Below are 57671 nucleotides of genomic sequence, written 5' to 3' on the forward strand. Positions count from 1 at the left end.
ACGCGCGTCAACATTTCCTCTATACCGCGAGCTGGAAGCTCGCATTTGAATCAAAATGTTGAGTATTCCCATCACCCGCTCCATACATAAAACATAACGCCGAAAGGCGTTTTTTTATTTGAGCGGTAGACCGTCCCATCACCCGCTTCACAGATAAACAGAAACCCCTGAGCGCTTCTAAGGAGCTCTCAGGGGTTTCTTTCGCATATGCTAACCCTAAAAGTCGCCTACGTAGGATATACGGTAGGCGGCTTTTTCTATCAACAATTTTTACGAACTGCTTTTGCTTTACTAACCATTTTGCAGATAACTGATATACAATCACATCGTAAAAGCCAGTATGCCGGACCTTTCTTGGAGAAATCTGTATTGGTATAATCCCATAGGCCCAATTGAAATCAAATAAATAATATGCCATCTATAAAGATATCAAAATTGCGATACTCAGGTAAAGATTTGAATATTGACTTATTTGCCCTAAAAGGTCAACATCAGAATAAAAGAAATCATTTCCTGGGAGGTTACGATGAAGAACAAAATCAGAGTTGGCATGATTGGTCTGGGCGCACGCGGAATGGGACTGTTAAAGGGCATTATTTTGCATATGGAAGATGTGGAGGTAGCTGCTGTATGCGACTTGTATCAGGATCGCTGCGATCAGGCGGCTGACAGTGTTGCAGAAACCGGCATATCCCGTCCTTTGGTGACTCAGGATTACCGGGAAGTCATGGCCATGGGGAATATTGATGCCGTCGTCATCAGTGCCTCCTGGGCAGACCATACGGAGATAGCCATTGCTGCGATGGAAGCAGGTATATATGCCGCCTCCGAGGTGGGTGGGGCCTACTCAATCCAAGAGTGCTGGAAGCTTGTAGAGGCCTACGAACGTACCCGTGTACCGTGTATGATTATGGAGAACTGCTGTTACGGACGCGATGAAATGATGGTACTGAACATGGTGAAGCAGGGTGCGCTTGGAGAGATAGTGCATTGTGCGGGCGGCTATCAGCATGATTTGAGAGACGAGATTGCTTTTGGAAAAGAAAACAGGCACTACCGCTTGAACAATTACATTCACCGGAACTGCGAAAACTATCCAACGCATGAGATTGGCCCGATTGCACGCATTCTGGATATTAATCATGGCAACCGTATGGTGTCATTGGTATCGATGGCTTCCAAGGCGAAGGGCATGCAAGCCTATATCCGCAAGGAAAAAGGGGAAGATACCGAACTGGCGCAAACCGAATTTATGCAGGGCGATATTGTCACAACCATTATCAAATGCGCTCACGGAGAGACGATCACGATCACACTGGATACCACGCTGCCGCGTTATTATTCCCGGGGATTCACCGTTCACGGTACCAAGGGGATGTATATGGAGGACAACCATTCTATCTATCTGGAAGGTACACATGATGATTTTCATATGAGCTGGAAAGAGCAATGGGGCAATGTAGAGCAGTTCAGAGAGCAGTATGATCATCCATTATGGAAAAAATATATCGAGGAAGGTGTCAAAGGCGGCCATGACGGGATGGACTGGCTTGTATTCTCTGACTTTTTTGAAAGTGTGAAACAAGGGACCCAGACCCCGCTTGATGTATACGACATGGCTGCCTGGATGTGTATCTCTGCATTATCAGAAGAATCGATTGCCCTGGGAGGACATCCGGTCGCAATTCCCGATTTCACGAATGGCAAGTGGATGACACGTTAATCATTGAAAATACACCATAAGGTTATGAAGAGGCTGGCAAGCTATTCACTTGTGCAGCCTTTTTAATTTAATCAATAATACTTCCGTAAATGGCAGCATGGTATAGTTCAGCTGTTGACAACAAGAAAACAGAGTGATATCATTATCTCGTGTTAGAGATATTCTATTTAAAGATTAATATTTTTTTGGGTAGATACCTTTAAATCGAAATATATAATGTTAAGAAATAATATGCAACAAGAGTATGTAGAGTATTCTGGTTGTTCCATATTGTTAACAAAGTATATTTCAAGGGTAAGCATGGCAAAATAGGATAAACTCATGTTCAACATAAACTCAATTGGTAAAGGGGAAATTCAAGATGTCTAACGTAAAAACAGCAGTTATCTACTATAGCTCCGGCGGTACAAACTATCAGCTTGCGCAATGGGCGGCAGAGGGTGCTAAACAAGCTGGCTCTGAAGTGAAGGTTCTGAAAGTGGCTGAAACGGCTCCACAGGCTGCGATTGATTCCAACCCGGCTTGGAAAGCCAACCATGAAGCAACCAAAGACGTTCCGGAAGCTACACTTGCTGATTTGGAATGGGCAGATGCAATTATTTTCAGTATTCCTACCCGTTTCGGCAACATGCCGGTTCAAATGAAACAGTTCCTCGATCTTACCGGCGGACTTTGGTTCCAAGGGAAATTGGCGAACAAGGTTGTCAGCGCTATGTCCTCTGCGCAGAATCCTCATGGCGGTCAGGAAGCTACCATTCTCTCTCTGTACACAACCATGTACCACTGGGGAGCCATCGTAGCAACACCAGGCTTCACAGACCCATCCATCTTTGCAGCAGGCGGCAACCCTTACGGCACTTCCGTGACCGTTGGTCAGGACGGCAAAATGGTTGAGGATGTGCAGGCGGCAGTTGTTCATCAGGCGAAACGCACAGTAACCGTAGCAGATTGGGTGAAAAAAGGACTTAACGGAAACAACTAAAAGTAGAGTGTGCTAACCACAAAAAGGCTGGCCCGAAGCATCGATGATGACTTCAGGCTCAGCCTTTTTTGTGTATTCCAGTTCATTCAGAAAATTACTGCACTTTAATCACGATTGCATTACTGATTTTGCGTCCCGGGGTTGTTAAGTATTTGCCGTTAAAATATAATCCGCTCGATGCTCCCCCGTCCAGATTCATTGCCTGATAGGCTCCAGCCTGGCGCATGATCTCTGCCATCTGCGGAATGGTCGCGCCGCCTGTGGTCAATAGGATCAGCTTATGGTCCTTGGTAATGCCAAGGGCGCTGCGTGCACCGCCGCCTGTCAGAATCTTCGGGTCTTTAAATCCTTCCTGTTTCACATTCAGCGATACTTTACCATCGACCAATAGCCGCGGTCCCGCCTGCAGTCCGCCTTCAATGAGTCCTTGGCCGAATTTGTCCTTGAAATCAGAGCCTGCGATCAGGCTGACAAGCTGGTTCTCATCATAGGTGAATATGGCCCGCTGATCGCCAGGGCTCGACATTTTGATGTCACCCTTGCTCAAGATATACCCGTATGGAGCCTTGTAGCTGCCTGATGTATAAGCATTAAAAAAGGTGCCGTTAATAGCTACGGTTGCTCCGCTTCGTTTGGCGATGCTGCTCAGGTCTTCGACATTTCCGGGCGTATTTCCGGCAAGCACCACGTCCATTTGAACCTGGGGATGCATGAGTGATACAGTCACCATCTGCACGCTAAACGATCTGCCGCTCGCTTTAATGGTCTTTTTTTCACTGACAACCGGCTTGGAAAGCGATTGGCCAGCGGTACGCGTTACAACAGGGAGCATGGAAGAGGAGCTGCCTGAAGAAATTTTGACGGCATTGCTCTCTTTAAGCCACTCCAGCTGGTAGCCAAGCTCCTTGCTTATGATTTGAAGAGGCACATAAACAGACCCATTGTCCTTGAAGGGTGCATCCTGAAGGGAGATGGAGCGATCGTTGACGCTCGCTGTCTTTTGCCCGAGGGTCATGGTGATATGTACATTGCCGTGCGTTATTTGAATTTGTTTGGATGCTTCATCCCATTGTACTTGATTGGCATCGAAACCGTTTAAAAAGCGAACGGGTGCAAAGGAGTGATTGCTTTTGGCATCCATAATGACCATGTTTTTGGCAGGCGCGGCCGCAAACGTTGATGGAATAAGACAGATAAATGCAAGCAGTACAAGAGCAATTGATTTTTTGAACATGTTTGACTGTGAGTCCCCTTTTTGTGTGATTTATTCCTGCTATTGTAATATCGGAAAAATCATCCTTAAGTTGAAGGGGAAATGGGACTTTATTCTCTTGTAGTGACAAGGGGGAACTATTCAGCTACGCGTACATAAAAGCGATCCCCATGCCGGTCCACGTCTACAGACGCTTCAAAAAATCCGCTCAGGTTCTCTGCCGTCAGAATATCCTCGGTTTTACCGCTATCTACGGCCTCACCATTTCTCATCAGCAGCACATGGCTGAATACAGGCAAAATTTCCTCCGTATGATGGGTCACATAAATCAGGGTCGGTGCGTCCGGCTTGCGTACCAGCTCCGCAATACTCTCCAGCAGACGCTCTCTCGAAAAAATATCGAGTCCATTACAGGGCTCATCCAATATCAGAATGCGGGGATTGGCCATCAAGGCGCGTGCGATGAGAAGCTTCTGCTTTTCCCCTTGCGAGCAGGTCCGGTATTCACGATCCCACAAGTGATCACAACTGAGCGTGGTCATCAGCTCACGGGCGAGTTCATAATCTTCGTCGCTGGTCTTATCGTAGAGGCCAATGGTGGCATGCTTGCCGCTGATCACGATATGCTGCGTGCGGTCCGAGGCATACAGGCGTTCCTGGAACGAATTGCTTACCCAGCCGATCGATTTACGCAGTTCACGCAGATCCACTTCGCCAAACAAATGGCCAAGGACCTTGACGGAGCCTTCCGAGGGCCAGATATAGCCGTTGACGATGTTCAACAGCGTCGTTTTTCCGGAACCGTTCAGGCCGAGCAAGGCCCAGTGTTCCCCTTGCTGTACCTGCCAGCTGACGTCCTTCATGAGGGTGTGCTGCCCGCTTTTCCATGTAATATGTTCCACATCAATGATCATGCGTTATTCCTCTTTTCCTGCCGGTTACGGTATCGAAACCTTTTTTAATGGTATAACACAACAGACATATAGGCTTCAAGCATAGTTTTACAAGGAAGAACATGTAATATTGCAGATTAAATTCTAAAATACGCAGGGTTTCGGGATTGAGCGATTTCCCATAATAGAAGTATCAGTCACACATGAGAGGGGGCGGTTCCCGCATTTTTATCGTCTCCGGCAGCCTAAAATATGGTATTGTATACCTAATTCATGTATTCATTTCATCGATTGTCAGGAGGTATGGGATTCTTAGCCATAAATTCAGCAAAAGCAAAATTACATAGCAATTTTAAACGATTATAGCAAAAGGAGCTAAACAACGTTGCAATGTCCAAAATGTAAATCCACCGTGGCTGACCATGTGAAATTCTGTGGAGTGTGTGGTACAGCGATGACCAAGGCTTTTGAAAAACCGGCGCCATCCAAGAAAAGGGGGGTGTGGATCGGCATCGGCATTGGTGCCGGCTCCTGCGTCATACTAGGTATGGCCATCATCATTGTTTTTCTGTTAATGAACGACAAGCAAGAACCAGTAAAAGACCCGTTGGCCGCGGCACAGCCTGCTGCGACGCCGGAAGGCGCAGCCGCAGTGACAGCGACAAACGTGGCTGATACCGGAACAGAGCAGGAGACGGTACCTGCGGTTCCGGCTCAAAAAGTGCAGCTTCGGATCAATCAGGTGGACACATCCCGTTATCCGCTCTTGGATCTTTATCTTTCTGCGACAGATGAAAAAGGCAGCAAGATCACGAAGCTGGAGAACAAAGGCTTAACTATAACGGATAACGGCAAGCCGGTATCGCTGCAGAATAGCTCGCTTCGTTATATGAGCGGCGGCAGCGAGCCCTTCTCCATGAATCTGCTGATTGATGTCAGCGGCAGTATGGAAGGTGAGAACATTGAGCGTACGCAAGAGGCGGCAACCGACTTTTTGGATCATATTCCGGTCAATGAGCGGAGCCGGGTAGGACTCATCTCTTTTGATACGAATATTTTTGTGGATCAGGATTTTACCAGCGACAAGCAGCTGCTGAAAAATGCCATACGTGGGCTTCAGGTGGATAACCAGACGGCTATTTATGATGCGCTCAGCACGGCTCTGATCCGCACCAGCAAGCAGGAAGGCGCCAAAATGATCATTGCTTTCACGGACGGCATGGATAACAGCAGTTATACCTCACCGGAGGAAATTACGGAATTATCGAAAAAGCTGGGTATTCCTATTTATATCGTGGCCCTGGGCAATGAAGTGGACTTGAATCCATTGATCCGTATTTGTGAGGATACAAGAGGCAAATTCATACGCATTGACAGTATAAGCGAGCTCTTCAAAGCCTATCAGTCTATCTATACGCAGCAGGAAGAACAGTTCAAGCTGTCTGTGCGCATGAGCGATCCGGCAACAGACCAAAGCTTTCATGATCTCAAGCTGAGCATTCATGATGAACAGTATATGGGAGAAGGCATGGTCTCTTATCTTCCGGATTATGCGATTGATTATAGTATGTACCGGGATTATTCATACGCTGGTGATGATAGCTTCCTTTTCGCGGACAGTGCAAGCCGTTATTTGACCGACGAGGATCTTCGGAATTTGTCGCTGGGCGAGCTGGCGATTGCCAGAAACGAGATTTTCGCCAGACATGGATATTCGTTTAAGAGAAAGCAGTTTGCCCAGTATTTCGAGAGCAAGAGCTGGTATACGGCCAATCCGGGCTATGATGGCAGCGACAGCGTGCTGAATGACGTGGAAATTTCCAATTATCGTCTGATCAAAGCATGGGAAGCAAAAAAGAAACCGGCTAATACTTAAGGCGTGCGTACATCGGCCTTGGGTAGGTTCATTCAGAATAAAAGGATGATGAGAAAAATGAAAAAATGGTTGGCATACCTGCTTATGACGGTGCTCATGGTAACTTCGGTTCCTATGGCTGCGAGCGCGGCTTCCACGGATAAGCCTGCTTTGAAAGGGAAGGTGGTTGTCATTGATCCGGGTCATTCTGAGAAAGGCAACAAAGGTAAGGAGAGTGTATCTCCTGGCAGCAAGACGATGAAAATCAAGGATCCGGGCGGTGCTGTGGGTGTCCGCAGCAAAACCCCGGAATATAAGATTAATATGGCGATTGCATTGAAACTAAAGAAAAGGCTGGAGAGCCAAGGAATCACTGTCGTGATGACGAAAACCAAAGATTCCGAGAATCCCGGCAACCAGGAGCGGGCGGAAATCGGCAACAGTCACCATGCGGATCTGGTCATCCGTATTCATGCGGACTCGGCAACGAACCAGGAGGTTCATGGATCAACGATGCTGGTACCGGCGTCTGTCGGGTATGCCAAGCCGATCGCCGCAACCAGCAGGAAATATGGTGAGAGCATTCAGAAGACACTGGTGGGCACAGCGGGAATGAAAAACCGCGGGATTGTCGAACGCAAGGACCTGACCGGATTTAATTGGTCCAAGGTTCCGGTGGTGCTGGCGGAGGTGGGCTTTTTGTCCAACCCACAGGAGGATTTGAAGCTGAACCAGCCAAGCTATCAGGAGAAAATTGCCGAAGGTCTTGAGAAAGGCATCGTTCAGATTTTACAATAAGAAGAGTAATAAACAATCAAGGCAGCATTGAGTACATTTTTCTCGAGAGGGGAAGCAGACATGCGCAAGGAAAGCTTCATTCAGCCGAACCCTGAAAGCTGGTTGAAAAAGTTCCATTTTTCCATTCCGATCAAAGTGCGTTATTGTGAGACGGATATGCTGGGACATGTGAATAATGTGAGCTATTTTATGTATTTTGAGCAGGGACGCATCGAATATTTTGAAAATCTGGGTTTGTTCGATTCGATGTTTGGCAGTGAAAAGGTAGCCGTGGTCGCGGATTTGGAATGCCAGTACCTGGCGCAAATGTATCGTAGTGACAAGGTGAACCTTCATGTACGGGTGGCATCGATCGGAAGATCGTCCCTGGATGTGGAATATGCCGTAGTGGTGGAAGATACGCTAAAGGCAGCAGGACGAGGAGCCATCGTACTGATCGATACGGCAAGCGGAAAAAGCACTCCGATTCCGGAGGAGGTCCGCGAAGTCATTGCTGCTTTTGAGAAAGAAGGTATGGGCGGAGCCTGAGAGATTGGAAAATGGTTTTTGGCAAAAGCACCTGTTTGCGGCAGGTGTTTTTTTGTGAGAAGATACTAAGGGCGAAATGATCCATTCATTCTTGCAAAAAGATTATCAGCATATTTTCACTTAAGGAGTTCTACATATGGCTAAATCCAAATTTTACGTGGTATGGGAAGGGAAGAAGCCGGGAATCTACACAACGTGGGCGGAATGCCAAGCACAGGTGAACGGCTATACGGATGCAAAATATAAATCCTATGAATCCCGCGCAGAAGCCGAGGCGGCCTTTAAAGGCGGCTGGAAAGGGAACTGGGGCCAGGGCAGCAAATCCTCCTCATCATCGAAAGGAAAGGCCAACAGCGGCAAATCTGCCGGCAGCCGGTCGTCTGCCGCGGATCAGGAAGAGATCATTTATGACAGCATCTCCGTAGATGTCGGTACCCGCGGCAATCCCGGACCTGTGGAGTACAAAGGCGTGGATACGCAAACGGGAGAGATTCTGTTTTATGTGGGGCCGGTAGAGAACGGCACGAACAATCTCGGAGAATTCATTGCGATTGTACATGGCTTGGCATATTTGAAACAGCAGGGCAGCACGAAGACGATCTATACGGATTCGAGAACCGCTCTCGCCTGGATCAGAAACAAGAAGCCAGCAACGACGCTCGCGAGAAACGAGTCCACACGCAAGATTTGGGAGCTTACCGACCGTGCGGTGCAGTGGCTGCAGGACAATAAATACGAGAACAAAATCCTCAAATGGAATACCGAAAAATGGGGAGAAATCAAGGCCGATTTCGGGCGGAAATAAAACGCGTTGACGAAGGCGCAGGAATATGAAAGCAAAAACAGCCGCCGGCTCTTTGGAGCCAGGCGGCTGTTTCCCATGGACCTGACTCTGCTTCAGAATATAGCCCGGAAGACATGGTGTAATTTGTCGATATTTGGCAGGACCATTCCGAACAAAGCACTAAGCGAATGGACCGACAGGGCTATTTTTATCCAATATATTGTAAAATCATATTATATATATTAAATATAGATTATATATATTAGGTGTAGAGGAGATCTTCGATCCATTCGGCGTTCAGCATGCGGGAGATTTCGGATTCGGGCCGGGAGGAAAGGTGTTTCTTTTATCTGCCAACCAAATCATCGTAAAGTTGAGGTGTATTGTTTATGCTTCGTAAGTTTACCACGGTTTGTCTCACTGCGGTCTGCGCGCTTTCCATCTCCATGGGCGCATCCGCCGAGCCGGCGCCAAGTTCCTCATCCTCACCCGGCAGCATCAGCGGCATCAAGTGGCCGGAATCGCAAGCGCTCCCAACCTTTGCGAAGGTGAAGCGTCTGAACGTAGCGGACGTTTATGACGCCCCCGGCGACGTTAAGATTATGCTTGCAACCCTGCAAGGCATTGTCAACAGGAAACAGCCCCGAGTTTATCTGCTTGAAAACCAGGAAGAAGGCAAGATGACCTGGCTGAATGATCTCAGGGTACCTTATACGGTGCATAACGATCCTTGGGAACTGGTGGACGAATTCAAGAAGGAAGTTAAGGGAATCATTGTCTACGACCCGAAGGTTCCGGACAGCATCAACGTGGCGACAACCCTAGCCGGACTCAAGGATGCGGTGGTAGCCAGCCCGGAGCTCAGCGCCAGGCTGACGTCGGCTCCTTACAACCTGAAAGTACTCGATGATTTGCAGGGCAAGTTTAAGGATAAGATGGATGCCTACACCTGGCAGTACGAGAATTTGTGGAAGCAAACAACGCACCGGATGCTGATCGGGCTCAGCCCGGATACGTCGGTGAAGCTGCCTCCGGGACTTCCGCAGTCGTTCAAGGTGGTAGCCGAGGAGAAGACGCAGGAGAGGGATGCGAAGAACCGCCAGACCTACGACATGGATCTGACGTCTTTCCTAGGTACGAATGCGGTATACCTCCGCTTTGAGGATGCGTTCCAGCAGGATGGATGGGGCGCGGCCGTTCATGAAGTGACCGTGAAGGCGGATGGCCAGACGATTGCCCGGTTCGTTCCCGGAACCGACGACGAGAAGCCTTTCCTCTACGACGCCCAAGAATCGCAGCTCTCCAGCGGCAGCGGAGGACACCGGTTCGCGGATAACGGGCGGTACTTCGTATACGGGTTTACAGTACCTGCAGGCACGAAGTCGTTGACCGCTTCGGTCGACATGTGGAACCAATTTAAGGTGTACGCGGGCAACGAAGCTCCGCCTTCTTCGGAACAGAAAGAGCCGTACGGCTACCTCCGCGACTATGCGGTCGCCAACAAAGCAATGGTGTTCTGGCTGGGCTCCAATACGCCTGAGCAAAAGGCATTGTTTGATAAGATCCTGTCCGATGTTCCTGCAGGCACGCCATATCTCGGCTGGTTCAGCAACGATACCGAAGGCGAATTCAACGGGGTTGAGCTTTTATCGAACCACAGCGTCTACGTACTTGCTGCTGACTGGTTCAGCAATCTGACGGTATTTTCAGGTACGGATAACCAAGGGCAGGGGCCGCTGCCGTCGGATAAGATCAAGACGCCGAAGCTCGAGAACAAAATTTATGTGACGTACACCTTCAGCGAGGGCGACAACTTCCAGTACAACCAGCATTGGCTGCGCAATTTGTGGGATGACCCGAACCGCGGCAAAGTGCCGATCAACTGGACGTCCAGTCCGCTGCTGTACGACGGGGCACCGGCGATGCTGAACTATTACAGAAGCACGGCAACCGCGAATGACCAGCTGATCGCCGGACCTTCCGGCGGCGGATACTTCTACCCGAACGCCTGGCCGGAGAAGACGCTGCCTGCGTTTTTGAAGAAGACTTCCTCGTACCTGAAAAAGACCGGCATGACCGTACCTTACGTGCTGAACCGCATCGCGAACCAAAACGTCCCGTTCAGCGATTCGGTCATCAAAGCGTACGAGGACAACTACCGTCCAAACGGGCTGTTCCTGAGCTGGGAAGATCATTTTGGCGTGGATATCCTGAAAGGGAACCTGCCGGTTTCGACAATTCAGGGCATTAGTACCGTAAAGGATGGACAAAAGATTCTGACGGACGCCAAAGCAAAGTGGGACGGCAATTCCCCTCTGTTCGTATCCCTCGGGCTGCTCGCCTGGAACATGACGCCGACCGATGTGGTGAAGCTGACGGATTCGCTCGGACCGGAATACCAGCCGGTGCTTGCTGACCAATATTTCTCCCTCATACGGGAAGCGAACCATTTGCCAACGAAGCCTTAAAATCAAGAAAAGTTAACAAAAAGCGGTCAATGCCAGAAGGCGTTGGCCGCTTTTTGCGTTTCGTAAACGAAAAAAAATGTAAATTACCCGTTGACAACGGATCCGAGATTCCATTATCTTTATAATAATTAATGAGTGAGTAACTCACTCATTATAAAAACGGAAACGGGGAATTGAAATGAACAATGCTTTAGTTCAGATCGTAATGCGTAAAAGAAACCAACGTAAGAACGCGCAGCTGCTTCGCTTAACAACATCCGAAGGCATCGCCGAATCCGGCTTTGTGCGTATTGGCGGGATCGAACAATGGGTGACCATTCGGGGAGAAAACCGGCGCAATCCGGTGCTGCTGTTCATTCATGGAGGACCGGGATCGGTATATTCCATCTTCAGTCCGCTGCTGCGTTCTTGGGAGAAGGAATTTACGATCGTGCAGTGGGACCAGCGGGGAGCGGGAAAGACCTTTCGGCGCAACGGCAAACAAGAAAGCGGATTGTTGACCTTCGATCGGTTGGTGAAGGACGGGATCGAGTTATCCGAGTATCTCTGCAGCAGGCTCCAGCAGAAGAAGCTTATTCTGGTGGGCAGCTCGGTGGGCAGTCTTACCGGCATCTTGATGGCCAAGAGGCGCCCGGATTTATACCATGCTTATGTAGGGACGGATCAGAACGCTCCAGATCCCGATCATGTTGGCCATCAACTTCTGCTGGAAGCTTTTCGAACGACTGGCAACAAGGAGGGGGCAGCGCTGCTTCAGCGAATGGGGACCGATCCATTCGCCTGGAACAGCAAGGATGTGGATAGACGTAATCGTCTTATGGTGAAGGCGATCCGCGGTGTTCCCAACATGATCACGGATTTGATCATGCCTTCGATGCTGTCATCGCCGGAACATACGCTGAGAGATATGACGGATCTGTTTAAAGGGATGAAATTTTCCGCCGAAGGGCTTCATGAAGAAATGGTTCATTTTGATTTTGACAAGATCGGATACCGCTTCGAGCTGCCTGTGTTCATTCTTCAAGGGGATTCGGATTTTATTACGCCAACGGCAACGGCCCAAAAGTACCTCGACCGCATGGATGCCCCTCATAAAGAGTTCGTGCTCATCCATCAGGCAGGCCATTTGGCGTGCTTTGCCCGGCCGGAACAGTTTCTCGGTGTACTGCAGAAACAAGTCCTCCCCCTGGCTATGGATGCTGAGGCGAAGCAAGTACGGTGAACCCAGCCGGAACATCATGGTACAATAAGGATAAGTAATTTTTCGAGAGATGGGAGTCCGGAAACTAATGTCGCCATTAAATAAGGAACAGCTTGCCCAAATCCGGGATGAGAGGAAAAGTCAGATCCAGCAGGCCGCGTTGAAGCTTTTTGCCCGCAGCGGCTTTACAGGAACGAAGACCAGTATGATCGCGGCGGAAGCTGGTGTGAGCGAGGGACTGATATACCGATATTTTACGTCCAAGGATGAGCTGTTTACCAGCATCGTCCGGGAACTGATGGAGGAAGGGCAGAGAGAGACGGGGAATGTGCCGAGTCTGCCGGGTACGCCTTATGAGCAGATTAAGGCGCTGACGGAGAATATGCTCAGCGAGAACAAACTTGCTTTTATGCTCGTTCTCCGTGCCGTCCGCAGCCTTGATGCCATTCCAAAGGACGCCGCGGATATTTTGAAGGAGCATTCGGCGGACGCCATGATCGCGCCGCTGATTCCTTTGTTTAAGCAAGGACAGGAAGCGGGGGAGCTAGCCGAAGGCGACCCTCAAGAGCTGCTTCATTGGTATTTCTGCATCGTGAACGCCTTGATCATCGAGGAAGCGGATGAGAATCCGTACGGAATGCCTTCATCCGATCTGCTGATGAAGATGTTGAAAAGGTAAGGCGGCCGTAGAGGTTGTCTCTCCCATGCACGAAGCAAAGAAGAAAGCCAGCTATACCAAGGTTAAGCCGTATTATGCCGAGCTGCCCGCATCTGCAAGGTGTAGCGATGGTTGAAGACGCAAAAAAAGGCAGGCCCGAAGGTGGGGCCTGCCTTTTTTGGATTTCGTCGCTATAAAAGCGTATTGCGATGCTGTTTATGCACTTTTTTCCACTAGGCCAGCTTTACGATTCCTCCTCATACGCCAGCACGACCATCTGATGGCATTCTAGCTCAGGTATGGTGTACATCACCCGATCCCCTTTTTGCGTGAAATCCAGCGGCGTCATCTGCGGAGCCAGATAAACCTGCTGTACTTTTTCCGGAATCCTCAGATCCATGGCAATGTTGTACACAGGCAAAATATCTTCGATGATTTCAATGCCGTCTCCTCTTTTTACCGGTGATGCGTACAAGGTATGCTGCACATAGCGGGATTTGTCCGTTTGCTTCTGCAGTGTTGCCGAGCCTTGGGCTTGCAGGGCAGTGCGCATGGAAGGCTGCGGCAGGAGGCGGCTCAGCGCGAATAATACGGTTTCTTTCAGCGCCAGGCTCCCTTTGGTTGCGTAATCTTCAAATACATTCCAGGCGATGTATATGCCATTGGCGCTTTCTACCATTCCCGGTCCCCCATAATCCCCGCTGTCGGGCGTATGCTGATGGGAACAGAAGGTAAGGGCATCCCGGTTAAAATAAGGGTTTTCTCTTTTGCCGAGCTCGGTCCCGCTTTCGGTCAGTTCTACCTTTTGACCTGTTGAATAGAAAATAAAAGCAGCCTCCCCCAGATGATCAAGGGGCTGCAGAGGACGGTAGTAGTCGGGCTGGTATGGATTGATCCCGATATGCTTTACCCCAAGATCGAGAGCAAAAGTATCGCCCTCCGCCTGCAAACCGGATTCCCCTGTCACGAGCAGCCGCCCACCCTGATCGAGAAAGCTATGAAGTTTGGATTGAAGCGGCTCATTGATCCGCACATAGTCGGGCAGAATGATCACCTGGTACGAATCGAAATCACTTTCGAGATCGATGACATCAAACAGGATATTTCCTTCGACGAGCATCCGTACAGCGCCAGCATCGGATTGGCCGGTAAAGCTGTCATGGCCTCCATCAGCGGTATGGGAGCCGGCAGCCTCAACAGAAAGAAGGGCAACATCAGCTACATGAACCACATTCTTGCACCATTCTTCCTTCGCCTCCACTTCCGCATAGGCTCTACCAATCAGACGGTATGTCGCTTCATCCATCTGTCCGAGCGGATGCAGCTGGTCACCGATGGAACAAGCTGCGCCATGCGCAAGGCTGAGGGCTGTTTCATAGCGGAGGGCATTCGGATGCTTGTAGCCGCCGAACTCCCCCCAGGTGGTATGGAATTTTCCGGTCATTCCTAGAAAAGGCATGCCGAGCGGCTGTGCATACCTTGCCGATAGCGGGAAGTGGTCGTATCCCCAGCCTCCTGTGGGCAGCGACTCCAGCTCCAGATGGGTGTTCATGCGTGCTAAATCACGGCGTCCGCGCCGGATATGGCCGCCATTATGAAAAATGGGCAGACCGGGCTTAAGGGTATTCACCGTTTCAGAGACTTGATTGGTATAGTTGGCGTAGGTTTCCTCCCACAATGGACGCATGGCGTGAATGTCCCGCGGGTCTATTCCTTTTGCCCGGGCAGAAGCTATACAGCTTGCGCAGTAGCATTCCCTCACACCTACGATATCGAGAAAAATACCATCCGCGTCATAGTTTTGTACAACCTCAGCTATTTGGGACAGCAGTATACCGAGATAAGGCGTGTTCATGCACAGCTGGTGATATCCGGGTCTGAACAGATCCCCGCCATCCGCGTAACGCGGACGGATGCACCATTCGGGATGACGGACCGCCAGCTGCTCATCTAACCCTGCAGACAAATACACGGGAGTTTTAACCCCTATTTCATGGGCGGCTTCGATCATGGCACCAAGAAGATCGAAGGAAAGTCCCGGATGCATCAGGTTAGCCTTGGACGGATGATAGGCCCAGCCATGATGGCATTTGGAAAAAATGGTGATGGAGTCCACATGTCCTAGCTTCAGCATCCGTTGAAATTGATCTTTTTCAAAGCGGCTGCCGATATGGTCAATGGCCTCCGAGGTGTGAAAGTCGAGATGAACCTGGCGAAAACGCATCGTTTAATACCCTCCCTGGTTTTCGAAGTTGTTACCTCCATAAGGTAACGGAAAAAAAGATGGGGGACTACATGAAATAGCGACTTTAAATAGTACAATATCGACTTTTGATTCATGACCTGTGCCTTGCAGGATGCTAATATATAACTAAAATGGAGTATTCATTAAAACAATATCGATACGAAGAAGGGAGGGGCTGTTCATGAAATGCCTGGAGCTTGCGATTCCGCCGCTGCCGTCACTACTGACCGTGGGTCATGCGGTATGGATGCCGGGAAATTGCCATTTTAGTCGGTCATTTGATGTATATGATGTGATTTTCGTGAAGAAAGGCGCTATGTACATGCAGGAGGATCAAGCAGAGTATACGGTGCAGGCAGGACAATTACTTGTGCTTGAACCCGGTAGAACACATTCCGGCACAGCGCCTTGTACAGAAGAGACGGAGGTGTATTGGGTACATTTCAAGCATCCGGCTGCGCTAAGAACACTGAATACCGAAGGCATCCCATGGTCTGCGGTACTTCCACAGGGCAGAGACAGCGATACCCGGCCATCGGATCAGACGATGTATCTTCCCAAGCACGGGACTGTTCCCTTTAGCCTGCTGCAGCCTGTTTTAGACCGTATGGATCAGCTGCATATGCAGTTGTCGGTGGAGCATTCCCTTCAACTTCAGTCCCTGTTCTGCGAGCTGCTGGAAACACTCCAATCCGAGGCAAAAGCGAGACCGGGATCACGTTCGTCCGCGCTTGCCCGGGAAACGGTAGGTTATCTGCAGAAGCACTGGATGGAAGCCTTTCACTCCCAAAAGATGGAGGAGGCTCTGCATTTTCAATTCGACCATATTACGCGCTGCATGAAAAAATATACGGGGATGACGCCGCTTCAGTATGTGCATCATTTGCGGATCAACCATGCAGTAGTCCTGCTTGAACAAACGACGTTCCCGATCCAGGAAATTGCTGAGCGTGTGGGTATACCCAACGTGAGTTTTTTCGGAAGACTGTTCCGCGAACGCATCGGCATGACGCCTGGACAATATCGGCTGAGAAGGCAATATCAATTGTAGGAGACAGGGCACCAGAACCAAGGAAGGCGGATCCTTATCATGCTAAGGCTGTGGAATCATATCAACTCGAAGCTTTTTTACAAGATGCTCATTATTTACTCGCTTCTGACCGTTATTCCGTTGGCCCTGGTGACAGGGCTGTTTTATTACCGTTCCATGCAAATTATCGAAACAAAAATCCGTGAATCCAGCAAACAAAACATTGTGGAGACATCCGACAAGCTGGACGAAATGCTGAACAGCATCGATCAGAAGGCTAAAAATATATCGATCCAGCGTGAAGTGGAAGCGCTGCTCCGGAACAGCAATGACAGCACACTTTATCCTTTAAGCGAACTGGATCAAAGGGTATACCAATCGGAGGTCAGATCCTTGCTCGACCGGGAAAAGGAGGCGTACGGACTGATCGATTCCATTTATATTTTCAACAATAGCGGTGATATGTACACCAGCACGAATGCATCTGGATTGGAGTCGGACAATGCGCTGGCCGGAATAGCTCATCTAACTCCAGGTCATATGATATGGGCACCTTTTATTGACCATGGACGCATGATATCGGCTATGGAAATATATGATCAACGAAGCGGTATCAAATACGGATTGCTGGCTGTCACATTGAGCACGAAAGGGATGTCTGAGGCACTGGCCTCCTACAAGCAGGGGGCATTTTTTATTACGAACCTGAATGGACTTATCCTGGCTTCTACAGACGAGGCACAGATTAACACCCTCTACAAATCGCTTGGAGCAGGACAAAGCATCATCAACAAGCGTACTTCGATTTACTCTTCATATAACTACATCAGCCACATGCCCAAAAACGCGTTCGGCAAGGAAATCCGAGAGCTCGCATACTACGCCGTATTGATCACTGCGATCACCTGGCTGGGGGTGCTGGTGCTTACCATTGGTATTCTGAGACATATCACGAGTCCCTTGCTGCGGCTGAACCGGCTGATGCGCAAGGCGGAAAGGCAAATTTTCGAGACCATTTCAGGTATCCATACCACCGATGAAATCGCTCAAATATGCCGCAGCTACAACAGTCTCATTACCCAGATCAAGAACCTGATTGAAAAAGTATACAAAGTAGAACTGGTCAAAAAGGAAGCGGAGCTGTCCGCCATCAAAGCTTATATCAATCCCCATTTTCTATACAACACCCTGGAGTCCATCTCCATTATGGCTAAAGAATCAGGTTCCGACTCCGTTCCGAAGACCGTCCGGCTTTTGTCTAAAATTCTGCGTTTTTCGATCACACCGGGTCTGGATTATGTTCCGCTTGAGACAGAGATTACCTTTGCCGTTTACTACCTCCAGCTGCATCAGCAGCGCTACCAGGACAAAATCCAGTGGGAAACTGAAATTGCAGAGGAACTGCTGATGATTCATGTTCCCAAGCTGCTGCTTCAGCCTATTATTGAAAATGCCGTGATTCACGGTATCCAGCAAACGGACCGCCCGGGATGGATTAGCATTCGGGCATACGAATATCAATACGATCTCGTGCTTGAGGTGGAAGATAACGGACCCGGTTACAAAAGTGACGACAGCTACCGCTCCGAAGGTTTGGGTACGGGACTGGCAACGGTCAACCAGCGGATTCAATTACTGTATGGCGAAACGTATGGACTCGCAATCAAAAAAACAGATGCAGGCACGGGGACCATTGTTAGAGTCACCATTCCCATGCAGTTTATGGAGGAGGAGATAGCATGCGAATCATGATTGTAGATGATGAAGCGGTAATCCGGGATAGTCTGGCTCAGCTTCCTGTCTGGAGCGGGATGGGATGTGAGATCGTTGCGGCAGCCTGCAACGGCAGGGAAGCTCTGGAGAGTATTTCGCTCACTAGGCCGGATCTTATCATCACGGATATCCGGATGCCCGTGATGGACGGACTGGAACTTGCCGAAAAGGTACGTATGATGTACCCTTCGATCTTTGTCATTTTCGTCACGGCATTTGGCGATTTCGAGTATGCCCGGCATGCAATTAAGCTGGGCGTGGCCGATTTTATTACGAAGCCCGTGCAAACTGAGGAAGTGATTCTTGCGGTGGACTTGTTAAAGCAGGGGGTTCGGCATTTGAACGAGGACATGAGGTTGCGCCAGGAAAAGTGCCTACAGGCACTTTTTGCAGGTGAACGCCCGGATCCCGCTGATCCTGCTTACGCCGAATTATGCGGGAGAGAGCTGCTCCTAATGTCGGTCGAGGTGGACAATATCGAACTGCTGCATCATACCGGAAAGCCTGTCTCTATGCTGGCCCTTCGGGAAATGGTGTGCTGCATGTTGAAATATCATCCTTTTCCTTACTGGACATACCTTGAGCCCAAAGGGATTGGGGTGCTTCTCATCGCACATGAGATATCCGCAGATGAGTTTAAAAATGCCGGTATCCGGATGGCAAGGGAGATCGTTACTGCAGCTGAGGGGTCATTTGGTCATACGGTTTCCATGGGGATCAGCGACTGCCTCACCTCTCCTATAGAACTAGGGCATGCGAGGGAAGAAATCCGGGAATGCCTGGATTACCGGATGCTGCTCGGCAAAGGCTCCGTTGTATCACGCGATGTGATCACGATTCTGGAGCGGCAGCAGATGGAGGTCGAAGCTGCAAGGATGCGGGAGCTTTCCGTGATCATTCGCCAGAGCGATACCGCGGCCGTTAAGGATTTTCTGCGGTCTATATACAGAGAAATGCTCAGTAAGGGACTGAATAAAGCACAGGTGCAGCGATATGCCACGATGCTCGTGAACGAAGCGAGCAGCATCATGGAAGAGTATATGCCTGCCAAGGGGAAAGAGGGGCTTGGGGATGTCCATAAAAGCCTCTTGTCCTATGACACGCTCAAGGATCTGATGGCCTATCTGGAAAGCCTGCTGACACAAGCCGCGCTGCAATGCCGGACCGGAGAATATCATGCTGCGGCCAGAGTGCTGAAAGGGGTAACCGATTACCTCGAGGACCATTATCAGGGTGAGATTACGCTGACATCGCTTGCGCAGCATTTGCATATGAACCATTCCTATCTCAGCCGCCTCATCAAAAAAGAAACCGGGCGCAACTTCCGTGACCTGCTGTGGGAACACAGAATCGAAGCGTCCAAGGCACTGCTGAAGCAGAGCGGCATGAAAGCCTATGAGGCTGCTTATCAAGTCGGATTCAAGGATCCGGCTCATTACAGCCAACTGTTCAAAAGAATGGTTGGTGTCACACCGACGGAATATCGCGAATCCATGCTGGCGAAGTAAGTATATTGATCTAAAACATAAATAGTCAATTCCAGCCTAGTCAGGTAAAGCACAGATATGTCGTTTCCATGCAGAAGCCCCTATACTTCGGGATAAGAATGATGCAGCTTCATACCAAGAAAGGAGTTCATGCACATGTTCAAACGTAAATATGGCTTTATGATCGCCTTCTTCACATCCATCATCCTGCTGCTGAACGCGTGCTCGGGCGGAGGCGGCGGGCAACAACAAACCGCCGGGGAAAATAAGGGCCAGGAGAAGCCGGCGGAAAAGCAGTGGGTTATTAAAATCGATCCGCAGAACAATCTGCCCAGAAAAGCGACGGCAACCGATCCGCGTGAGATTAAAGCGCTTACGGAGATTGTGGCCGAATATGAAAAGCTGAAGCCCAACGTCAAAATCGAATTCGTCGACGTGGGTAATCAGGACCGCAGTGCCTGGATGCAGGCCCGAATGCTGTCCAAGGATGCACCGGATGTGTTCTGGGATAACTACGATGATACATGGCTCCATTATCAGAAGGGGTGGTTCCTGAAAATGGATGACTGGCTGCAAAAACCGAATCCATATCAGAATAATACGCCTTGGAAGGATATGTTCGTGCCAGGCATTCTGGATTCGGTCAGAGCTCCCGACGGGGCGCTGTATGTTGTTCCGGCAGATGGCGTCGGAGTAGCGATTTACTACAACAAGAAAATATTCAATGATCTCGGACTCGGCATTCCGAAAACCTGGTCTGAGTTTATGGATGCACAAGCCAAAATCAAGGCAGCAGGCATTACACCTTTTGCCGTTGAAGGCAAAGGCGATTGCTGCCATTTACACTGGATTGATTCATTAATGAGCAGCCAGTTTTATATGGGGAAAATTGCAGACATGGACCGCAATAATAATAATAATCTGGAGGTTAACGAGATTGCGCTCGCGGTTCAGGGAGGGAAATATCCCAATCAAGAGCAGCTGTCCCAGCAGTGGGAGCTGGTGAAGGATTGGTCTCAGTACTGGAACAAAGGTTTTACGAGCGCGACGGATTCGCTGCAGATGTTTGCACAGAGCAAGGTGGCCATGATCTTCGGCGGCAGCTGGACGAACGGGCAGCTGAAGCAGGCAAAGGTTCCATTTGAATTCGGGGCTTTTAATTTCCCGGTCATAACACCACAGGATGCGTCACTTGCAACTGGAAAACAGACCAAGATTTATGGCGCATGGGGTGCATTGCAGTGGCTGGTACCAGGGTATCTGGCCAAAGAGGATCCTGAGAAAATTCCGGTTATCATGGATTTCCTGATGTTCCTCAGCAAGCCGGAGAACGTCAGCAAGGTAGATCTCGAGTCCGACGGCGAACCGAATATCGTGGGGGCATCGCCACCGCCAGGTCATGAAGTATTCCACGAGGATATGGATATTGCCAATATGCAGGGCTATAATTCCCGTCTCGACAAATCCTATTCGAATGTATTCCTGGCTTCGCTCCAGACATATTTGACGGGATCGGATTCCCTGGAGAAGTTCACAGGCAGGGTAATCGAGCAATCGAAGAAATCTTCGGAGAACCTGATTAAGCAAAATCCGGATTGGACGAAGTAATGCAATTCATTAAACTGGCGGGAGAGGTCTTCAGCCTCTCCTGCACAAAGGGGTGGCATCCATGAAGACCCGTGGCTTGTATGGCATGAAGCGATGGATTCCCTATCTGTTTCTTGCACCCACGATGATCTCCCTGCTAACGTTCAACTATTATCCGGCGCTGTCCGCACTCTATTATTCCTTTACAGACTGGAACGGCTTTAATGCACCCCATTTTATCGGTTTTGATAATTTTGTGGAAATGGTGAAGTCCCTGGATTTTCAGACCGGTTTTGTCAATATGCTGATCATTACCGTGTTCTCGGTCTTTGTTTCCGTTACGATTCCCGCCATCGCCGCGGAGTTCATATATAAAATCCAAAAAGCCAGGCTCCAGCATTTCTACCGGTTGATGTTTGTGTTCCCGCTTGTGATACCCGGGATGGTGATTTTGCTGCTCTGGCAGTTTCTTTTGAATCCGGAAGTCGGCCTGATCAATTCCGTTTTGTCATCGCTTGGGGTAAGCGAGGAACAGCTGCCGCTTTGGCTGGGCTCGCCCGACACGGCGCTGGCTTCCTTTATGCTCATCGGATTTCCATGGGTGAACGGCGTGGGGGTGCTGATCTATCTTGCAGGATTTCAGAACATTCCGAGATCGGTTATTGAAGCCGCTAAAATGGACGGTGCCACGGGCTGGTCACTGATATGGAGAATCGAAGTACCGCTGATAACTTCTCAGATCAAGCTGATTGCGATTCTGAATATTATTGGAGGCATTCAGGCCTTTCAGAATCAGCTGGTTCTTACAGGTGGGGGACCCGGTTATTCAACGACGGTTCCTGGCTTCATTATGTATCAGTCGGCGATGAGCGCGAGCAGATTTGGCTATGCAAGTGCGATCGGGCTCGTATTGTTTGTTCTTATTTTTATTTTCACTCTGCTCAATAACAAATACATGAAGTCGGATACGGAATACAGTCCGGATTGAGAGGGGGCGGCTCCATTTGAAAGTTGATAAGGGAGTATGGATCCGAAATATCGTGCTGATCATTCTGGGGGTATTAACCTTTATCCCGCTGCTGATGCTCATCAATCTATCCTTCAAGGATGCGAATCAGTTCAATTTGCACCGCTGGACGGTCACCTTTCCGTTCACGCTGGTCAATTACAAGGATGCCTGGTCAGCCATTTCGGATTATATCTGGAACAGCTTCATCATTAGCGGGGTAACGGTGATCGGTGTGCTGGTTTTTTCCTGCCTTGCGGCGTATCCGTTGGCGCGAATGAGCTTTTTTATGAAAGAACAGATCTACTTCCTGATTATTGCGCTGTTGATGATTCCAAGCGTGCTAAGTCTGGTACCTTTGTTCGGGCTGGTGAATAAGTTTCATCTGGTTGACAGCTGGCTTGGGCTTTGGGGCCCGTACATTGCAGGAGGACAAGTCTTTTGCATCTTTGTGCTTCGTTCATTTTTTGCCTCGCTCCCGGAGGAGATGTTTGAAGCTGCACGGCTTGACGGGGCCGGAGAGCTCCGGATTCTGCTGACCATCGTCATGCCGCTGTCCAAGTCGATTATTTCAACGCTTGGCGTTCTCAATATTCTGAATACATGGAATGATTATGTGTGGCCGCTGATGGTCATTAACAGCGCCAAGCTGAAGCCGCTCACACTCGGGCTGGTATCCTTCCAGCAGCAGTTCGTCACCAATTACGGACCGCTGTTCGCAGGCTATGTGATTGCTTCGATTCCGCTGATCATCCTGTTTATCTTTGCAAGCAAGCAGTTTGCCGAAGGATTGGCAGGCAGTGCCATGAAAATGTAGCCGGTGCATATGAAAAGAGTCATGCCCTTAAGATCTGTTTATCAGATGCCAGGCATGACTCTTTTGGCTATTACTAGTCTATTTATTCTATATCTGCAACCACGCGAAAACCGATATTCCCTGTAGAGCTGTCCGGCGTGTTGCTGCTTCGCGCCGCGATGCGGTAGCGGTTGCAGTAAGATTGATGGCAGAGATAAGATCCGCCCTTCATGAGACGCGAGGTTCCTTGCATCGGTCCTTGCGGCTGTTCGGTCGAGCCGCGCTTGTCCGGATTCTGGGTGAACCAGTCGGCACACCATTCCCAGACATTGCCGGACATATTATACAGCCCATAGCCGTTTGGCTTATAGGCATCTACCGGAGCCGTGCCAAGATAACCATCGCTGGCATGGTTTTTCGTCGGAAATACCCCTTGCCAGATATTGCAGCGATGCTCGCCGTCCGGACGCAGCACATCACCCCAAGGATAGCGTTTCCCTTCCAGCCCACCGCGCGCTGCCGATTCCCATTCGATTTCAGTAGGCAGACGGACGCCTGCCCATTCGCAGTAAGCCTGGGCGTCATTCCAGGAGACATGCACGACCGGATGATTCATACGGTCCAGCACATGGCTTCCCGGGCCTTCGGGTTGGCGCCAATAGGTACCTTCAACCCCGTTCCACCACGGTGTCTGCAGCGGTGAACCGACAATGTTGACGCTCTCTGGATCAGAAAGAAGCAGATGAAAAACATAGGACCAGCCAAATCGCTCGGCTTCCGTTATGTAGCCTGTTGCGGCAACAAATTCGGCATAATCTGCATTGGTTACGGTATGAGGCGAGATGCGGAACGACTGTACATGAACCGGCCTTGCGGGTCCTTCGGCATCGGAGGCAAAGCCTTCCCCGTCATCGGTGCCCAGAATATATGTGCCTTCCGGAATGATCGGCCATGAGGAGGTATCAGGTCGTGAAGAAGTGCCTGATAGCGCAGAAGTCCTCGCCCCCGAGGCTGTAATAACGTTAACGTCTGCCGCCGTCTGCTTGTGATCCATATTCATGGAAGGAGTACCACAGCCGGGTGATGTCTCAACGGCCATACGCCTTGCTGCACAGCAGGAAGGGACTTTGACTGTGGATGCTTCGGGCTCCGTTTTGTTTGGCAAATCAGATTTTGACTCCGCTGACATGGCGACAGCTCCTCTCTGAATTGAAAAAAAGTGAATGAATCGAACAGATTATACGGTTAATTGGCTCAGCATCAGTTGGGCTGCTCCGATGGCGATGGCTTCCTCGCCGTAAGTGCCCTTGCTGAAAATAACCTGATATTTCGGATAATGATATGTTTTCCGTATAGCGGTTTGGGTAGCGGTATAAAAGAATAAATTGGAGTCCGTCATCAGCGGGCCGCCCAGAATAACCTTTTCCGGATACAGAATATTCAGTAAATTAGCCAGGCCGATGCCAAAATACGTCGCAGCCTGTGTCACGATTTCTGTAACCATCGGATCCATAAGCTTCAGCGCCTGCATGATATCCGGAAATTTGGCCGGTTCACCAGGTTGAAGCATTTGCCGTAGAGAACTGCTCCGTCCCGTCCGTAATCTGGAGTTCACCTCGCGCTCAATAGCATGCACCGAAGCGTAGGTATCCAGCGCTCCGAAGTTTCCCTGTGCCGTGCGGTAAGGGAGCCCGTCTGCCTGGATGATCATCTGGCCGAAGGAGCCCTCCATATCAGCTGCACCATGAATCAGCTTATTGTCCGTCATCATGCCGAGGCGAAGCCCCGTACCGCCGTGCACATAAAGCATATGCACGAAATCTTTGGTACGGTTCGCCCAGGATTCGGCGATCAGTGCCGTATTGGCCCCGTTATCCAGGATGACGGGGAAACGGAGACGATCTTCAAGTATATGTACTGCAGGCACATGGCTCCAGCCTGGAGCGGCAAACCATTCAGGGTCCTCAATAACGCCTGCTTCCCGATCCAGTGGCCCGACCGCGCCAATCCCCATGCCGATCACCTGCTCATAAGCAATGAGATGCTTGTCCATCCATGCCTTCACCTGAGCCGTGACCTGCTGCATAAGGACCTCGGGCGTTGTCTCTTCAGTCATACGCCATTCCCTGGAATCTATCTTCGTTCCTGCCAGATCGAGCAGTACCAGCCGGGAGCTCACCCGGGAAATATCCAGTCCGAACGCATAACCGTAGTCAGCTTTGACTTGATACAGGATAGGACGGCGTCCTCCGGTAGAGGCACCAAGCCCGCTTTCGGAAATAATCCCGGTGCTGACGAGCTCATCGAGCACCCTTGTTAGAGTGCTTACCGTCAGGCCGCTTGAGGTTAGCAGATCATTTTTGCCAATTTCATGCTTGCGGCGGATGTCGTGAAACAGCTCCTTCGCCTTTGGCGTAGGGATGCGTTTTTCAGCGTCAATTCGTTGTTTCTTCTCATTAAGCATATATTAAAATCCCCACAATTCCTGAAACCAGAATCATCGCCAGCGGATGCACGCGAAAACGGATCATTGCAATCAGTGCAGCAATGAAGATCGCAATGCTGGCAAAGGTGCTTACGGAAAAACCGGTTATGAAACCGGAATGTATGGTCATGGTATAGGCTGCGTAAGCAATCAAAGCGATGACAGCCGGCTTCATGCCGTTCAGCGCAGCCTGTACCCAATGATTATCATACACACGGTAAAAAATCGTGGCAACCAGAAACATAATGATGGCCGAAGGGAAAACGATGCCCAATGAGGCGATCAGGCTGCCGACCCAACCGCTGGCTGTATAACCGACATAAACGGCGCTGTTCATCGCCACCGGCCCTGGAGCCATGCCTGCCAGTGCAATGGCCTCCGTATACTGCTGAGTCGTCATCCAACCTTCCTTCAAAGCAGCGTGTTCAATGACAGGAAGCATAGCATAACCGCCGCCGAAAGACATAAAGCCAATTTTAAAAAAAGTCCAAAACAGCTCGAGCAGCATGGTTCAACCTCTTTTCTGCGAATGGGGATTTGATAGAAATCCTGAGTGGGTGCCGGATGCATCCAATATGCCCGAGGTCACATCGAATGATGTTTGTCTTGCTCATGCTTCTGCTTCATCCGGTTTGAGCTTTTGGAGGCGGAGGAGGCTTCAGCTACCATTCCGATGATAATGCCGATGGCAAGAACAAATAGAGGCTGAATTGGGAAGAAGAGGAGCAAAATCAGACAGGTAGCGGCGACGCCCCAGGTTACCGGATTATAGAGGGCCTGCTTTCTCATCCGAATGGCGGCATATACGATCAGGGCAACTACCGTAGGCTTGATGCCATGGAGAGCCGCCTGCACATAGCGGTTGTCGCTAAAGCCTGTGGCTGCAGCGCAAAGAATCAGCATAATGAGAATGGTTGGCAGGGAAATGCCGGCGACAGCGGAGAGTAAACCTGGAATGCCGGCAATACGGTAGCCTGCGAGAGCGGCCACATTGACTCCGATTCCTCCGGGAGCCGCACCTGACAGTGCTGTAATCTCGCTCATTTCCTTTGAAGAGAGCCATTTGCGGTATTCGGTAACTTCTTTATCAATCACTGGAAGAATGGCGTAGCCGCCTCCAAAAGTGGTAGGTCCTATTTTAAGAAAAGAAACAAAAAGCTTGCCGCTTAACCTGAGTTTACTTTCATCGCGAAGTTCCATGATCTGTATTCCTTCTTTCCGTTCATCCTGCAGTGGTCGAGATCAGTATAACGTACTTTAATTCTTTTTGGAATAAAGAATTGTCTGATTGGGTGATTTGTTAAATAATCATACTTTTATACAGGTAAAAACATCAATATATCCATTTACTTTTTATCATGTTGGAGGTTAAATGGAGTTAATTACAGATGTACAGGTTGATCTACATCCTAAGGGAGGGAAATGCTTGAACCAGACCAAACCGAATTCCAAACCGAATATCCTACTGATTACCGTGGATCAAATGCGCTATGACTGCCTGAGCATTGCCGGGCATCCCGTCGTAGAGACTCCGAATTTGGATGAGCTGGCGCGCACAGGGGTCCGCTTTGACCGTGCTTACTCAGCTACGCCGACATGCGTGCCTGCAAGAGCCGCAATCTTTACGGGCCAATCTCAGGAAAGCCATGGCCGAGTGGGATACCAGGATTGTGTGCCGTGGAATTATGAACATACGATGCCGGGGGAATTTGCGAAAGCGGGATATCACACCCAGTGTGTAGGGAAGATGCATGTCTATCCTGCCAGAAATCTGATGGGCTTTCACAATGTTGTTCTGCATGACGGATATTTGCATCATAACCGCAATAAGTACAGCATTCCGGTCCGTGAGCATTATGACGAGGTGGATGATTACTTGCACTTTCTGCGCCAGCAGGCTCCCGGGGCGGATTTGACCGATCTGGGGCTTGATTGCAATTCCTCTACGGTAGCCCGTCCATGGCATCTGCCGGAGAAGCTGCATCCGACAAACTGGGTGGTCACCGAATCCATTGATTTCCTGCGCCGCCGAGATCCGGACAAGCCCTTCTTCCTGTGGATGTCCTTTGTCCGGCCGCATTCACCGCTGGATCCGCCGCAGGCATACCTGGATCTGTATAAAGATATTGAATTTCCCGAGCCGCCTGTAGGAGACTGGGCTCTGCAATCGGATCCAGGCTTGGAAGGGCTTAGTCCATATACAAGTAAGGGGCTTGTGCCTAAACGTCGTCTGCAAAATGCCATGGCTGCCTATTATGCGCTGATTACCCATATTGACCATCAGATCGGCCGTTTCATGCAGGTGCTGGCAGAATACGGAGAGAAGAACAATACCGTCATTTTGTTCACGTCGGATCATGGCGAACTGATGGGGGATCATCATTTGTTCCGAAAATCGCTGCCGTACGAAGGAAGCGCACGGGTGCCGTTTATCGTCAACGATCCGGGGAACCTTCTGAGCCTTGGCACCGGCAAGGTGGTGCAGGAGGTTGTGGAAATGCGTGATATTATGCCGACACTTCTGGATGCGGCAGGTGTAGCCATACCAGGTTCTGTGGATGGCGGCAGCGTGCTGAAGCTTGCCGCTGCTTCTTCTGAAGAAGGATCAGGCAATGCCGAAGCATGGCGTTCATATCTGCACGGTGAGCATACGCAGGGTATGCAGTCCAACCATTGGCTGACAGATGGCAAAGAAAAGTACATCTGGTTCTCGCAAACGGGCGAAGAGCAGCTCTTCCTGCTTACGGACGATCCGCAGGAACTGCATAATGCTGCGCGTGATCAGGCATATCAAGAGCGGATGGATTATTGGCGCTCCGTTCTTATTCAGGAGCTGAAGGGACGGGAAGAAGGATACTCCGATGGCAAGCAGCTGTTTATCGGCCGCAAACCGGTTACCGTTCTCTCACATGTACGGAACGGATAAGTACCGTTCACCGAAAGACATTGAAGCCTGGTCGCGAGCAAATGTTCCTGCTCAGGCTGATTTTGCAGTTATTGATAGGGGGATTTCCTGCTCATGTCCAGTAAAAAGCATATATGGCTGATCACGACCGACCAAATGAGAGGGGATGCGCTGGGCTATGACAACCCTGCGGTCATCACGCCTAATCTGGACGGCTTGGCCCGCGAAGGAATGGTTTTTAACAGAGCTTATTGTGCAAGTCCGGTCTGCACGCCTTCCCGTGCTTCGATCTTTACCGGACGTTATCCCCATATTCATGGGGCCTGGAATATCGGGGTCTCGTTGAACGAGGATGAACTGACGCTTTGCGATCATTTGAAGGAATCCGGCTACCGCAGGATTGGGGTCGGCAAAATGCATTTCAGGGAGCAGTGTAAAACGGGTTTCACCTATGAAGCAGAGGAGGTGTCCGTCCGTGACCGGGGGAGGGAACGGGATGGTACCTATTATGGTTTTGATGAGCACCATATTTCGGAAGATAATATGATCGGCGAATATCTGGATGAAATTGGTGAACGTGATCCGGATGCGGCAGGTCGTTTGCGGAAGGATCTGTTCCGGTCCGATGATGCTGCAGGTGACGTGTGGGAGAGCGGATTGCCGCCCGAGCTTCACCAGACACGCTGGATTTCTGACAGAAGCATACGCGCAATTGAGGAGCATTCCCCGGACCAACCCTTATTTTTATGGAGCAGCTTCGTGGATCCCCATCATCCCTTTAATCCTCCAGAGGCATACAGCAGGCTGTATGAGCATATAGAAATTCCCAAACCGGCAGGGGATGCTTCAGATGTGAAGGGACGCCCGGAGCATCTGCTTCTTCAAAAAGGCAGTTACTGGCCGGGTGGCGGGGAGCTTCACTCCTGGGATCCGCAGCATATGAAGCGATTGATCCGCAATTACTATGCCATGATTACGTTTATCGACGAAGAAATCGGCAGGATTCTCGGCGCCTGGAAAGAAAAAGGAATGGACGATGAGCTTTTGATCGTCTTTACGAGCGATCATGGTGAGCTCCTCGGAGATCACGGTCTTTTGTATAAGGGGCCATGGTTCTATGAGGGACTCACACGCATCCCGATGATTCTTAAAGGACCTGGCGTGAAAAAGGGGGCCGAGACAGATGCGCTGATGGAGCATGTGGATATCGTACCCACACTGCTGGAACTGATCGGGAGAGCGGAAATGCCGGAAGGGATTCAGGGAATCTCGCAGCGGCCGGTAGCCTCAGGGGAGACTGAGCGGGTACGCGAATCCGCGATGACGGCTTATGATGCCCATGACCGTGGTGTTCACGCCAAATGCTTGCGAACCGACCGATACAAGCTGGCTATTTTTGCGGATGAAGCTTATGGAGAGCTGTTTGATCTGGAGTCTGATCCGGATGAGCGGCATAATCGTTTCTTTGATCCGTCTTATCTGGAAATAAAACATAAGCTGATGGAAATGCTCGTTCACCGAATGATGCGGGATCAGGACCCTTTGCCGGTACGTAAAGCCTTCTGGTAGGAAAGCGTCTTCATATCTTAAAAAAAGATATACAATTTCTAAAAAACAGAGCTTCCCCGCCCCGTTTTCATTTGATAGGATAACGTTAAAGGAGCTGATGACATGCTAGAGTTGGAACGATATTGGGAAAACACGCAAATCCTTGAAGTTAACCGGCAAAAACCGCGGGCATATTACATTCCATATGCGGACGCAGAATCGGCAAAAGCAGGCAAAAGATCGAGATCCCCGTTTTACCGGACGCTGAACGGCGGCTGGAAGTTCAAATATTACAACAGTGTACATAACATTACAGAATCCTTTTACGATAAAGACTTCGATGCTGCGAATTGGGATGATTTATTAGTACCATCCTGTTGGCAAACGGCGGGATACGACCAGCTTCATTATACCAATGTGAATTATCCGATTCCCTGCGATCCCCCGTATGTGCCGGATGAGAACCCGGCTGGCTTGTATGTCCGGGATTTCCGTATTGCAGATTCTTGGAGCGGGAAAGAGACTTATACGGTATTTGAGGGAGTTAATTCCTGCTTCTATGTGTGGGTGAACGGTCAATTTGCCGGCTATAGCCAGGGAAGCCGTATTCCGGCAGAATTTGATATTACCCCGCACATACAACCTGGTATAAACCGCATGGCTGTCATGGTGCTGAAATGGTGTGACGGAACCTATTTGGAGGATCAGGATTTGTGGCGCTTCTCGGGGATATTCCGTGACGTTTATTTGCTGGGACGCGATGGGGCGCATGTTCGCGATGCATTTATTAAACCGGAGCTTTCCAGTGATCTTGCCGAAGGCGTTCTCCGCTGCGAGCTGGATACGACAGGACCGCTTACACTGAAAGCGGAGCTGCGTGACGCGGAGGGAAAAGTGTGCACGGCTGGGCAGGTGCAGGCGGACGGGCAGGCTGAACTTACGCTGAACGTGTCCGACCCTGTTTTGTGGAACGCAGAGTCGCCATATCTGTATGAATTATATCTGAGCGATGGACATGAAATGCTTCATTTCCCTGTCGGTTTCCGGACGATTTCCGTGGAAAACGGCATTTTTACCATAAACGGGCAAGCGGTCAAGCTAAAAGGGGTCAATCGACATGACTCCCATCCGGACCTGGGGCAGACGATACCACTGAACCACATGATTCAGGATCTTATGCTGATGAAACGGCATAACATCAATACGGTGCGTACCTCCCATTATCCAAATGATCCCCGGTTCCTGGAATTATGCGACCGGTACGGCTTTTATGTTGTGGATGAAGCGGACCTGGAATGCCATGGACTCGCGGTATCCGGCGATTTCCATCAGCTGACGCGTGATCCGGCTTGGGAGAAGGCTTTTGTGGACCGTATGGAGCGGATGGTGGAACGGGACAAGAACCATGCCTCCATCATCATGTGGTCCCTTGGCAACGAATCAGGTTATGGCATCAACCATATCGCCATGGCGAAATGGGCACAGAAGCGGGATGATTCACGCCTTGTACATTACGAGGGAGCAGCGAAAAGATACGAAGGCGATACGGATACGGAGGACCTGGATATCGAGAGTGAAATGTATGCCTCTCCCGCATACGTAGGTGAATATGGTGCCGATGAGAGCCGCAGCAAGCCGCTGTTCCTATGCGAATACAGTCATGCAATGGGCAACGGACCAGGGGATCTCAAGGAGTATTGGGATATGTTCTACAAATATCCGAAGCTGATGGGTGGCTGTGTCTGGGAATGGAATGACCATGGTATTCGTGCAAGAACTACGGGGGGTACTGAATACTTCGGATACGGTGGTGATTTTGGAGATCATCCGAATGACGGCAATTTCTGTATAGATGGCCTGGTCTCGCCGGACCGTGTCCCTCATACCGGGTTGCTGGAGCTGAAGCAGATTATCGCACCGGTCCGAATTGAAGCAGAGGATTTGGAAGCCGGGAAAATCCGTGTGACGAACCTGTATGATTTTAACGGTTTAAGCCATCTTTCATTTACCTGGAAGCTTGAATCGGAAGGGATGCTTGTGGAACAGGGAGTGCTGGAAGCGGTTGACGCAGGACCGCATGAATCCGCTGTATTCTCAGTGCCTTTCAAGCAAAGTTTGGCCGAAGGGCGGTATTTCCTTACGATAATGGTGCGTTTGAAAGAAGAAACCGTGTGGGCAGAGGCTGGATACGAGATTACGTTTGCCCAGTTTGAAATCGGAGAGGAACAAGAGTCATCTGGAAAAGCATATGCCTGGCTGGATGCACTGAGACAGCGTCCGGTTGACATCAGGGAGGATGGAGCACTCATCACGGTGGAAGGTAATGATTTCTGCCATGTATTCGATAAGGTAAAAGGGACATGGGTCCGTCTATCGAAGCAGGATGTGAATATGATTCAGTCACCGCTTGGTTTCAGTATTTGGCGGGCTCCGACTGATAATGACCGCAACATCAGGCATAAATGGATGGAAGAGGGCTATCACCGTGCTGGAATGAAGCTGTACGCGTGCTCAGTTCAAAACCAAACGGATCATGAGGTTGAAATCGCGGCCGATTTCTCCTTGGGTGGCTATATGAAGCATCCGGTACTAAAAGGTCAGGCAGTATGGCGGGTAGACGGTTCCGGGGAAGTGTCGCTGGCGGTAAAGGTCAAAGTAAGAGAGGGACTTCCATTCCTGCCGCGATTTGGTCTCCAGATTACGATGCCGCAAGGAACTGAGGAAGTGGAATACTTCGGCTTTGGCCCTCACGAAAGCTATGTCGACAAACGGCATAGCGTACGGATCGGTAAGTACCTGCTCCGTGTGAATGACATGTTCGAGCCTTATGTGATGCCCCAGGAGAATGGATCACGATACGGGACGGAATGGGCTTCCGTTACGAATGAGCTTGGCATGGGACTGCTGTTTACGGGAAATCTTCCTTTCTCGTTCAATGCATCGCATTATTTGCCGGAGGATCTGGACCAGGCGGAACATCTGCATGAGCTGGTGAAGCGGAAAGAGACCATCGTTCATCTTGATTATAAGATGAGCGGTATCGGCTCCAATTCCTGCGGTCCAGAGCTGCTGGAGAAGTACCGGCTTGATGAGAAGGAATTTGAATTTGGGCTGCAGCTGCGTCCTATTTTCAAAGAAGACGAGTAAAGTGCTATAAAGAGCAAAACGGCTCCTCAAACGGGGCCGTTTTTTTTATTTCTATCCATTATACAATTTCTGTTTTTCCCAAAAGTTGCGCTTCATCTTACTTGGGCCAACCGCCCCAAATTCCCAGGAGGTTGCCGCTTGGATCCACCAGTTGGAAGCTATAGCCACCGCCCTGTTTGTAGACCATTTCTCCAACCTCGATCCCTTTTTGCCCCAGCTCCTCACTGAGCTCCTGGATGTTATCCACCTGGAAGGTAAGGACAGGCTTGGTTTCGCCTTTGGAGCTGACAAATTCAAATTTCGGGACTTCAACGGCTTCCACAAGTCCGAGAGCCATACCATTCAGATTGAGCCACGCGGCGTCATCCCCTTCGATAAAAGGGAAGCAGAAGCCAAGTCCGAACACCTCTGTGTACCATTTTGCTGATTTGGCTACGTCCTTGACGGGTAATTCGATAACCTGGATATGAAGTGATTTTGCTGGCATGATATTGTTCCTCCTTAGGATCCATGATTTTTTTCTACTATATTAGACGGATTACCTTTGGCAAAAGAAATGGGAGATACAAAAATTAATGGAATTTTTTAGAGGATACCCGAATCAGATGTCCGTTCGGATCATAAAAGTCGAAATACAACCAATGCCTTCCTATAACCTGTTTTGTTTTCCTAATAATACCATATAATGATTTTCGGGAAACTGGATTTTTGACGTAAAAAAACAGCCGGAATGCTTACCGCAGATGCGGTGCCTCCTGGCTGCCAGTTCCCATAACTCCATATTTGACGAAGCGGATGACCTCTTTCCTGAATTGCTCGGATTTCCCGTCCTCACGTCCGAGCTTCATGCGATCATAATGAAGAATGGACCAAATGCTGGTCGTTGTTCCCAGCTCAAACAGAAAAATATCCATAATCGGGTTCATTGTGCCCTCTTGCATCCGTTTCTGCATCTCCTGTACCTCGGCACTTTTACGGTACACCGACCGGTCGAAGTAATCCGACAGCTCCGGATGATGAAGCGATTCGGTGAACAGAATGTTGAACTGCTCCATATTTTCCTGAATGGTTGTTATAAGCCGGTTAATGTAATATTCGACCAATTGCTCGTTACCGTATTGGCTGAAGTCCGCGCCAGCGGACGACTCAGAGGCGAAGTCAATAACCACACTGGCTTCGAGAAGCTCTTTTTTGCTGCTGAAATACTTATACATGGCGGCTTCTGATATTCCGCAGGCTTTGGCAATCGCACTGGTCTTGGCCGCATCATAACCTGTCTTTGAGAATAAGGCTCGTGCCTGCTCGATAATCCGCTGCTTCGTTATTTCACCTTTGTTCACGGTCCCTGACCCCCTTTATGAATGAAAGAAGACCAGCAGGGGCTGGCCTTCCATTTTTGCAATTATTATAACAGGATTATTTGAAAGAAGCGAAGCCTTGGTCCACCATCACGACACTGCCGTTAATCGCGTCAGCCTCATCTAGAGAGATCAGATACACGGAGTTGGCAATGGATTCAGGCTTGGTCAGCTCGCCGCCCATAACTTTCGCCTTCATGCTGTCGAGCATGCCGGATGCCTTGTAACCTGAAATGATCGGCGTATCCACGGCACCCGGTGCGACGCCGACAACGCGGATTCCGTAAGGGGAAAGCTCGAGTGCTGCGGATTTGGTCATCATGTTCACAGCGCCTTTAGCGGCATGATATGCATACGTGGCAGGAGATGCCAGGATGCCGAAAACAGAAGTTGTATTGATAATGACGCCCTTAATGCCGAGCTCTTTCATTTTGCGTCCCGCATAGATGATGCCGTAAGTGACGCCATGCTGGTTCACATTGATGGTTTTATGGTATTTTTCCAGATCAAGATCCATAACCGGCGTTTGCAGACCGATCCCCGCATTGTTGAACATCACATCGATCCGGCCGAAGGTTTCAACCGCTTTGTTGACGAGTGCCTCCACCTGCTCAGGCTTGGATACATCGGTTTGTACGAAAATAGCTTCGCCGCCGGCGTCTGTAATCATTTGGACGGTTTCCTGACCGCCTGCTTCGTTGAAGTCAGCTACGACAACCTGGTCTCCCTTGGAAGCAAATTTCAGACATGTTTCCCGGCCAATACCGCTGGCGCCGCCTGTGATCACTGCAACTCTTTTTGTGGACATAAAAGATGCCTCCCATAAATGAAATAATAAATAAATTGAAGTGTGCCATAAGATAAAATAGCTCTGATTTATGAATATAAGTTAGTGCTTACTAACCAAAATCGATTATGCTCCTTAATAATCATAATGTCAACTGGAATTCAATGATTTTTATCATATTCAAGTAAAAAGAAAAGAACCTTGTTTTCTGTTGCCAGAAAAGACAAGGTTCTGATGTTTATTTACATATAAGAAAGGATATAGTTTTCTTATTTGGCGCGGATATCAAGCACTTCATACTTGATAACGCCCATCGGTGCTGTTACGCTGACGAAATCGCCTACCGATTTGCCGATCAGCTCTTTGCCGAGCGGGCTTTCGTAAGAAATTTTATTGTTATGGGCATCAGCTTCTGCCGGACTGACAATCCGGTATTCCACGGTTTCCTTAAACTCAATATCATCGAGCTTTACATAGGAGCCCACACTTACGACGGAAGCATCAATGCTTTTTATAACCCGTGCTTTGGTCAGCGTTTTCTCCAGCTGCAGAATTCGTGTCTCCATAAATGCCTGATCGTCCTTGGCGGAATGGTATTCACTGTTCTCCTTCAGATCACCATAGCTGATTGCTACTTTAAGCCGTTCTGCAAGCTCTTTCCGCTTTACAGTTTTCAGATCTTCGAGCTCTGCCTTCAGTTCGGCCAGACCCTCAGGGGTTAAAATTAATTCATCATTAGACATATCTACAACTCCTCTTTCTTAAATTGTACACGATAGAGCGGACTAATGCGAAATAATATTAATTCGTTATAACTATTTTCGCGCTGGAAAACCTTGATTCTCAGCCCGTATACTTTTCAATATAGAAATGGAGGAATGACGTTTGCAATTGATGTTTAAGTACAACTGGGCTGTGCGTGAAGATTGGTTCAAGTGGTGTGAGGGAGTCGGCGAAGCCGATCTTCTGCAAAAGCGCATAGGTGGCGTCGGCGGGATTCTGCACACGCTGTTTCACATTATTGATGTGGAATGGAGCTGGGTTCGGACATTGCAAGGAAAAAGCGACTTTAATGAAAGCTTCGATCAATACCGGAGCATTCAGCAGGTTCGTGATCTGGAAGCTGCATTCCGTCCTGAGGTGGAAACATTCGTCTTGGATTGGAGTGACAGCTTGGAGAACGTAGAGTTTCGCGACATTAGCCCTGATGGCAGGGAAACGCTGGATACATGGGGAGAGGTCTTGCGTCATATGATAGCCCATGAAATCCACCATATCGGGCAGCTGTCCGTATGGTCACGGGAGATCGGAAAGCAGCCTGTCTCTGCCAATTTAATTGGACGGGGTTTGGCTTCTGCAAGCAAGAGCTGATTCGGCGGTCTGACTCCTTTATGTTATACTGGTCCTGATGCATTTTTTGTACAGGATCCTGGCAGCATATGAGGAGGAAGGACAGGGAAAATGGATGCTCCGCTTCATTTGATTGAATATGAAATTGCTTTACTGGTACGTCTTACAACTGCTCATAGTCCAAAGCTCGGAAGCTTGGACCGTTCGGAATATCTTTTGCTAAGTGAGCTGGAAAAATACAGCCCCCTTGCGATTAATGCTCTTGCGGAGCATTTGTTGCTGAATCTCTCGACGGCGAGCCGGCAGGTTGCTGTACTTGAAGGGAAAAATTACATCAGACGTTTTCCGGATACGAATAACGGCAGAATCAGCCTATTAGAGATCACTCCGGAGGGATTGGATATCCTGCATAAGGTCCAACAAGCTCGTTTTGACGTCTACGCCGAGGTGCTCCAGAATTGGTCGCCCGAGGAGCTGGATCAGCTGAAGACCGGTCTTACGCGCCTGAACCGAGATTTTAAAGCATGGCGCAAGTGAATGATAATATATGACGAAGCTGTCCCGGGACGATGAGCCTGCGACGGCTTTTTTGCTATTTGCTAAGATGCAGGTATTTAATCTGGCTGCTTTGCTTCATATTAACAATATCAAAAATGGATGTTGCCACATTTGAAAATTATGTTGTATAATACAACTTGCTGTTTACAATATATTTATTCATTCAGGTCGCAAGTTCGGTATTATTCAGACCATTATAGGAAAGGAGGAGTCTGATGAAAACACAATCTGGCCGTTTAGCTGCCATATCCGAAACGATGAAAATGCCGCTGCCCAAATATCTGATGATATCCATCTTGACGATATTTGCCATTGGCCCGCAGTATTTTATCAACTTATCTTACATTATGAATCAGGTCATTATTCAAAACGGCTTGAACCTCAGCTCGAGCGACTTGCTGCTCCCCTCCACCTTGTCCAATATAGCTTTTTCATTTGGCGTACCGCTCGGTCCGGTGTTATCCCGAAAGCTCGGTGTGAGAAAAACCTATCTCATGTTCGTAACCGTCTTTTTATTGGGGTCAGCTATCAATGTCATATCCGGGGATACGGTCTCTTTAACCTTGGGGAGAATCATTCAGGGATTGAGCTCAGGTTTTCTGTTCCTGACCATTCTGCCTGTCAGCTTAAAGTCATTCCCGAATAAAATCCGTAATTATTTCCTGCTGATGGTGATTACCGGATTATTCGGCGCAAGTGCGGTTGGTGCCATATTTGGCTCCGTATCACTTAGCGCGGATACATGGCGCTGGCTCTTTATATTGAACATCGTGTCGGCGCTGCTATGTCTGATCGTTGGATTTACCGGTTTGCCAAGAGACGAAGAGGAGAATCATGATGCGCAGCCGGTGAATAAGTTTAACGTATTTCTGCTGACTGCACTCATGCTGATGCTGACGGTTCCGCTCTGCAATCTGATGCAAAAGGGCTTTACATCCCTTTACGTATGGCCATTCTTGATTGCTGCACTGGTACTTCTGATACTGTTTATTGTGTTTGATTTGAAGGCGAAGACGCCGGTCGTTCCGTTCCGGACATTAAAGGCGGCCAAGCCGGTGTCAGGAACCGTAATGGCGATCGCCTCGCATATCTGCCTGATCTTCGCCATAGCCGGAATCAACGGATTTCTGCGGAATAACCTGGATCTGCCTTACCGGTATCTCGTGCACTTTTACATCTGGTTTTTTGTTGGGATTCTCGTGACGGCTGTCCTCAAAACATTGCTGTATGACCGTCTGGGTGCCGGTATTCTGGGCTTTATCGGCTCATTGGCCGTCATCTGCGTCAGCTTGCAGTGGAGAACCATGGGACCGGAGGTTTCGCTGAACCTGCTGTATTTCCAAATCGCCCTTCTGGGGGCGGGTGTGAGTATGGTGCTGGTTGGCGGAGCGCTGGGAACCGCCCTTGCGGGGGATATTCACCAGGCCTCGATGAGATCCGTGACGCTGCACTCCATTCGTAATTTTGCGGGCGCCATTATTACGCCTGTGCTTGGCTGGTATCTGACCCGGCTAAATGCGATGAATTATGAGGAGATCCGCGGCCGACTCGGCCAGTTCAGCGGTGAAGCCAAATCAGAGATTACCCAGTTAACCCGAGGACTAATGAGTGAGGGCCTGCCAGCAGCCAAAGCACAAAGCATGGCATCTTATGAATTGATTGTTCATACCAAAAGAGCGGCGATCCTGGGTGCATACCACAATCTGTTTACGATCATGGCCTGTGTGGGTGTTATTATGCTGCTTGCATCAGTCGGAAAAATAGTGACGGGGAAAGGCAGATCGCTGGTCCAAAAAGAGAAGAGATTAATGATGCCGAAATCTGAAAATACAGAGCTGCATCCAAGTATAACCCATTCTACAAAGTGAGGAGAGTTCATTCATATGATAAACCGCAGTCGCTTGATCATTGCCAACATCATAGGGGTGCTGGTGATCTGCTTTTTTATTGCCGCCGGCGCTTACTTTTACTATGAAAATTCTAATTTTATAAAAACAGAGGATGCTGTCGTTCAGGCGGATATGATGCCGCTCGTCTCCCCGGTTCAGGGTGTTTTGACCAGCTGGAATATTCAGGATGGGACCGATGTGAGCGATAAAAATATCGTCGGCGGCGTTTCGGACGGGACCAAGGTTGTTCCCGTGAGTTCCCGCATGAATGGTAAAATCATTAAAAATGATGCCCGCGTGAATCAGCTGGTGCAGGCTGGGCAGGTGCTCGCACAAGAAGCGGATATGGATCATATGTATGTTGTGGCGAACATCAAAGAAACCCAGCTGAAAGACATTAAGGTCGGACAGAGTGTTGATATCTTGGTAGACGGTGATTCCGGAACCAAATTTGAGGGTGTCGTGAAGGAGATCGGATATGCGACCAACTCCGTATTTTCTGTCCTTCCACAGCAGAGTTCTACTGGCAGCTACACCAAAGTGACGCAGAAGATTCCGGTCAAGATTTCGATCAATCAGGTTTCTACCAAAGTGCTGCCGGGCATGAATGCTGAAGTGAAGATATCTCTGTAAAAAGTTGACTTGAGAATAGCATCAAAGGAAGAGCCTTGCGTTTCTGCAGAGAAACGTAGGGTTTCTTTTGTAGATATAGCATATAATAAACCCGTTTTTGGTATATATCAGTGGAAATCATCGAAAGAATCGGGGTATGATAGAGAGAAAGCGATCTCAGAACAGACAAAAGGAAAATAAGGGGTTTACCTATGAAAAATGTGCTGGTGACAGGCTATCGCGCGCATGAGCTGAATATTTTCGGCCAGAAGCATCCGGGGATCGTTTATATCCGAAAGGCCATTACCGCAAAGTTGGTTCAGCTTGCCGAGGAGGGGCTGGAATGGGTGATTTCGCCGGGTCAGTACGGGGTAGACTTATGGGCTTGTGAAGCGGCCATTGCCATGAAAAAACAATATCCTCATCTTAAAATTGCGATTATAACGGCTTTTGAGCATCCTGAAGAAAACTGGAAAGAGGACAAGAAGGAGTACTATAGCCAGATTTTGGAGGGAATTGATTTCTACGAGACGGTCAGCCGTCAGCCTTACGACGGCCCTTGGCAATTCAAGGCCAGAGATGATCTGTTGTTCCGCAAAACGGACGGTATGATTCTCGTTTATGACGAGGAGACAGGCGAAGGCAGCAGTGCGCGCTTTTACAAGGAAAGAGCCTTGAAAAAGCAGCAGGAGGAAGAATACGGCTTTATAAGCATCAGCACCGAGGATATTCAAAACCTGGCGGATGAGGAAGCATCCGGCTGGAGTGACGAGGGAATGGATATCAGCTGATCGTTCATTACATACGAAGAAAGGAATGATGAGATTGATTCGATTCGGAACCATTGGTACCAACTGGATAACGGAACGTTTTCTTCATGCGGCCCAGGAGAATGATGATTTCGTACTGGCAGCAGTTTACTCCAGAACGGAGGAGAAAGGGCTGGAATTTGCGGCACAGTTTGGTGACCCCAAAGTGTTTACAGACCTGGAGGCCATGGCTTCAAGTGATGAGATTGATGCGGTATATATTGCGAGTCCGAACTCATTTCACGCAGAACAAGCGATTCAATGCATGAATCACGGCAAACATGTCCTGTGTGAAAAGCCGCTCGCTTCGAACAGTGACGAGGTACGCAGAATGATCGCTGCAGCAGAGGCGAATCATGTGGTGCTGATGGAAGCGATGAAATCCACCCTGATGCCGAACTTCAGAATCATGAAAGAGAATTTATATAAAATTGGTCAGGTCCGGCGGTACTTCGCAGGCTATTGCCAGTATTCCTCACGCTATGATGCATTTAAGCAGGGAACCGTGCTGAACGCATTTAATCCGGTTTACTCGAACGGCGCATTGATGGATTTGGGCATTTACTGCATTTATCCGATGGTGTCCCTGTTCGGCAAGCCTGAATCGGTGAAGGCTGTCGGCATGATGTTATCTTCGGGCGTGGACGGGGAAGGCAGTCTGGTGATGAGCTATCCGGATATGGATGCCGTCATTATGTATTCGAAGATATCCGATTCCTTCCTTCCTGCCGAAATTCAGGGGGAAAACGGGACCATGGTGATCGACCGGATCAATCAGCCGTATGATGTGAAAATTCAGTACAGAGACGGAACTGTGGAGAACCTGACCCAGCAGCAAATTCATGAGTCCATGTATTACGAGCTGGAGGAGTTTATCCGCATGATCGGGCGCGGTAAGCGCAGCAGCAAAATCAACTCCCATGAAACCTCGCTGGCGGTTGCTGAGGTGATGGAGGATGCCAGAAGACAGATTGGTCTGAAGTATGCCTCAGATACATGGTAATGTTCGATCCGACCATCTTTGATAATCTGAAGGTTGCGTTTGAGAACCAGCTCTATGATCTAGATAATATTGATGGTAGGATTCGCATAACCGGCCGTACGGATCGGATGGAAATGTCCGTCATGTCGCGCGAATTTTCCATTAGATTTGCGTTATGCGAAAATCCGGCGATCTCTGTTGAAATCCGCCTGGAGGCAGGACTTGCCGATTTGGCTGCCGAGATTTTGGAGATGAAGGGAGATCAGCCTGGATGTCTGCTGCGGATACGTTTTGACTTGATGGTGAGTCATGTTGAAGCGGAATGCGGGCTAATCGAACATACATTGAAAGGCATCTGGCCGGAGGTTCCCCTTGTACAGACCCTGAGCCGGGTCTACGGAGAGGATCCGAACAGCTATAAGAATGAAGCGGAGCTACGATTCCGGCGAAAAATCGATGAAGAGCAGATGGAGGATATTCCGGAGCTGATCTCGCATGTGCTGCTGACACTGGATAAGCTGGGCAATCATCTTTCGGCATAATTATGGGGAGAAGCAAACTTCTATTCAGCAGTAAAGTGAATGAAAAGATGCAGGGAAGGGCTACCCCTTCTCTTTTTTTGCCTCATTTTTCGTCCTGCGAAGCTCTATTTTGTCGTAAAATCCCTTTTTACGGAGAAAATGTGGTTCTAGTTTCCGCATACTGTTTAATGAACGTTACAGCCATCTTTGCGTTCATTTTAAAGTTGTCGTATGTTATACATATCAATTTACGCCGTTCTATGAACAATTAATAGACTCGGGCTTATGATCATCATATTTAGCGGACGGAGGCGTGTAATGAGTACCATAAAAGCAGAAGATCTTTCGTTTTTCCAAGAAGTGTACAATACTGCTCCTTTTGGAATCGCATTGATCTCCCTTGACGGATCTTGGATGAAAGTAAATCCAGCCATTTGCCGAATTATAGGGTACCCTGAAAGTGAACTGCTGCAGCAAAGATTTCAGGATCTCATTCACCCTGATGATTTGGAGCATAATCTTACGCTTTACAGAACGATGCTGAAGGACCAGGCAGACGGAATGGCCGAAACGGAAACAAGGTATATCCGGAAAAATGGAGATATCGTTTGGGCATCCGTTTATGGGACCGTTATGCTGGATTCTGCCGGTAATCCGCAGGCCTACATTATACAAATGAATGATATTACCAAAAATAAAATGGCCGAGTCGAAGCTGCAGGAAACCGTGGAGCGGTATACGTCCTTAAAAAGATACAATCATGATGCGGTTATTTCACTCGATTTGGAAGGGAATATCGTCAACGGGAATACAATGGCCGAAAAAATGACCGGCTGCTGTGTGAACGAAATGGCAGGAAAGAAGATTGCCCGTTTCATTGGTGAAGATAACCAACGCAAATTACTAATGGAATCCTTGACAAACCCTTCGATCGAGAAGCATATTGATAAAATTTATCATAAAGACGGCCATTCGGTGGAGGTACTGACATCGATTGCTCCCATTTATGTTAACGGCAAAAATGTGGGCTTTTATATCATTGCGAAGGATGTCACCGAGCAGAAGCAGCTGCTGGTCGCCAAGGAATTCGCTGAGAGCACCAATAAGGCCAAAAGTGAATTTCTAGCCGTGATGAGTCATGAAATCCGAACTCCAATGAACGGAGTTATTGGCATGACGGACCTGCTCGAAACAACGACGGTGCTGGACGATGAGCAGAAGGAATATGTGAAGATTATCCGCCAAAGCGGTGAGACGCTCCTGGGCATTATTAATGACATTTTGGATTTCTCCAAAGTGGAGTCTGGAAAAACTGAGCTGCAGGAGGAGCTTTTCGATGTGAGAAAATGCGTTGAAGAGACCTTTGATGTTTTGTTGGCCAGAGCTCATGAGAAAAAGCTTGAAATGAACTTGGAAATACAGGATGATGTCCCGGTAGTCATGATCGGGGATGCGAAACGGTTAAAGCAGATTCTGATGAATCTTATCGGAAACGCGGTGAAATTTACATTTGCCGGCGGTATTTCTGCCCGAGTAAGAAAGCTCTCTGAGAGAAATCGGACAATCCGGCTCGAATTTACGATTAAGGATACGGGTATCGGCATACCCACGTCCAAGATGGACTATATTTTTGAGCCGTTTTCACAGGTCAATAATTTCATGACCCGAAATCATGAGGGAACCGGTCTTGGACTTGCTATCACCAAAAGGCTGGTTGAGCTAATGGGCGGCCGTATCTGGGTGGAGCAAGATGGGGAGCCCGGAGCGACCTTTGTGTTTACGGTTGAAATGACAAAGGAGAGCTGGTCGTTTCATGAGGATGCTTCCGAGACAATGGATGAATCTGCTTCTTCTTACCTGAATATTCTGATTGCCGAAGATAATGAAGTCAACCAGATCGTGCTAAGAAAAATGCTTGAAAATCTAGGTCACCGGACCACCATCGTCAATAACGGAAAAGATGTTGTGCACGCAGCACAGGATTGCCAATATGATCTTATTTTCATGGATATTCAAATGCCAGGTTTGAACGGATTTGATGCAACCCGTATGATACGGAGAACCCTGCCGAAGGATCAATGCCCGGCAATCGTCGCTGTGACGGCCAATGCCCTGAAAGGCGACCGGGAAAGCTGTCTGGCCGCGGGCATGGACGAATATATCAGCAAGCCGGTGAAGACACAGGCGGTGATGGAAGTCATCGCCAAGCTGGGCGTCACGGGTAGAAAATGAAACTGAATTTAAAAAAGGCTCTCATCCATAGCGATGAGGTCTTTTTTTTTTGAAAAGAATCGGAACATTCGCTCATCATATCCGTCAATATACTTAAATGTAAAAAAATTGAATGCGAATCCGGAAAGGTGGACTACAAGTGCGATTGATCCCCCTGAAGCGAGTGGCGAGTGCAGCAACCCTGACCTTGGCCTGCGTTATGCTGCTGTCTCCTCTAAGTACTGCCGGAGTGGCTCACTCCTCACAGTCCGCAGTATCCAAGTCGATGCAGTCCACAAACAAGCTTGTGTTTCAGTATAAAGCACCGTATTTCGAAAAATATTTGACGACTGACACCGAATGGTCTGATCTGAAGGCAGCGGATTACGGATATGCGGGTGAAACAGTAAAAGTGAAATCGGTAGAGGGAGACATGGCGCTTGCTGTTTCGGATAGCGACGGAAACCGCTGGATTCCGCGCTGGTATACCACGGTTGCAGCCAAGACCATTACGGAAACGCAGCCTGCCATTGTTACATTAAGTTCGAATGCCAAGCTTTTTCTATCGCCGGGAAGCCCATTGAAATGGACAGCACCATCACAAGACAGAAAGCTGGTCGCCCTTGCTGAATGGAAAGATTGGGTGGGAATCATGGTCAGCCCTCAGGAATGGCGTGGGGAGTTCACGGTGTATAGGCCCATACTGCTCTGGGTAAATATGAAAAGCGTCGCATCCAAGGATGTCATTCCAGCGGGAATCCTGAGTCAAGGCTCCGCCATAGGGGATGATCTGGCGAGGAATGTAACGGAGCTCCTGCTGCAAAAGGATGATCGTGATGTGAAAGTCAAAAAGCTTCTCGGCAATCCGGATGTAACGGAGCATTCGGCCAATTTGGCGGAGCTGGGTGAGCCGATGCGTATGGGAATAACCTGGCGTTATGAGCGTCCGAATGCCCAATTTACGGTGAGCTTCTCCAAGGAAGGCAAGCTCGAGGCATGGAAATGGATTCTACCGGCTGGGCAGGAGCTAAAGCTGGATGCGTATGCCGGAAAGGATTATGGGTTTACCTACGACTTCAGGTCCATGCCAGCCGTAATGACGTTAAGCAGTAAGCCCGTTTGGCGGAATCAAGGGAATCTAAACTATGCCTACCTGATCGGAGCCACCGACCAAGTCCTGCTGATGAACGGGGACGATGGGGGATTCAGCGGGATGCATCATGACGCATCGATCTATGCAGTCGATCGGTCTTCAGGCCGTAAGTTGTGGCAGGTGGATGCAGGCTTTGGGATGTACAGCGCTTCACTGGATCATTCTCGCAATACGGCAGCGGTATATACCGCATATGATCCTGTGAAGAAAATATATGAGCAGCATCTCCGGGAATTAAGCTTGAAGGATGGGCAGGTATTATGGGAGAAGCAACTGCCAAAGGAGCGTCAAAGCCAAATATACGCCGCCAAAGGCATCATCATTTTACATCAGATGCCAGATTCGGAGAACGTTCCAGGGCTCCTGACTGTGCTTGACCGTGCAACCGGAAAACAGCTGTGGACCAAAGCCTTGAAAGGAAATCAACAGATACTTGGTACGGAGTCAGATGATCCTTATATTCTGCTTCGGGAGGGCTTGAAGCTGCAGGCGCTGAACCCGAAGGATGGAAGTCCGATATGGAGTGTGACAGGACATGGAGATATCAACCAGGATCCGCAGGCGCATCCTTATTACAGCTTCGGTAATATCCGGCTGCCGCTTCAGCCTCAGCAATCCAGCCGCTGGTTCCTCGTTGGAGACAAGTGGATGCTGCTCAATATAGAAAGTGGCCAGTTGCTGGCTGAATATCCGTGGAAACGGCAGGAACGATTTGAGACCACCAATGAACAGCGGTATATATTGGTACAGCGATCAGGCGGTCTATCAGACTATGATGGCTCCCAAATAGAGGAAACGGTTCTATATGATATTTTCGAAAAGCGCGCGCTTTGGACTCTGCCCGGCAAAGCGGTTAACGGCGTATGGGATACAAGCCGGCTGTATGTGGTACTAGACGGACTGCCGGCAGCGGTTGATCGCGAAAAGGGAGAGGTACTCTGGCAGATGCCTGTAACCACCACGCAATCGGCCACCTCATACACATTAGATGACATGGCTAAAAACCGTTATGCCCTGCTTTCTAAATATTTGCTGCTGGGTTATGGTTCTGATCTGCTGGTACTGCGTAAAGAGGATGGCAAGGTTTTGGGGCGACTGCATGACAACCAGGTTGCATTTAGTGAGGGGCGCTATCGGAAGGGGATTGAAGGACTGCTCAATGTGAGCGCCGGGGACATTTATATTGGCTCGTCGAATGGCGGACTGGCCAGATATCATCAATCAGAGCTAGAACAGCTGCTGGACTCGGTGAAGTAAGGCAGTTGGTTATAATACGCATGAAAAAGGGCCCTAACTTGGTTGGGCCCCTTTTTGTGTCTGACTAAAATGGAAAGCTGAGCTGCTCCACCTCGGGGGTGGGAAGCGTCATCGAAGGTTTGAAGGGGGTTAGGGCATCGTCAATGGCTCCTGACTTGCAGCCGCCAATACTGTTTTCTGGCACCTCGCCGCTTAATCGGAGCTCATGCTTTATTTCCCGTGCAAGTGCTTTGACACGATCTGCATAGCCGTTATCGGGATAAGCACCGCGAAATAAGCTCTTGTATTTCGGCACAAGCTGCGGATGATGCTGTCCCAAAGAATGCAGAAACCATGCTTTCACATCAGGCGTCAGGCGCAGAAACGACGTCATGGTAAAGCTGGCGTGATGTTCTTTAGCGGCAGTCATAAGTTCCCTCAAGCTTTCCCTGGAATCCGTCAGGAATGGCAGGATTGGGGCGATAAACAGCCCGGTGCGCACACCGCTGTCCGACAGCTTTTGCATCGCTTGAAGTCTTTTATAGGGTAACGGGGCTCCCGGCTCCATCATGCGGATGATCGCAGGCTCCAGTGTATTCAAGCTGATGTTGACCGAGGTGATATCCATTTGGGTGAGGAGATCCAGATCTCGTAGAATCAGTGGCGAACGTGTCGTGATCGTGGTGCGGATACGGTATTTTGCAAGAACTTCCAGGCAGCTGCGGGTAATCTTCGATTTGATCTCAATTGGCTGGTAAGGATCCGTGGCAGTCCCCAGGGTCACCAGACCAATATGATCCCGCAACTGGCCAATATCATAGTCAAAACGCTTGGCCATGCGTGAAAGCTGGGATTCCAGCGCTTCGGCCGCGTTGGTCTTCAGCATAATGCGGTTTTGAAACTCATCATCTGCTTCCCGGCCAATGAATGCTTGAAAGGCTCTGGCATAACAAAAGCTGCAGCCATGGGCACAGCCGCGGTATGGGTTTATGGACCAGTCAAAAGGCATGCTGTCTGCCTTTACCCGGTTCATCGTTTGTTTGGTGGTAGAAGATTCATATACTTTCTTGGACAAGAGCACACACCTCCTCATTCAGAACAAGTGTTCCTGTTTTTACAGTATACTATACTTTATAGCATATGAAAACGTCCTGGAAGATGAAGGAATGAAATACTATAGAAGAGATCTGTTTGTAGAGGTCCATTCCTTTATGTTATCCTGTATCCTTAGAGTCATTTGATGACCGCATGCCGACAGGCTGCGGTTTTTTACTGGGAACATTTCAGGAAAGGGGCAGATTTGCATGCATCCTCAAATTATAGATATCGGTGTTAACTTAACCAATCGTTCGTTTCATAAGGACCGGGAAGAGGTCATCGCCCGGGCGGAAGCGGAAGGCGTAACCCCGCTCATCATTACCGGAACCAGTGTTGGAGGCAGTGAAGAAGCTGCGCTACTCGCCGGATTTTATCCCGGCAAGCTGTATGCTACAGCGGGTGTGCATCCGCATGATGTGAAGGAATCTACCGAGCATACCTTGGACAGGTTACGTGAGCTGGCCGCTCTGCCGCAGGTGGTGGCGATTGGCGAATGCGGTTTGGATTATAACCGGGATTTTTCGCCGCGGGACGTGCAGCGCCATTGGTTCCGGGAGCAGGTTGTGCTTGCGGAAGAGCTGGGGCTGCCGCTATTCTTACATGAGCGGGAAGCGCATTCTGATTTTGCCGCAATCATGCAAGAGCATCCGTCCATGATGGCTAAATCGGTTGTCCACTGTTTTACAGGGACCGCTGACGAGCTTCATGCTTACCTTGAAATGGGCTTTCACATCGGGATCACCGGCTGGATTTGTGATGAACGGCGCGGACAGCATTTGCGTGAGCTCGTTAAGGATATTCCGCTGGACCGTCTCATGATCGAAACCGACGCACCTTACCTCACCCCTAGAGACTTGCGGCCGAAGCCGAAGGATGGCCGGAACGAGCCTGCTTTTCTAGCGCATATCGTAAAAGTCATTGCTTCCTGTATGGGGCGGGAGCTGGAGGAAGTTGCAAGCCAAACAGTGCGCACGACCAAAGCCTTTTTTAACATAAACTAAGCTGCAATTCTTCATCGTATGGCTTGGGCTCAAGAGACAGCCCTTTATGCCATTAAATATTTTGATAAATGTAATGGAATTTCTATTTTAAGATATATTCGTGTCCTCACCTCTGATGTATAATGGGGAGATGACATACAATGACATCATCTTCCATATTTTTTACGCAGGCGGGATGCAATTTTGAAACATTTTATCAAAAAAGGTCTGACTCTCCGGTTTACCATCAGTCTGCTCGTCATCACGGCGATCTTGCTGACAATGCTGACGAGTATTACCTCCGCAGTGCAGGTTAACCGGTCATCCTTGATAAATAATTACTTGAACAAGAATGAATCATATGCAAAAAAACTGGCTTCCAATACGAATGAGCTCTTGATTACGATGCAGGAAAACATCCGGGCGATTGCCAAAATTTCTGAACGCGAGCAAGTCATTGATGTTCAATTATTCGATGATCTGTTTCAGGAAAATACCCAGTACTTTAATTCCATCGTGGTTGCTGATGACAACCGGATTATTCGCGCGCTTAGTCCGCGCACCATCGGAATTTCCATCGGAGACACGCTGACCTCTGAGCAGAGCAGAATGGCTGTGAAAACGAAAAAGCCTTTTATTTCGGAGCCTTATCGTGCAACCACAGGGCGCTTAATCATACTGGTTTCCGCTCCGATTATTGATAAAAACGGTAATTACAAAGGATTCGTGGGTGGAACGATCTATCTGGAAGAAAAGAACGTGCTGAGCAACATGCTGAAGGAGCATTTTTTCGGCGATGGCTCTTATGTTTATGTGGTGGAAAAGAACGGTGACCTGATATTTCATCCGGAAAAGAAGCGGATCGGACAATCTGTCGTTCAAAATGAAGTGGTACGGAAGGTTATACAGGGTAAGAGCGGATCACAGAAGGTGACGAATACCGAAGGAAATCACTTTCTCGCAGGATATGCCTATGAGCAGAGCAGCTCTTGGGGAATTATTTCCCAGACACCGGCAGAGGTAATTGATAAGCCTCTCCATAATCTTGTCAAAAGAATGCTCCTCGTATCGCTGCCCTTCCTGCTTCTGATCCTGCTGCTTGGCTGGTGGATTGCGAGCCGGATTGCGAAGCCTCTCAATACGTTAGCCCAGTTTTCGGATGAGGCAACGCTCCGACCCGTCCCGGCTGAGAACATACCAGATATCCGTTCCTATTATTATGAAGTAAGATTGCTCTCGCAAAGCGTCAAGATCGCCCTGCAGAGCATGAACCAGGATTTGACGCATCTGCGCAATGAGGTGAAAATTGACGAGCTGACCGGCCTTGCCAACCGCAGAGCCTTTGATGGCATGATGGCTGGATGGATGGAAAGCAATATACCTTTTGCCCTGATCCTGGTTGATATCGATCATTTCAAGCTCGTGAACGATACTTACGGCCATATCGTGGGCGATGATGTATTGCGTTATGTCGCCCGGATCATGCAGTTGATATTCTCTGAAGATGATGTATGTTTCCGCTATGGCGGGGAAGAATTCGGCATCCTGGTCAAACACTGCGGCCTTGGCAGAGCGAAGGATTTGGCGGATAAGTTGCGTGAACAGCTGGCCATGACCAAAAGCCCTACGGGCGCCTCGATTACGCTGTCAGCGGGAATTTCCGCATTTCCTGTGCAAGGACGCTCCGCGAAGCAGCTGGTCAAGAAGGCGGATGATGCATTATATCAATCCAAGAAGGATGGCCGGAACCGCACAACGATTAGTAAAATTGACGTGTAGACTATGTTAAGGGATAACTTGAAAGCCGCGCCGAAGGGCGCGGCTTTTTATATCTCGAGGGTGATCAGGAAGGTTCAATCTATTCATATGGATAACATCACTAATTTTCTGAATTGTGGAAATGAATTATTTATGCTACGATGGTAACAATTACAATGAACGGAGGGTTCGTGAAGCTATGTACATTAAATTCCGTTACTTCGCTTTGTGCCGCTAATTGAATAGTGCTCAAAGGCTCTGCATTTGTGCAGGGCGAACGGGATTGGTCTGTATATCTTTGATGAACCCATAATTTAGAATGCGTGCCGCCAAGGAGTTCAGGTGCGCAGGGTGCAGCTGGAGAGGGCTTTTGCCTCTCCATTGTTGTTTTCGGATATCTATAGCCGCTGTTTTTTTCGGCTTTCCAAGAAACCAACCGAAATAGAGCGTTGCCGCTGCAGCTTTTTCTCCAAAATGCTGCAGACCGGCAGGCCGCCTTTATTTTCCGTTCGCTCTAACCACAGGCAGAGGCCTGCGGTTTTTTTGTTTTTCATTATAAAATAATAACGATATGTGGAGGTTCATATATGGAACTATTGGAACAATTGGAACAGCGCGCCGTATTGGTCGGCGTGAACCTGAATCATCAGCAGGACTTTGATTACTCGATGGAGGAGCTTGGCAACCTGGCGGACGCCTGCGGGGTTGAAGTAGTAGGGCAGCTCACACAGAATATGGAGCGGGTCAACAAATCCCATTACATCGGCACAGGAAAAGTAGATGAACTCTCCGGCTTGTACAAAGGGCTTGAGGCCAATCTGATCATTTTTAATGATGAACTGTCTCCATCACAGCTGCGTAATCTGGAATCCGATCTGGATTGCAAGGTCATCGACCGGACGATTCTTATTCTGGACATATTTGAAAAACGGGCGAAGACCCGCGAAGCCCAGCTTCAGGTTGAAGTGGCCCAACTGCAGTATATGCTGCCGCGTCTAATCGGGCTGCGCGAGTCGCTGGGACGCCAAAGCGGCGGTGTGGGCACGAAAAACAAGGGTGCCGGTGAAACACGGCTGGAGCTGGATCGCCGCCGGATTGAGGAGAAGATTACAGCCTTGAACAAGGAGCTGGAATCACTCGTGTTTCAGCGTCAGACGCAGCGCAAGCAGCGTAAAAAGAACGCGCTGCCGGTTGTGTCTCTGGTCGGATATACCAACGCCGGCAAATCGACGATTATGAATGCCATGATCGAGAAGTTTGGAGCAGCAGGAGGAAGCGGCGAGAAAACAGTATTTGAGAAGGATATGCTGTTTGCCACGCTGGAAACCTCTGTTCGGAACATTCAGCTTGAGGACAATAAGAGCTTCCTCCTAACCGATACCGTTGGCTTTGTCAGCAAGCTCCCGCATCATCTGGTTAAGGCTTTTCGTTCGACATTGGAAGAGGTCGCCGAGGCGGATTTACTCATTCATGTCGTGGATTATGCCAATGAGAAATACGGTCAGCTGATCCAAATCACGGAGAATACGCTCAAAGATATTGGAGTGACAGATATCCCTACGGTATTTGCCTATAACAAATGTGATCTTGCCGGACACATGATTCCCGAGGTTCAGGAGAACAGCATTTATTTGGCCGCCAAACCCCGAATCGGTATTGATGAGCTGGTAAGTCTCATCCGGGGCTTTATTTTCAGGGATTATGTTCATTGCGAAATGATGATCCCCTATGACCAAGGCCAGGTGGTATCGTATTTGAACGAGCACGCGGATATTAGGGCAACGGAGTATGAGAATGAAGGAACCCGATTAACACTCGAGTGCAGACAGATGGACTATGAGAAATACCGTGAGTTTGTCATTGAATAACAAGTCATTGTAATAAGCAGATATTTCAGGTCAGCTGCGAAGCCGTTCCGCTAAATGCGGGGCGGTTTTTTTATTTATACCGGGAAATGAAGTCTCTCTAAGGCTGCAGAAGAGGTTACTTCTCATGTGAATTGGGTAAGAAGTTTAAATAAACTTTGAATGTCACTGTTTGGCGGATAGCCAGCCTCCGTCAGGGAATATTAGGCAGTGAATATGAGACACAGCGAGGTGGATGAAGCATGAAAATAATGCCTGAACAGCATGTAAAGCTGCATGGGTTCAATAATCTTACCAAATCCTTGGCCTTTAATATGTACGATATATGCTTTACCCGAACCAAGGAGGAACGTGAAGCTTACCTTGAATATATTGATGAACAATATAATGCGGACCGTCTCACGGCTATTCTGAAAAATGTATCGGACATCATTGGCGCACATGTACTGAATATAGCCAAGCAGGATTACGTGCCGCAAGGCGCGAGTGTCACGATACTCGTCTCCGAAGGACCTGTGGTCGAAGTGCCTAAGGAATCCTATACGGAATCGCCGGGGCCCCTTCCGGACTCGGTGGTGATGGCCCTTGATAAGAGTCATATTACCGTTCATACGTATCCCGAATTTCATCCCGATGAAGGAATCAGCACCTTCCGCGCGGATATCGATGTATCAACCTGTGGCGAAATCTCACCACTTAAGGCGCTTAACTACCTGATCCATTCCTTTGATACGGATATTATGACGATCGACTACCGGGTTCGCGGATTTACACGGGATATTAACGGTCACAAGCTGTTTATTGATCATGATATTAATTCGATTCAGAACTATATTCCGCACAAGGTGAAGGATTCTTACGATATGATTGACGTGAATGTGTATCAGGAGCATATTTTTCATACCAAGTGTAAACTCAAGGAATTTGATCTGGATAACTATCTCTTCGGATACACCAAGGACAAGCTGAGCGATGAGGAGCAGGAGGAAATCACCGAACGGATCACGCAGGAGATGGATGAAATCTATTATGGAAAAAACATGAGCTGAGGGACTTTCCCCTGGCTCATTTTAATATGCTGATAAGTAGGTACATTCCATAAGTTGAATGCGCCTTTGGGACGAGAGATTCAGGAAATGATCTGCATTTTCATAGTGCTTGTGGTTACTTTTTCCTGATTTTTTTCCAGACACTGGATTAATAACTGCCAATCATGTTTAATTTTAGAAAAAGGGGTTAGAGAGGACTGATGGTTATTCGCCGGTTTATTCGGTCTATCGCTCTTATGATGACGATGATTTTGGTGTTGGGAGGTTGTCAAAGCGTGAGCAAAACGGAAAAGGCCAACCAGATGCAGGAGGCTAAGGAAATAGCACTCAAGTATTTCAAAAATGAGTATGACCTGGATGTGGAGATTACTAAACAGGAAAAATTAGCGGAATACATATCTCCGAAGATTATGATGGAAGGCCATGTGACCGATCACTCAGATGAAAGCTTCAATATATCGGTCGATTACGAAGACAAGAAAACAACCAATTTTGTAATGAGTCCCGAGCTTGAGAAAGCCATACGTGCCAAAGGGATCGATCCGTTTGCGAAGCAGGACAAACCGGAATAAATCCATTTAGAAAAAACGCGAGGGAGGAGTACGATTGAGCAAGGCGCCAGAAGTTACGGATGAAATGTACCAAAAGATGTCGGACCTCGCTTACAACGATTTGAAAAAAGGAAGCAAGCCGAAAGAGCTCCCGGGCTGGGAGGTGCTTGAAAAGCCAGCCAATGATGATCATACGGGTTTTGACGCGGTTACCTTTTACAATCCTAACACCAAACAAGCCGTTATTGCCTATCGGGGGACGGAAGGAGGCAAAGGATTGTCGGATTCCGTGCCGGACTATATCGCCGATGGTGGAATTGGCATCCGTGAGCTGGGACGTAAGATTGATAAAAGCCTTGAAGTGAAGTATCCCTGGGATGATGCCGTGCAAAGCATCGAGGATAAGGTTGGCATCACCACGGTCAAGGACTGGGCGGGAGAAGTGGATCGGCAGCTGGATAAAACCTTTAACGGTGACAAACAGCTGTACCAGGCTGAAGATTACGCGAACGAGATGCAAAAAAAGCATAAGAATCTGGATTTTTCTTTGACGGGACATTCCCTTGGGGGTGGCAATGCACAGTATGCGGCCGCTTATACGGGATTATCTGCCGTTACCTTCAGCGCACCTTCCGTAATGGGGAGCCTGTCAGCATCGGCCAGGCGTAAGGCGGAGGCAGGTGAATATGATTCGCAAATCGTGAATTATGCCCATCCCGGCGATATTATTGCCAGCGGTACACTAGGCGGATATGACCGTCATGTAGGTTCCACCTATTATATTGACTCTAATTACAAGGATGCAAATGATGGTGTCAGCATCATCGATAAAGCCAAAAATACGCTCGGTGGGCCTTATTATCATGGTTTGAAACAATATAAGTTTGATGAAAACGGCTATATTAAAAATCCTCTGTATGACGATCAAACCGGGGAATTGGTGGATGGCGCACCTCGTATGCCGGCATCCTTCAGATTGATGGAAGACTTGGGATTGAATGCGTTTGGAAAGATGCAAAGGCTGGCTCAATTGGGAGCGATGGTGGGCGGAGCGGGCAGCGGACTCATTCGGGTAACCCCCGAGGAGCTCAGCAGCGTCGCGGAGAAATGGAACAGGAATGCGCAGCAGATCAGCGCAGATATGCAGACCGTCAGATCCAAGCTGATGAATTATATGCATTCCAGCCACAGCCGCAGACTGCAGCCGTTGGTTGCACAGCTGGATGCCTCTATTTCGGAACTGACGCAGTGGCATGTCCAGCAAACAACGGAGTTTTTGGGCTTTATCCATAAGAAAGCTGAACAGTTCCAGCAAGCTGATGCGTCTAACAACGGGAAAATGATGGGATAAGAAGTGGAGGGGATGAATTGAACGGGGAAATCCTTGTAGAGCTGGATGATCTGCTGCAGGCGGAGCGTGAGCTGAGCTGGCTGCTGGGGCGTATTCAGTCCGATGAACAGGAGGCCAGAAGCCTCTATCACAGGCTGGATGATTGGAATGGTCAATCCGCAAATGTAACGCGCGGGCTCGTAGAGACTTTTTTCTCCGGCCTGGCGAACCGGGTTCATTCCATCGAGCAGCAGAAGGCGGAGCTGATCCGATATGTACAGGTAATGAAGCAGACGGATAGTATGAGGTAGTTCACAGGGACGCTGTATTCTTAATTGGAATATGGCGTTTTTTTATCGGATAAGAAAGGACTGCTTCCGTCAGGGGGAAACCTCCGGAAGCAGTCCTTTAGTATGTTTATGCGCACAGATCATCTAGCGGAGAAGAAGTACAGGCGCGAAAAAATGTTTAAATAATCCGTCTCCGCACCCAACCCGAAATCAGATCGGTCAAAATGATGAGCACGATAATCCCCAGCAAAATAATGCCAACCCGGTTCCAGTTGCGGACCTGAAGCGCAAAGATGAGCGGCGTACCGATACCGCCAGCACCTACTAGGCCAAGCGTTGTCGCGGAACGGATATTAATCTCGAACCGGTATAGCGAGTAGGATAGAAACTGCGGTATCACTTGCGGCAGCACAGCATAACGCAGTACCTGCAGCCGGTTTGCACCGCTGGCAATCAGCGCCTCCTGCGGACCGCGGTCAATGGCTTCAATGGTCTCGGAATAAAGCTTGCCCAGCATGCCAACCGAATGGATACCAAGGGCAAGGACGCCTGCGAAAGATCCGGGGCCTACCGCTTTAATGAACAAAATCGCAACGATAATCTCCGGAAATACGCGGATGACGCTCAGTACAATTTTACCGCTGCCCGATACCGCAAGCTGCCGGCTCATATTGGTAGAAGCCCAGAAGGCAAACGGAATGCAGACCACAGCAGCAACAACCGTCCCGAGTATGGATATGACCAGTGTATCGAGCAGTCCCCGCAGCAAATCCTCACCCTCCGCGATATAGACGAAGGACCAATCCGGATGCAAAAATCCCTGTAAAATGGATTTGGAGACCGTCCCGGCAGTCCCCTGAATACCCTCGAATTGCATGCCTTGAACCGACCAATAGTAGACGATAATCACAAATAGAGCAATGAGTGCAAAGCGTATGCGTGAACGGAGAAGGGAGCCGGATGTTTTTCCGGTCATGGCAGAAATCGTATTTTTCATAGCAGTTTCCTCCGGATGATTGTACTGCCGTAATCAATGACCAGCACGATGACGAGCGTGAGCAGAATGATGACCGAAGCCCGGTCATAGCGGAACAATCCGAGCGAGCGGTCCAGCAAAAGTCCAATACCGCCAGCTCCGACAAGTCCGAGTACGGCCGCTGCCCGTACGTTGACCTCAAAGGTATAGAGCAGATAGGACATAAAGTATGGCAGCGCCTGAGGCACGACGCCGAACATAATGATCTGCATCCGGTTTGCCCCGACAGCAGTCATGGCTTCCAGCGGACCAGGATCGATGGCTTCGATGGCCTCAAAGGTCAGCTTGGCGATGATGCCAAATGAGAAGAAGACAAGCGCCAGCATGCCGGCAAATGGCCCGATGCCGAATACCGCGACGAAAATAGCCGCAAACAGCAAATCAGGAACGGTACGGACCAGATTCAGCACCATGCGGGCAGGGAACGAGACAAAGCGGCTTAAGCCCAGATTATAAGCGCATAGCAGCGCAACCGGAATGGCAAGCAGCCCGCCCAGCGTCGTGCCAAGAATGGCGATCTGGACGGTTTCCAGCATCGGTCCCCAAATAGTGGGCAGGTAGCTCCAATCCGGTGGGAACATTTCCTGCAGCAGGATGCCCATTTGTGGCAGCCCTCTGATGAGCTGGTAAGGGGTTACCTCTGTCCGGACTGAACATGCAATGAGCACGGCGATGAGAACCAGCCACCCTGCATACTGTTTATATTTTCTTGGCGGGTTGAGGTCAGGGGCTGGAGGCTTCAAAGCAGCCGTAGAAACAGGAGTCTTCATCATGCGCCTCCCAGCAGCTCATCCTGAAGCACGGGACGGCCGTAGATTTCGGCAAAAGCTTCATCGGTTGCTTCCGCAGGCGTTCCGTCGAAGACCACCTCTCCGGCGCGGAGGCCGATAATCCGTGTCGCATATTCACGTGCCAGATCGATAAAGTGGAGATTGATTACCGTGGTAATATTCATATCCCGGTTGATCCGCTTCAAATCGTCCATCACCTGGCGTGTCGTAAGCGGGTCAAGAGAAGCGACAGGCTCATCAGCGAGGATGACCCTTGCTTCCTGCGCAAGCGCGCGGGCAATCGATACACGCTGCTGCTGTCCACCGGATAGCTCATCGGCGCGGATATAGGCTTTTTCCCGGATG

At 49.2% G+C, this 57671-nt stretch carries 49 protein-coding genes (1 of these 49 running past the window's edge); 34 read left to right on the plus strand and 15 right to left on the minus strand.

Annotated features, from left to right (window positions below; genetic code table 11):
* Positions 1 to 526: 526 nt before the first annotated feature.
* Positions 527 to 1723 carry a Gfo/Idh/MocA family protein gene (locus KJS65_RS24035; RefSeq protein ID WP_213652386.1) on the plus strand — a complete coding sequence of 399 codons (1197 nt, stop codon included), beginning with the start codon at positions 527 to 529 and terminating at the stop codon, positions 1721 to 1723.
* Positions 1724 to 2084: 361 nt separating this feature from the next.
* Positions 2085 to 2705, plus strand: coding sequence for an NAD(P)H:quinone oxidoreductase (gene wrbA, locus KJS65_RS24040; protein ID WP_213652387.1), 621 nt, complete (start codon positions 2085 to 2087; stop codon positions 2703 to 2705).
* A 94-nt stretch (positions 2706 to 2799) separates the two neighbouring features.
* Here the strand turns inward: wrbA and KJS65_RS24045 are convergent, their stop codons facing one another.
* On the minus strand, positions 2800 to 3939 hold the full coding sequence (locus KJS65_RS24045) for a phosphodiester glycosidase family protein (RefSeq protein ID WP_213652388.1): 1140 nt from the start codon (positions 3937 to 3939) through the stop codon (positions 2800 to 2802).
* 116 nt (positions 3940 to 4055) lie between these two features.
* A complete protein-coding gene (locus KJS65_RS24050) occupies positions 4056 to 4832 on the minus strand; it encodes an ABC transporter ATP-binding protein (protein WP_213652389.1) in 777 nt (258 codons plus the stop codon).
* Positions 4833 to 5196: 364 nt separating this feature from the next.
* Between KJS65_RS24050 and KJS65_RS24055 the strand changes: the two genes are divergently transcribed.
* From KJS65_RS24055 to KJS65_RS24085, 7 genes are all read left to right on the plus strand, one after another.
* Positions 5197 to 6687 carry a YARHG domain-containing protein gene (locus KJS65_RS24055; RefSeq protein WP_213652390.1) on the plus strand — a complete coding sequence of 497 codons (1491 nt, stop codon included), beginning with the start codon at positions 5197 to 5199 and terminating at the stop codon, positions 6685 to 6687.
* Between the two features lie 57 nt (positions 6688 to 6744).
* A complete protein-coding gene (locus tag KJS65_RS24060) occupies positions 6745 to 7464 on the plus strand; it encodes an N-acetylmuramoyl-L-alanine amidase family protein (protein ID WP_213652391.1) in 720 nt (239 codons plus the stop codon).
* A 60-nt stretch (positions 7465 to 7524) separates the two neighbouring features.
* On the plus strand, positions 7525 to 7992 hold the full coding sequence (locus KJS65_RS24065) for an acyl-CoA thioesterase (RefSeq protein WP_213652392.1): 468 nt from the start codon (positions 7525 to 7527) through the stop codon (positions 7990 to 7992).
* Between the two features lie 136 nt (positions 7993 to 8128).
* Positions 8129 to 8797, plus strand: coding sequence for a ribonuclease H (gene rnhA / locus KJS65_RS24070; RefSeq protein WP_213652393.1), 669 nt, complete (start codon positions 8129 to 8131; stop codon positions 8795 to 8797).
* 368 nt (positions 8798 to 9165) lie between these two features.
* A complete protein-coding gene (locus KJS65_RS24075; RefSeq protein WP_213652394.1) occupies positions 9166 to 11244 on the plus strand; it encodes a GxGYxYP domain-containing protein in 2079 nt (692 codons plus the stop codon).
* A gap of 178 nt (positions 11245 to 11422) precedes the next feature.
* Complete coding sequence (locus tag KJS65_RS24080; RefSeq protein WP_244864777.1) at positions 11423 to 12466, plus strand: alpha/beta fold hydrolase; 1044 nt, start codon at positions 11423 to 11425, stop codon at positions 12464 to 12466.
* 67 nt (positions 12467 to 12533) lie between these two features.
* The gene (locus KJS65_RS24085) at positions 12534 to 13124 is read left to right on the plus strand and encodes a TetR/AcrR family transcriptional regulator (protein ID WP_213652395.1); all 591 of its coding nucleotides are present in this window, start codon (positions 12534 to 12536) and stop codon (positions 13122 to 13124) included.
* Positions 13125 to 13347: 223 nt separating this feature from the next.
* Here the strand turns inward: KJS65_RS24085 and KJS65_RS24090 are convergent, their stop codons facing one another.
* Positions 13348 to 15327 (minus strand): beta-galactosidase trimerization domain-containing protein, encoded by a 1980-nt coding sequence (locus tag KJS65_RS24090; protein ID WP_213652396.1) that lies wholly within the window; start codon positions 15325 to 15327, stop codon positions 13348 to 13350.
* A 202-nt stretch (positions 15328 to 15529) separates the two neighbouring features.
* Between KJS65_RS24090 and KJS65_RS24095 the strand changes: the two genes are divergently transcribed.
* From KJS65_RS24095 to KJS65_RS24120, 6 genes are all read left to right on the plus strand, one after another.
* Complete coding sequence (locus KJS65_RS24095; protein WP_213652397.1) at positions 15530 to 16399, plus strand: AraC family transcriptional regulator; 870 nt, start codon at positions 15530 to 15532, stop codon at positions 16397 to 16399.
* A gap of 39 nt (positions 16400 to 16438) precedes the next feature.
* Positions 16439 to 18130, plus strand: a complete 1692-nt coding sequence (locus tag KJS65_RS24100) for a sensor histidine kinase (protein ID WP_213652398.1) — start codon at positions 16439 to 16441, stop codon at positions 18128 to 18130.
* Positions 18118 to 19659, plus strand: coding sequence for a response regulator transcription factor (locus tag KJS65_RS24105; protein ID WP_213652399.1), 1542 nt, complete (start codon positions 18118 to 18120; stop codon positions 19657 to 19659). The genes KJS65_RS24100 and KJS65_RS24105 overlap by 13 nt, the downstream gene beginning before the upstream one ends.
* A gap of 135 nt (positions 19660 to 19794) precedes the next feature.
* Positions 19795 to 21246 carry an ABC transporter substrate-binding protein gene (locus tag KJS65_RS24110; protein ID WP_213652400.1) on the plus strand — a complete coding sequence of 484 codons (1452 nt, stop codon included), beginning with the start codon at positions 19795 to 19797 and terminating at the stop codon, positions 21244 to 21246.
* Between the two features lie 61 nt (positions 21247 to 21307).
* Entirely contained in the window at positions 21308 to 22213 is a 906-nt protein-coding gene (locus KJS65_RS24115) for a carbohydrate ABC transporter permease (RefSeq protein ID WP_213652401.1), read from the plus strand.
* A gap of 16 nt (positions 22214 to 22229) precedes the next feature.
* On the plus strand, positions 22230 to 23048 hold the full coding sequence (locus KJS65_RS24120; RefSeq protein ID WP_213652402.1) for a carbohydrate ABC transporter permease: 819 nt from the start codon (positions 22230 to 22232) through the stop codon (positions 23046 to 23048).
* A gap of 82 nt (positions 23049 to 23130) precedes the next feature.
* Here KJS65_RS24120 and KJS65_RS24125 read toward each other — a convergent pair whose 3' ends face one another.
* The 4 genes from KJS65_RS24125 to KJS65_RS24140 form a co-directional block, all read right to left on the minus strand.
* On the minus strand, positions 23131 to 24126 hold the full coding sequence (locus KJS65_RS24125; protein ID WP_483874583.1) for a formylglycine-generating enzyme family protein: 996 nt from the start codon (positions 24124 to 24126) through the stop codon (positions 23131 to 23133).
* 138 nt (positions 24127 to 24264) lie between these two features.
* Positions 24265 to 25491, minus strand: coding sequence for an ROK family protein (locus tag KJS65_RS24130; RefSeq protein ID WP_213652403.1), 1227 nt, complete (start codon positions 25489 to 25491; stop codon positions 24265 to 24267).
* Positions 25484 to 26020: a chromate transporter gene (locus tag KJS65_RS24135; protein ID WP_213652404.1), complete on the minus strand. Its 537-nt coding sequence runs from the start codon at positions 26018 to 26020 to the stop codon at positions 25484 to 25486. The genes KJS65_RS24130 and KJS65_RS24135 overlap by 8 nt, the downstream gene beginning before the upstream one ends.
* 77 nt (positions 26021 to 26097) lie before the next feature.
* Positions 26098 to 26712 carry a chromate transporter gene (locus tag KJS65_RS24140; RefSeq protein WP_213652405.1) on the minus strand — a complete coding sequence of 205 codons (615 nt, stop codon included), beginning with the start codon at positions 26710 to 26712 and terminating at the stop codon, positions 26098 to 26100.
* Positions 26713 to 26938: 226 nt separating this feature from the next.
* On the opposite strand from KJS65_RS24140, the gene KJS65_RS24145 reads away from it, so the two are divergent.
* From KJS65_RS24145 to KJS65_RS24155, 3 genes are all read left to right on the plus strand, one after another.
* Positions 26939 to 28438: an arylsulfatase gene (locus KJS65_RS24145; RefSeq protein WP_280531355.1), complete on the plus strand. Its 1500-nt coding sequence runs from the start codon at positions 26939 to 26941 to the stop codon at positions 28436 to 28438.
* 93 nt (positions 28439 to 28531) lie between these two features.
* Positions 28532 to 29986 carry a sulfatase family protein gene (locus KJS65_RS24150; RefSeq protein ID WP_213652407.1) on the plus strand — a complete coding sequence of 485 codons (1455 nt, stop codon included), beginning with the start codon at positions 28532 to 28534 and terminating at the stop codon, positions 29984 to 29986.
* 102 nt (positions 29987 to 30088) lie between these two features.
* Positions 30089 to 33112, plus strand: coding sequence for a glycoside hydrolase family 2 TIM barrel-domain containing protein (locus KJS65_RS24155; protein ID WP_213652408.1), 3024 nt, complete (start codon positions 30089 to 30091; stop codon positions 33110 to 33112).
* 97 nt (positions 33113 to 33209) lie between these two features.
* On the opposite strand, the gene KJS65_RS24160 is transcribed toward KJS65_RS24155, so the two are convergent.
* The 4 genes from KJS65_RS24160 to greA all read right to left on the minus strand — a co-directional run bounded on the left by KJS65_RS24160 (position 33210) and on the right by greA (position 36000).
* Positions 33210 to 33599, minus strand: a complete 390-nt coding sequence (locus KJS65_RS24160; RefSeq protein WP_213652409.1) for a VOC family protein — start codon at positions 33597 to 33599, stop codon at positions 33210 to 33212.
* 247 nt (positions 33600 to 33846) lie between these two features.
* A complete protein-coding gene (locus KJS65_RS24165) occupies positions 33847 to 34452 on the minus strand; it encodes a TetR/AcrR family transcriptional regulator (protein ID WP_213652410.1) in 606 nt (201 codons plus the stop codon).
* Positions 34453 to 34528: 76 nt separating this feature from the next.
* Positions 34529 to 35278, minus strand: coding sequence for an SDR family NAD(P)-dependent oxidoreductase (locus KJS65_RS24170; protein WP_213652411.1), 750 nt, complete (start codon positions 35276 to 35278; stop codon positions 34529 to 34531).
* 248 nt (positions 35279 to 35526) lie between these two features.
* Positions 35527 to 36000, minus strand: a complete 474-nt coding sequence (gene greA / locus KJS65_RS24175) for a transcription elongation factor GreA (protein ID WP_213652412.1) — start codon at positions 35998 to 36000, stop codon at positions 35527 to 35529.
* A 142-nt stretch (positions 36001 to 36142) separates the two neighbouring features.
* On the opposite strand from greA, the gene KJS65_RS24180 reads away from it, so the two are divergent.
* The 9 genes from KJS65_RS24180 (at position 36143) to KJS65_RS24220 (ending at position 46599) form a co-directional block, all read left to right on the plus strand.
* A complete protein-coding gene (locus tag KJS65_RS24180) occupies positions 36143 to 36628 on the plus strand; it encodes a DinB family protein (RefSeq protein ID WP_213652413.1) in 486 nt (161 codons plus the stop codon).
* Between the two features lie 90 nt (positions 36629 to 36718).
* On the plus strand, positions 36719 to 37144 hold the full coding sequence (locus KJS65_RS24185) for a MarR family winged helix-turn-helix transcriptional regulator (RefSeq protein ID WP_213652414.1): 426 nt from the start codon (positions 36719 to 36721) through the stop codon (positions 37142 to 37144).
* A gap of 236 nt (positions 37145 to 37380) precedes the next feature.
* Positions 37381 to 39033 (plus strand): MFS transporter, encoded by a 1653-nt coding sequence (locus KJS65_RS24190; RefSeq protein WP_244864779.1) that lies wholly within the window; start codon positions 37381 to 37383, stop codon positions 39031 to 39033.
* Between the two features lie 18 nt (positions 39034 to 39051).
* Positions 39052 to 39687, plus strand: coding sequence for an HlyD family secretion protein (locus tag KJS65_RS24195; protein WP_213652687.1), 636 nt, complete (start codon positions 39052 to 39054; stop codon positions 39685 to 39687).
* A 191-nt stretch (positions 39688 to 39878) separates the two neighbouring features.
* On the plus strand, positions 39879 to 40457 hold the full coding sequence (locus tag KJS65_RS24200; RefSeq protein ID WP_213652415.1) for an SLOG family protein: 579 nt from the start codon (positions 39879 to 39881) through the stop codon (positions 40455 to 40457).
* Between the two features lie 25 nt (positions 40458 to 40482).
* On the plus strand, positions 40483 to 41478 hold the full coding sequence (locus KJS65_RS24205; protein ID WP_280531356.1) for a Gfo/Idh/MocA family protein: 996 nt from the start codon (positions 40483 to 40485) through the stop codon (positions 41476 to 41478).
* The gene (locus KJS65_RS24210) at positions 41478 to 41999 is read left to right on the plus strand and encodes a hypothetical protein (protein ID WP_213652689.1); all 522 of its coding nucleotides are present in this window, start codon (positions 41478 to 41480) and stop codon (positions 41997 to 41999) included. Before KJS65_RS24205 ends, KJS65_RS24210 begins: the two co-directional genes overlap by 1 nt.
* Positions 42000 to 42296: 297 nt before the next feature.
* The gene (locus tag KJS65_RS24215) at positions 42297 to 44210 is read left to right on the plus strand and encodes a PAS domain S-box protein (protein WP_213652416.1); all 1914 of its coding nucleotides are present in this window, start codon (positions 42297 to 42299) and stop codon (positions 44208 to 44210) included.
* A 139-nt stretch (positions 44211 to 44349) separates the two neighbouring features.
* A complete protein-coding gene (locus KJS65_RS24220) occupies positions 44350 to 46599 on the plus strand; it encodes an outer membrane protein assembly factor BamB family protein (protein WP_213652417.1) in 2250 nt (749 codons plus the stop codon).
* A 64-nt stretch (positions 46600 to 46663) separates the two neighbouring features.
* Here the strand turns inward: KJS65_RS24220 and KJS65_RS24225 are convergent, their stop codons facing one another.
* Positions 46664 to 47653, minus strand: a complete 990-nt coding sequence (locus KJS65_RS24225) for an SPL family radical SAM protein (protein ID WP_213652418.1) — start codon at positions 47651 to 47653, stop codon at positions 46664 to 46666.
* Positions 47654 to 47882: 229 nt separating this feature from the next.
* Here KJS65_RS24225 and KJS65_RS24230 point away from each other — a divergent pair, with 229 nt between their 5' ends.
* The 7 genes from KJS65_RS24230 (at position 47883) to KJS65_RS24260 (ending at position 55520) form a co-directional block, all read left to right on the plus strand.
* A complete protein-coding gene (locus tag KJS65_RS24230; RefSeq protein WP_213652419.1) occupies positions 47883 to 48677 on the plus strand; it encodes a TatD family hydrolase in 795 nt (264 codons plus the stop codon).
* A 183-nt stretch (positions 48678 to 48860) separates the two neighbouring features.
* The gene (locus tag KJS65_RS24235; protein ID WP_244864780.1) at positions 48861 to 50435 is read left to right on the plus strand and encodes a sensor domain-containing diguanylate cyclase; all 1575 of its coding nucleotides are present in this window, start codon (positions 48861 to 48863) and stop codon (positions 50433 to 50435) included.
* A 575-nt stretch (positions 50436 to 51010) separates the two neighbouring features.
* Positions 51011 to 52282 carry a GTPase HflX gene (gene hflX / locus KJS65_RS24240; RefSeq protein WP_213652691.1) on the plus strand — a complete coding sequence of 424 codons (1272 nt, stop codon included), beginning with the start codon at positions 51011 to 51013 and terminating at the stop codon, positions 52280 to 52282.
* 239 nt (positions 52283 to 52521) lie between these two features.
* Entirely contained in the window at positions 52522 to 53328 is an 807-nt protein-coding gene (gene speD, locus KJS65_RS24245; protein WP_213652420.1) for an adenosylmethionine decarboxylase, read from the plus strand.
* 275 nt (positions 53329 to 53603) lie between these two features.
* Positions 53604 to 53900 carry a hypothetical protein gene (locus KJS65_RS24250; protein ID WP_244864781.1) on the plus strand — a complete coding sequence of 99 codons (297 nt, stop codon included), beginning with the start codon at positions 53604 to 53606 and terminating at the stop codon, positions 53898 to 53900.
* A 34-nt stretch (positions 53901 to 53934) separates the two neighbouring features.
* Positions 53935 to 55230 carry a Tle-like phospholipase domain-containing protein gene (locus KJS65_RS24255; protein ID WP_244864782.1) on the plus strand — a complete coding sequence of 432 codons (1296 nt, stop codon included), beginning with the start codon at positions 53935 to 53937 and terminating at the stop codon, positions 55228 to 55230.
* 17 nt (positions 55231 to 55247) lie between these two features.
* On the plus strand, positions 55248 to 55520 hold the full coding sequence (locus KJS65_RS24260; RefSeq protein ID WP_213652421.1) for a hypothetical protein: 273 nt from the start codon (positions 55248 to 55250) through the stop codon (positions 55518 to 55520).
* 157 nt (positions 55521 to 55677) lie between these two features.
* Here KJS65_RS24260 and phnE (KJS65_RS24265) read toward each other — a convergent pair whose 3' ends face one another.
* The 3 genes in view from phnE (KJS65_RS24265) to phnC are tightly spaced (each overlapping or abutting the next) and all read right to left on the minus strand, a layout consistent with a single transcriptional unit that may run on beyond the window.
* Positions 55678 to 56496, minus strand: coding sequence for a phosphonate ABC transporter, permease protein PhnE (gene phnE / locus KJS65_RS24265; RefSeq protein ID WP_374706216.1), 819 nt, complete (start codon positions 56494 to 56496; stop codon positions 55678 to 55680).
* The gene (phnE, locus tag KJS65_RS24270; RefSeq protein ID WP_213652695.1) at positions 56493 to 57305 is read right to left on the minus strand and encodes a phosphonate ABC transporter, permease protein PhnE; all 813 of its coding nucleotides are present in this window, start codon (positions 57303 to 57305) and stop codon (positions 56493 to 56495) included. The genes phnE (KJS65_RS24265) and phnE (KJS65_RS24270) overlap by 4 nt, the downstream gene beginning before the upstream one ends.
* On the minus strand, positions 57305 to 57671 hold the end of the coding sequence (phnC, locus tag KJS65_RS24275; RefSeq protein WP_213652422.1) for a phosphonate ABC transporter ATP-binding protein. The gene runs 401 nt beyond the window's last position; only the last 367 of its 768 coding nucleotides appear in the window; the start codon falls outside the window, past its right edge; the stop codon is at positions 57305 to 57307. Before phnC ends, phnE (KJS65_RS24270) begins: the two co-directional genes overlap by 1 nt.

It is taken from the genome of Paenibacillus sp. J23TS9 (genome assembly GCF_018403225.1).
Classification (GTDB): Bacteria; Bacillota; Bacilli; order Paenibacillales; family Paenibacillaceae; genus Paenibacillus_AQ.

What these genes read in the sequence shown, in the direction of transcription:
- KJS65_RS24035 (WP_213652386.1), top strand. Translation starts at nt 527, where the DNA reads ATGAAGAACAAAATCAGAGTTGGCATGATTGGTCTGGGCGCACGCGGA.
- wrbA (WP_213652387.1), top strand. Translation starts at nt 2,085, where the DNA reads ATGTCTAACGTAAAAACAGCAGTTATCTACTATAGCTCCGGCGGTACA.
- KJS65_RS24045 (WP_213652388.1), bottom strand. Translation starts at nt 3,939, where the DNA reads ATGTTCAAAAAATCAATTGCTCTTGTACTGCTTGCATTTATCTGTCTT.
- KJS65_RS24050 (WP_213652389.1), bottom strand. Translation starts at nt 4,832, where the DNA reads ATGATCATTGATGTGGAACATATTACATGGAAAAGCGGGCAGCACACC.
- KJS65_RS24060 (WP_213652391.1), top strand. Translation starts at nt 6,745, where the DNA reads ATGAAAAAATGGTTGGCATACCTGCTTATGACGGTGCTCATGGTAACT.
- KJS65_RS24065 (WP_213652392.1), top strand. Translation starts at nt 7,525, where the DNA reads ATGCGCAAGGAAAGCTTCATTCAGCCGAACCCTGAAAGCTGGTTGAAA.
- rnhA (WP_213652393.1), top strand. Translation starts at nt 8,129, where the DNA reads ATGGCTAAATCCAAATTTTACGTGGTATGGGAAGGGAAGAAGCCGGGA.
- KJS65_RS24075 (WP_213652394.1), top strand. Translation starts at nt 9,166, where the DNA reads ATGCTTCGTAAGTTTACCACGGTTTGTCTCACTGCGGTCTGCGCGCTT.
- KJS65_RS24080 (WP_244864777.1), top strand. Translation starts at nt 11,423, where the DNA reads ATGAACAATGCTTTAGTTCAGATCGTAATGCGTAAAAGAAACCAACGT.
- KJS65_RS24085 (WP_213652395.1), top strand. Translation starts at nt 12,534, where the DNA reads ATGTCGCCATTAAATAAGGAACAGCTTGCCCAAATCCGGGATGAGAGG.
- KJS65_RS24090 (WP_213652396.1), bottom strand. Translation starts at nt 15,327, where the DNA reads ATGCGTTTTCGCCAGGTTCATCTCGACTTTCACACCTCGGAGGCCATT.
- KJS65_RS24095 (WP_213652397.1), top strand. Translation starts at nt 15,530, where the DNA reads ATGAAATGCCTGGAGCTTGCGATTCCGCCGCTGCCGTCACTACTGACC.
- KJS65_RS24100 (WP_213652398.1), top strand. Translation starts at nt 16,439, where the DNA reads ATGCTAAGGCTGTGGAATCATATCAACTCGAAGCTTTTTTACAAGATG.
- KJS65_RS24105 (WP_213652399.1), top strand. Translation starts at nt 18,118, where the DNA reads ATGCGAATCATGATTGTAGATGATGAAGCGGTAATCCGGGATAGTCTG.
- KJS65_RS24110 (WP_213652400.1), top strand. Translation starts at nt 19,795, where the DNA reads ATGTTCAAACGTAAATATGGCTTTATGATCGCCTTCTTCACATCCATC.
- KJS65_RS24115 (WP_213652401.1), top strand. Translation starts at nt 21,308, where the DNA reads ATGAAGACCCGTGGCTTGTATGGCATGAAGCGATGGATTCCCTATCTG.
- KJS65_RS24125 (WP_483874583.1), bottom strand. Translation starts at nt 24,126, where the DNA reads ATGGCCGTTGAGACATCACCCGGCTGTGGTACTCCTTCCATGAATATG.
- KJS65_RS24130 (WP_213652403.1), bottom strand. Translation starts at nt 25,491, where the DNA reads ATGCTTAATGAGAAGAAACAACGAATTGACGCTGAAAAACGCATCCCT.
- KJS65_RS24135 (WP_213652404.1), bottom strand. Translation starts at nt 26,020, where the DNA reads ATGCTGCTCGAGCTGTTTTGGACTTTTTTTAAAATTGGCTTTATGTCT.
- KJS65_RS24140 (WP_213652405.1), bottom strand. Translation starts at nt 26,712, where the DNA reads ATGGAACTTCGCGATGAAAGTAAACTCAGGTTAAGCGGCAAGCTTTTT.
- KJS65_RS24150 (WP_213652407.1), top strand. Translation starts at nt 28,532, where the DNA reads ATGTCCAGTAAAAAGCATATATGGCTGATCACGACCGACCAAATGAGA.
- KJS65_RS24155 (WP_213652408.1), top strand. Translation starts at nt 30,089, where the DNA reads ATGCTAGAGTTGGAACGATATTGGGAAAACACGCAAATCCTTGAAGTT.
- KJS65_RS24160 (WP_213652409.1), bottom strand. Translation starts at nt 33,599, where the DNA reads ATGCCAGCAAAATCACTTCATATCCAGGTTATCGAATTACCCGTCAAG.
- KJS65_RS24170 (WP_213652411.1), bottom strand. Translation starts at nt 35,278, where the DNA reads ATGTCCACAAAAAGAGTTGCAGTGATCACAGGCGGCGCCAGCGGTATT.
- greA (WP_213652412.1), bottom strand. Translation starts at nt 36,000, where the DNA reads ATGTCTAATGATGAATTAATTTTAACCCCTGAGGGTCTGGCCGAACTG.
- KJS65_RS24185 (WP_213652414.1), top strand. Translation starts at nt 36,719, where the DNA reads ATGGATGCTCCGCTTCATTTGATTGAATATGAAATTGCTTTACTGGTA.
- KJS65_RS24190 (WP_244864779.1), top strand. Translation starts at nt 37,381, where the DNA reads ATGAAAACACAATCTGGCCGTTTAGCTGCCATATCCGAAACGATGAAA.
- KJS65_RS24200 (WP_213652415.1), top strand. Translation starts at nt 39,879, where the DNA reads ATGAAAAATGTGCTGGTGACAGGCTATCGCGCGCATGAGCTGAATATT.
- KJS65_RS24205 (WP_280531356.1), top strand. Translation starts at nt 40,483, where the DNA reads ATGATGAGATTGATTCGATTCGGAACCATTGGTACCAACTGGATAACG.
- KJS65_RS24210 (WP_213652689.1), top strand. Translation starts at nt 41,478, where the DNA reads ATGTTCGATCCGACCATCTTTGATAATCTGAAGGTTGCGTTTGAGAAC.
- KJS65_RS24215 (WP_213652416.1), top strand. Translation starts at nt 42,297, where the DNA reads ATGAGTACCATAAAAGCAGAAGATCTTTCGTTTTTCCAAGAAGTGTAC.
- KJS65_RS24230 (WP_213652419.1), top strand. Translation starts at nt 47,883, where the DNA reads ATGCATCCTCAAATTATAGATATCGGTGTTAACTTAACCAATCGTTCG.
- speD (WP_213652420.1), top strand. Translation starts at nt 52,522, where the DNA reads ATGAAAATAATGCCTGAACAGCATGTAAAGCTGCATGGGTTCAATAAT.
- phnE (WP_374706216.1), bottom strand. Translation starts at nt 56,496, where the DNA reads ATGAAAAATACGATTTCTGCCATGACCGGAAAAACATCCGGCTCCCTT.
- phnE (WP_213652695.1), bottom strand. Translation starts at nt 57,305, where the DNA reads ATGAAGACTCCTGTTTCTACGGCTGCTTTGAAGCCTCCAGCCCCTGAC.